General features: G+C 65.7%; 55 protein-coding genes, 1 tRNA gene and 1 pseudogene (1 of these 57 running past the window's edge). 36 read left to right on the top strand and 21 right to left on the bottom strand.

Annotation, left to right across the window (positions count from 1 at the left end):
• The first annotated feature begins 170 nt into the window (after window positions 1–170).
• Window positions 171–332, top strand: coding sequence for a hypothetical protein (locus tag VQ042_RS06555; protein WP_331816793.1), 162 nt, complete (start codon window positions 171–173; stop codon window positions 330–332).
• A 72-nt stretch (window positions 333–404) separates the two neighbouring features.
• Here VQ042_RS06555 and VQ042_RS06550 read toward each other — a convergent pair whose 3' ends face one another.
• From VQ042_RS06550 to VQ042_RS06540, 3 genes are read right to left on the bottom strand one after another with little or no spacing between them, the layout of a single operon-like run.
• Window positions 405–692 (bottom strand): hypothetical protein, encoded by a 288-nt coding sequence (locus VQ042_RS06550; RefSeq protein ID WP_331816791.1) that lies wholly within the window; start codon window positions 690–692, stop codon window positions 405–407.
• On the bottom strand, window positions 689–979 hold the full coding sequence (locus tag VQ042_RS06545; protein WP_331816789.1) for a hypothetical protein: 291 nt from the start codon (window positions 977–979) through the stop codon (window positions 689–691). Before VQ042_RS06545 ends, VQ042_RS06550 begins: the two co-directional genes overlap by 4 nt.
• Window positions 979–1383: a hypothetical protein gene (locus VQ042_RS06540; protein WP_331816787.1), complete on the bottom strand. Its 405-nt coding sequence runs from the start codon at window positions 1381–1383 to the stop codon at window positions 979–981. The genes VQ042_RS06545 and VQ042_RS06540 overlap by 1 nt, the downstream gene beginning before the upstream one ends.
• Before the next feature lie 270 nt (window positions 1384–1653).
• Between VQ042_RS06540 and VQ042_RS06535 the strand changes: the two genes are divergently transcribed.
• The gene (locus tag VQ042_RS06535) at window positions 1654–1944 is read left to right on the top strand and encodes a hypothetical protein (protein WP_331816785.1); all 291 of its coding nucleotides are present in this window, start codon (window positions 1654–1656) and stop codon (window positions 1942–1944) included.
• Window positions 1945–2002: 58 nt separating this feature from the next.
• Window positions 2003–2272: a hypothetical protein gene (locus VQ042_RS06530; RefSeq protein ID WP_331816783.1), complete on the top strand. Its 270-nt coding sequence runs from the start codon at window positions 2003–2005 to the stop codon at window positions 2270–2272.
• On the opposite strand, the gene VQ042_RS06525 is transcribed toward VQ042_RS06530, so the two are convergent.
• Complete coding sequence (locus tag VQ042_RS06525; RefSeq protein ID WP_331816781.1) at window positions 2269–2961, bottom strand: hypothetical protein; 693 nt, start codon at window positions 2959–2961, stop codon at window positions 2269–2271. The two genes, VQ042_RS06530 and VQ042_RS06525, sit on opposite strands and share 4 nt — an antisense overlap.
• Before the next feature lie 151 nt (window positions 2962–3112).
• Here VQ042_RS06525 and VQ042_RS06520 point away from each other — a divergent pair, with 151 nt between their 5' ends.
• From VQ042_RS06520 to VQ042_RS06495, 6 genes are read left to right on the top strand one after another with little or no spacing between them, the layout of a single operon-like run.
• On the top strand, window positions 3113–3403 hold the full coding sequence (locus tag VQ042_RS06520) for a hypothetical protein (protein ID WP_331816779.1): 291 nt from the start codon (window positions 3113–3115) through the stop codon (window positions 3401–3403).
• A 31-nt stretch (window positions 3404–3434) separates the two neighbouring features.
• Window positions 3435–4166, top strand: a complete 732-nt coding sequence (locus VQ042_RS06515; protein ID WP_331816777.1) for a phosphoadenosine phosphosulfate reductase domain-containing protein — start codon at window positions 3435–3437, stop codon at window positions 4164–4166.
• Entirely contained in the window at window positions 4163–4474 is a 312-nt protein-coding gene (locus VQ042_RS06510; protein ID WP_331816775.1) for a hypothetical protein, read from the top strand. Before VQ042_RS06515 ends, VQ042_RS06510 begins: the two co-directional genes overlap by 4 nt.
• Window positions 4471–5370, top strand: coding sequence for a hypothetical protein (locus tag VQ042_RS06505; protein ID WP_331816773.1), 900 nt, complete (start codon window positions 4471–4473; stop codon window positions 5368–5370). The genes VQ042_RS06510 and VQ042_RS06505 overlap by 4 nt, the downstream gene beginning before the upstream one ends.
• Window positions 5371–5412: 42 nt before the next feature.
• The gene (locus tag VQ042_RS06500) at window positions 5413–5994 is read left to right on the top strand and encodes a hypothetical protein (protein WP_331816771.1); all 582 of its coding nucleotides are present in this window, start codon (window positions 5413–5415) and stop codon (window positions 5992–5994) included.
• Window positions 5995–6029: 35 nt separating this feature from the next.
• Complete coding sequence (locus VQ042_RS06495) at window positions 6030–6311, top strand: hypothetical protein (protein ID WP_331816769.1); 282 nt, start codon at window positions 6030–6032, stop codon at window positions 6309–6311.
• 60 nt (window positions 6312–6371) lie between these two features.
• Here the strand turns inward: VQ042_RS06495 and VQ042_RS06490 are convergent, their stop codons facing one another.
• On the bottom strand, window positions 6372–7634 hold the full coding sequence (locus tag VQ042_RS06490) for a PRC-barrel domain-containing protein (protein WP_331816768.1): 1263 nt from the start codon (window positions 7632–7634) through the stop codon (window positions 6372–6374).
• 15 nt (window positions 7635–7649) lie between these two features.
• On the opposite strand from VQ042_RS06490, the gene VQ042_RS06485 reads away from it, so the two are divergent.
• Window positions 7650–7928, top strand: coding sequence for a hypothetical protein (locus VQ042_RS06485; RefSeq protein ID WP_331816766.1), 279 nt, complete (start codon window positions 7650–7652; stop codon window positions 7926–7928).
• Between the two features lie 71 nt (window positions 7929–7999).
• On the opposite strand, the gene VQ042_RS06480 is transcribed toward VQ042_RS06485, so the two are convergent.
• Window positions 8000–8158, bottom strand: a complete 159-nt coding sequence (locus tag VQ042_RS06480; RefSeq protein WP_331816765.1) for a hypothetical protein — start codon at window positions 8156–8158, stop codon at window positions 8000–8002.
• Between VQ042_RS06480 and VQ042_RS06475 the strand changes: the two genes are divergently transcribed.
• Window positions 8157–8813 (top strand): DUF3800 domain-containing protein, encoded by a 657-nt coding sequence (locus tag VQ042_RS06475; protein WP_331816763.1) that lies wholly within the window; start codon window positions 8157–8159, stop codon window positions 8811–8813. The two genes, VQ042_RS06480 and VQ042_RS06475, sit on opposite strands and share 2 nt — an antisense overlap.
• A gap of 187 nt (window positions 8814–9000) precedes the next feature.
• Here the strand turns inward: VQ042_RS06475 and VQ042_RS06470 are convergent.
• The 5 genes and pseudogenes from VQ042_RS06470 to VQ042_RS06450 all read right to left on the bottom strand — a co-directional run bounded on the left by VQ042_RS06470 (window position 9001) and on the right by VQ042_RS06450 (window position 11949).
• Window positions 9001–9917, bottom strand: a pseudogene (locus VQ042_RS06470) (IS1595 family transposase).
• Window positions 9918–9962: 45 nt separating this feature from the next.
• Window positions 9963–10298 (bottom strand): hypothetical protein, encoded by a 336-nt coding sequence (locus tag VQ042_RS06465; RefSeq protein ID WP_331816761.1) that lies wholly within the window; start codon window positions 10296–10298, stop codon window positions 9963–9965.
• A gap of 264 nt (window positions 10299–10562) precedes the next feature.
• On the bottom strand, window positions 10563–10748 hold the full coding sequence (locus VQ042_RS06460; protein WP_331816760.1) for a hypothetical protein: 186 nt from the start codon (window positions 10746–10748) through the stop codon (window positions 10563–10565).
• A 21-nt stretch (window positions 10749–10769) separates the two neighbouring features.
• The gene (locus tag VQ042_RS06455; protein ID WP_331816759.1) at window positions 10770–11555 is read right to left on the bottom strand and encodes a hypothetical protein; all 786 of its coding nucleotides are present in this window, start codon (window positions 11553–11555) and stop codon (window positions 10770–10772) included.
• A gap of 121 nt (window positions 11556–11676) precedes the next feature.
• A complete protein-coding gene (locus VQ042_RS06450; protein WP_331816758.1) occupies window positions 11677–11949 on the bottom strand; it encodes a hypothetical protein in 273 nt (90 codons plus the stop codon).
• Window positions 11950–12394: 445 nt separating this feature from the next.
• On the opposite strand from VQ042_RS06450, the gene VQ042_RS06445 reads away from it, so the two are divergent.
• The gene (locus tag VQ042_RS06445) at window positions 12395–13519 is read left to right on the top strand and encodes an integrase (RefSeq protein ID WP_331816756.1); all 1125 of its coding nucleotides are present in this window, start codon (window positions 12395–12397) and stop codon (window positions 13517–13519) included.
• Between the two features lie 89 nt (window positions 13520–13608).
• Here the strand turns inward: VQ042_RS06445 and VQ042_RS06440 are convergent.
• Both VQ042_RS06440 and VQ042_RS06435 read right to left on the bottom strand, forming a co-directional pair.
• A tRNA-Val gene (locus VQ042_RS06440) sits at window positions 13609–13683 on the bottom strand.
• Between the two features lie 61 nt (window positions 13684–13744).
• Complete coding sequence (locus VQ042_RS06435; RefSeq protein ID WP_331816755.1) at window positions 13745–14455, bottom strand: HAD family hydrolase; 711 nt, start codon at window positions 14453–14455, stop codon at window positions 13745–13747.
• A gap of 168 nt (window positions 14456–14623) precedes the next feature.
• Between VQ042_RS06435 and rpiA the strand changes: the two genes are divergently transcribed.
• The 3 genes from rpiA (at window position 14624) to gor (ending at window position 17602) form a co-directional block, all read left to right on the top strand.
• A complete protein-coding gene (gene rpiA, locus VQ042_RS06430; protein WP_331816754.1) occupies window positions 14624–15319 on the top strand; it encodes a ribose-5-phosphate isomerase RpiA in 696 nt (231 codons plus the stop codon).
• Between the two features lie 126 nt (window positions 15320–15445).
• On the top strand, window positions 15446–16027 hold the full coding sequence (locus VQ042_RS06425) for a DUF2059 domain-containing protein (RefSeq protein WP_331816752.1): 582 nt from the start codon (window positions 15446–15448) through the stop codon (window positions 16025–16027).
• Window positions 16028–16201: 174 nt separating this feature from the next.
• Window positions 16202–17602: a glutathione-disulfide reductase gene (gor, locus tag VQ042_RS06420; protein ID WP_331816750.1), complete on the top strand. Its 1401-nt coding sequence runs from the start codon at window positions 16202–16204 to the stop codon at window positions 17600–17602.
• Here the strand turns inward: gor and VQ042_RS06415 are convergent.
• The gene (locus VQ042_RS06415; protein WP_331816748.1) at window positions 17592–18095 is read right to left on the bottom strand and encodes a hypothetical protein; all 504 of its coding nucleotides are present in this window, start codon (window positions 18093–18095) and stop codon (window positions 17592–17594) included. The genes gor and VQ042_RS06415 overlap by 11 nt on opposite strands.
• A 566-nt stretch (window positions 18096–18661) precedes the next feature.
• On the opposite strand from VQ042_RS06415, the gene VQ042_RS06410 reads away from it, so the two are divergent.
• From VQ042_RS06410 to VQ042_RS06395, 4 genes are all read left to right on the top strand, one after another.
• On the top strand, window positions 18662–19306 hold the full coding sequence (locus VQ042_RS06410; protein WP_331816746.1) for a gamma-glutamylcyclotransferase family protein: 645 nt from the start codon (window positions 18662–18664) through the stop codon (window positions 19304–19306).
• 155 nt (window positions 19307–19461) lie between these two features.
• Window positions 19462–20841: a class II 3-deoxy-7-phosphoheptulonate synthase gene (locus VQ042_RS06405; RefSeq protein ID WP_331816744.1), complete on the top strand. Its 1380-nt coding sequence runs from the start codon at window positions 19462–19464 to the stop codon at window positions 20839–20841.
• Window positions 20842–21005: 164 nt separating this feature from the next.
• On the top strand, window positions 21006–21803 hold the full coding sequence (locus tag VQ042_RS06400; RefSeq protein ID WP_331816742.1) for a dioxygenase family protein: 798 nt from the start codon (window positions 21006–21008) through the stop codon (window positions 21801–21803).
• A gap of 44 nt (window positions 21804–21847) precedes the next feature.
• Entirely contained in the window at window positions 21848–22438 is a 591-nt protein-coding gene (locus tag VQ042_RS06395) for a hemerythrin domain-containing protein (protein WP_331816740.1), read from the top strand.
• Here VQ042_RS06395 and VQ042_RS06390 read toward each other — a convergent pair.
• Window positions 22392–23072, bottom strand: coding sequence for a DedA family protein (locus VQ042_RS06390; protein ID WP_331816738.1), 681 nt, complete (start codon window positions 23070–23072; stop codon window positions 22392–22394). The genes VQ042_RS06395 and VQ042_RS06390 overlap by 47 nt on opposite strands.
• Before the next feature lie 285 nt (window positions 23073–23357).
• Between VQ042_RS06390 and VQ042_RS06385 the strand changes: the two genes are divergently transcribed.
• The 4 genes from VQ042_RS06385 to gltX all read left to right on the top strand — a co-directional run bounded on the left by VQ042_RS06385 (window position 23358) and on the right by gltX (window position 28185).
• Window positions 23358–24956, top strand: coding sequence for a nitrilase-related carbon-nitrogen hydrolase (locus VQ042_RS06385; protein ID WP_331816736.1), 1599 nt, complete (start codon window positions 23358–23360; stop codon window positions 24954–24956).
• Between the two features lie 56 nt (window positions 24957–25012).
• On the top strand, window positions 25013–25309 hold the full coding sequence (locus tag VQ042_RS06380; RefSeq protein ID WP_331816734.1) for a hypothetical protein: 297 nt from the start codon (window positions 25013–25015) through the stop codon (window positions 25307–25309).
• A gap of 156 nt (window positions 25310–25465) precedes the next feature.
• The gene (locus VQ042_RS06375) at window positions 25466–26749 is read left to right on the top strand and encodes an MFS transporter (RefSeq protein ID WP_331816732.1); all 1284 of its coding nucleotides are present in this window, start codon (window positions 25466–25468) and stop codon (window positions 26747–26749) included.
• Between the two features lie 62 nt (window positions 26750–26811).
• On the top strand, window positions 26812–28185 hold the full coding sequence (gltX, locus tag VQ042_RS06370) for a glutamate--tRNA ligase (protein WP_331816730.1): 1374 nt from the start codon (window positions 26812–26814) through the stop codon (window positions 28183–28185).
• A 45-nt stretch (window positions 28186–28230) separates the two neighbouring features.
• On the opposite strand, the gene VQ042_RS06365 is transcribed toward gltX, so the two are convergent.
• Window positions 28231–30537, bottom strand: coding sequence for an NADP-dependent malic enzyme (locus VQ042_RS06365; RefSeq protein ID WP_331816728.1), 2307 nt, complete (start codon window positions 30535–30537; stop codon window positions 28231–28233).
• Between the two features lie 212 nt (window positions 30538–30749).
• Between VQ042_RS06365 and VQ042_RS06360 the strand changes: the two genes are divergently transcribed.
• Window positions 30750–31583 carry a UDP-2,3-diacylglucosamine diphosphatase gene (locus tag VQ042_RS06360; RefSeq protein ID WP_442880046.1) on the top strand — a complete coding sequence of 278 codons (834 nt, stop codon included), beginning with the start codon at window positions 30750–30752 and terminating at the stop codon, window positions 31581–31583.
• Window position 31584: 1 nt separating this feature from the next.
• Window positions 31585–32613 (top strand): glycosyltransferase family 4 protein, encoded by a 1029-nt coding sequence (locus VQ042_RS06355; RefSeq protein WP_331816724.1) that lies wholly within the window; start codon window positions 31585–31587, stop codon window positions 32611–32613.
• Window positions 32614–32669: 56 nt separating this feature from the next.
• Here VQ042_RS06355 and dgcA read toward each other — a convergent pair whose 3' ends face one another.
• Window positions 32670–33650, bottom strand: a complete 981-nt coding sequence (gene dgcA, locus VQ042_RS06350) for an N-acetyl-D-Glu racemase DgcA (RefSeq protein ID WP_331816722.1) — start codon at window positions 33648–33650, stop codon at window positions 32670–32672.
• Between the two features lie 195 nt (window positions 33651–33845).
• Between dgcA and VQ042_RS06345 the strand changes: the two genes are divergently transcribed.
• The 4 genes from VQ042_RS06345 to VQ042_RS06330 all read left to right on the top strand — a co-directional run bounded on the left by VQ042_RS06345 (window position 33846) and on the right by VQ042_RS06330 (window position 39071).
• A complete protein-coding gene (locus VQ042_RS06345) occupies window positions 33846–35036 on the top strand; it encodes an ABC transporter permease (RefSeq protein WP_331816720.1) in 1191 nt (396 codons plus the stop codon).
• A complete protein-coding gene (locus VQ042_RS06340) occupies window positions 35017–35868 on the top strand; it encodes an ABC transporter ATP-binding protein (RefSeq protein WP_331816718.1) in 852 nt (283 codons plus the stop codon). Before VQ042_RS06345 ends, VQ042_RS06340 begins: the two co-directional genes overlap by 20 nt.
• Complete coding sequence (locus VQ042_RS06335) at window positions 35868–38393, top strand: MlaD family protein (RefSeq protein ID WP_331816717.1); 2526 nt, start codon at window positions 35868–35870, stop codon at window positions 38391–38393. The genes VQ042_RS06340 and VQ042_RS06335 overlap by 1 nt, the downstream gene beginning before the upstream one ends.
• Before the next feature lie 93 nt (window positions 38394–38486).
• A complete protein-coding gene (locus tag VQ042_RS06330) occupies window positions 38487–39071 on the top strand; it encodes an ABC-type transport auxiliary lipoprotein family protein (RefSeq protein WP_331816716.1) in 585 nt (194 codons plus the stop codon).
• Window positions 39072–39199: 128 nt separating this feature from the next.
• Here VQ042_RS06330 and VQ042_RS06325 read toward each other — a convergent pair whose 3' ends face one another.
• Together VQ042_RS06325 and VQ042_RS06320 are read right to left on the bottom strand one after the other, a co-directional pair.
• Window positions 39200–40042, bottom strand: a complete 843-nt coding sequence (locus VQ042_RS06325) for a fumarylacetoacetate hydrolase family protein (RefSeq protein WP_331816714.1) — start codon at window positions 40040–40042, stop codon at window positions 39200–39202.
• Between the two features lie 49 nt (window positions 40043–40091).
• Window positions 40092–40838: an SDR family NAD(P)-dependent oxidoreductase gene (locus tag VQ042_RS06320; RefSeq protein WP_331816712.1), complete on the bottom strand. Its 747-nt coding sequence runs from the start codon at window positions 40836–40838 to the stop codon at window positions 40092–40094.
• A gap of 311 nt (window positions 40839–41149) precedes the next feature.
• Between VQ042_RS06320 and VQ042_RS06315 the strand changes: the two genes are divergently transcribed.
• From VQ042_RS06315 to VQ042_RS06285, 7 genes are all read left to right on the top strand, one after another.
• Window positions 41150–41962 (top strand): FadR/GntR family transcriptional regulator, encoded by an 813-nt coding sequence (locus tag VQ042_RS06315; protein ID WP_331816710.1) that lies wholly within the window; start codon window positions 41150–41152, stop codon window positions 41960–41962.
• A 56-nt stretch (window positions 41963–42018) separates the two neighbouring features.
• Complete coding sequence (gene chvE, locus VQ042_RS06310; protein ID WP_331816708.1) at window positions 42019–43095, top strand: multiple monosaccharide ABC transporter substrate-binding protein; 1077 nt, start codon at window positions 42019–42021, stop codon at window positions 43093–43095.
• Window positions 43096–43239: 144 nt separating this feature from the next.
• Window positions 43240–44772 (top strand): multiple monosaccharide ABC transporter ATP-binding protein, encoded by a 1533-nt coding sequence (gene mmsA / locus VQ042_RS06305; protein WP_331816706.1) that lies wholly within the window; start codon window positions 43240–43242, stop codon window positions 44770–44772.
• A gap of 10 nt (window positions 44773–44782) precedes the next feature.
• The gene (gene mmsB / locus VQ042_RS06300) at window positions 44783–45994 is read left to right on the top strand and encodes a multiple monosaccharide ABC transporter permease (protein WP_442880045.1); all 1212 of its coding nucleotides are present in this window, start codon (window positions 44783–44785) and stop codon (window positions 45992–45994) included.
• Window positions 45995–46061: 67 nt separating this feature from the next.
• Window positions 46062–47012, top strand: coding sequence for a Gfo/Idh/MocA family protein (locus VQ042_RS06295; RefSeq protein WP_331816704.1), 951 nt, complete (start codon window positions 46062–46064; stop codon window positions 47010–47012).
• Entirely contained in the window at window positions 47009–47923 is a 915-nt protein-coding gene (locus tag VQ042_RS06290; RefSeq protein WP_331816702.1) for a 2-dehydro-3-deoxygalactonokinase, read from the top strand. The genes VQ042_RS06295 and VQ042_RS06290 overlap by 4 nt, the downstream gene beginning before the upstream one ends.
• A complete protein-coding gene (locus VQ042_RS06285) occupies window positions 47920–48567 on the top strand; it encodes a 2-dehydro-3-deoxy-6-phosphogalactonate aldolase (RefSeq protein ID WP_331816700.1) in 648 nt (215 codons plus the stop codon). The genes VQ042_RS06290 and VQ042_RS06285 overlap by 4 nt, the downstream gene beginning before the upstream one ends.
• An 84-nt stretch (window positions 48568–48651) precedes the next feature.
• Here the strand turns inward: VQ042_RS06285 and VQ042_RS06280 are convergent, their stop codons facing one another.
• Together VQ042_RS06280 and VQ042_RS06275 are read right to left on the bottom strand one after the other, a co-directional pair.
• Complete coding sequence (locus VQ042_RS06280; protein ID WP_331816699.1) at window positions 48652–49890, bottom strand: phenylacetate--CoA ligase family protein; 1239 nt, start codon at window positions 49888–49890, stop codon at window positions 48652–48654.
• A gap of 55 nt (window positions 49891–49945) precedes the next feature.
• Window positions 49946–50126, bottom strand: partial view of an ABC transporter ATP-binding protein gene (locus VQ042_RS06275; RefSeq protein ID WP_331816698.1) — the final stretch only. It continues 659 nt past the right edge of the window; 181 of the gene's 840 nt are visible here — the last part of the coding sequence; its start codon lies off the right edge, out of view; its stop codon occupies window positions 49946–49948.

Below are 50126 nucleotides of genomic sequence, written 5' to 3'. Positions count from 1 at the left end.
GGCTCTCCGGCCGGGCTACGCCCGTCCTTCGAGCCGCGGCAGCGGCCATCATGCTTGTCGCAACCGGTCAGGATGGTTGTCGCGCAACAAAGTGATCTGTTGGTACGGATGGAGGGAAGCGGGAACGATAGAGCCGTCGTTCGGATTCCTGATAAAGGGCGGAGTGAGCTGTGTCAGGCACTCGCGAAAAATGGGATGGCACCAAGCCCCGATTGCCGCAGTCGAAGAATGACGAGAAGGGTCGCCAGGAGAAGAAAACCGGCGAGGGCAAGGAACCGGAATTCGACGGCCCCTCGACCGATGCAGACGACGCCAAACACGACGGGCCGTGATCCGTAGAATCGACGAAGCCACCCAGGATCTTTCCGCAGCGGCTTCGGTCATGTCGTCGATGTCTGTGAAGGTCAGGCGGCCTCGTCTTCATAGATCCGCCGGCCGGGGCCATCGATCCCGCAGACGCCCCTGAGGACTTTGCGGGCCATGGCGGCTTCTCTGACGCCGTCCGGCAACCGATCGGTATCGCCGCTCTGGATCGACCACCAAAAATCCCGCAGGCGTCGGACGTCGTCGTCGGTGGCGTTGCGGACACCCTGCGTCTTGCGGTGGACCGTGATCGGGGACTGGCCCAGGATGCGGGCGGCGCCCTCGGCATTGAGGCCGAGTTGGTCGAGCATTGCTCTGAATACCGTCACACACTGTCTCCTGATGTGTCTATCTTGGACACGCCACGTGCCCATTTGATCGCCTCGGCATGCTCGGCCGGCCGGCCGTAGAGGCTGTCGTCGCCTCGGTCGATGCGCAGCCACAGACCCCTCAGGATCTCCAGATCGCGATCGAGGACAGCCCGCCCGCCTACGGATTTCTGCCTGACGGAGTCATGGCTGCGCCCCAGCACCTCGGCGGCATCGACCTGGGACAGGCCGCACAAGCTGATGAGGCTGCGGAAGAGAAGGACCTTCTCGCCCTTCGTCATGGTCATCACTGCGCTGCCGGGACGCGGCTGGCGATGTCGAAAATGAGTTCCCGGGGCCTGGGCACGACGGCGCCGCATTCGATCGTCCGCCGGGCCGCGTCGCGGGCCTCGACGATGCGACCGGCGATCTCGTCGTTCCGGTCCGCCCAGGCCTCGAATTCGGCATCGTACGGACGACCGGGCGAGGGGATCTTCAAGCCCTCGTCGTCGAGATACGTGATCGACGCCATGACGACCCGACCGGCAGTCCGGTCGTGGATCAAGGCGTCCAGGCACGGGCGGTGGCGCCGGTCTTTCCCGTGAGCGATATGCAGCCGGGCGGCTACTACTAGACGGCTGTCCTCGACCATATTTTTTCCGTCTCCGAGGTCGATGTCGCCGCAGATCGCGGCAAGAGCATTCGTCGGCATCGCCAATTTCCTCGCTTGCTAGTGAAAAGGCCCCGGCGATCTCTCGCCGGGGCCTTGCGGCTGGTTCAAACGGCACTCCGTGGCGTTAGGCCTCATCGCCTGGGCTCTGGAGTCCATGCAAAGTATTATGACACATAATGTGCACAGGTGTCAAGCGTGTCGGAGAGTGTCGGAGTAACGCGGCAGTTGGCCTGTTTCAGTGCGTCACTCCGGGACTCTGGCAATCGGAGTCGCCATCAGTTTTCGGATCCGCAGAGCCCGGCCGACAACGTGATCATCCGCATGCCGACGGATGCGCCGGCCGACCGCGAGCTTCACTGCATCGCCTCGATGACCTTTATCTGCGAGGCCACACTCGGCCGCATTGATGATCGCCGGCAGGAGCTTGGCGGAGACCGCCGCGGGAACGGTCTTGCCGTCCGTCAGGGTGGTGAGGATCGCCTCGAGGAGGATGCGGTCGACGAGGCGGGTATCGACGTGGTCGGGATGGTTCTCGCGCCACCGTGCCGTTCGGCGAGCAGATTGCACCCTCTTGTCGAGGCGGGGCGTCCTGGGCGTTAGTGAATTATTCATCCTTGTGTGTTCCGATATCCCTGCATTTGGCGAAGGAGGCCTTGAGATGCACGGTTTTGTACGCGGCATGGAAATGTCGATCATGGGTGCCCTGGTCGGCGCCGCGAATGCTACCGGCCGTCGCCGCAAGCAGCAGCCCGAAACTCATGTCCGGGTCATCCGGCAGACCAGCAGGCGGTCGATCGACGACCTCATCGGCGCACTCCGCTCTGAATCGAAGCGCGCCGACGGCCTGGCGAAGGAGAACGCCGAGCTGCGCCGGCGTCTGGCTGCCGCGAACCGGGCCGCCTTCGAGGCCATTCGCAGCAGCCTCTAGTCTGGACCATATGGGCCGTGGTCGATGTCCTCCTCGTCAACGCCCGCGAGGCGCTGAGCCCGCACCCACAGGGCGAGGTGGTCGACCCGGTCCACCTCGTCGTTGTCGACGGCCTGGTCGATCAAGTCGCGGAAAATCTCGAGAGCTGACCACCCCATGATGCGCTCTCTCTCCGCCTGTTCGGCCATCCGTTCCCGGGCCGCGGCGAAATCGAACTTTTGGTAGGACGGCAGGCAGTGCTGCTCCTTGCTGCCGTCGAGGTGTGCCAGCAGGCTGTCGTCTGGCATGTGCCGAACCGTCATCCGATCCGTCGCGTCCAGCGACCGGACCCATGGGTCGATCCACATCTCGTCGTCCGTCTCCGCGAAGAATGCGCTGTCGAGCGGCTTCCCGGCTTCCAGTGTCTCGCAAGCCATCTTGACGAGCCCTGGCATCCGCGTCTTCGCGATCTCGGCCATCTTCGCTTCTCGCTTGCGATCAGCCTCCGCGTCTTCGATCGCGGTCCGGGCCATCGTTGCTTCGCTGTCGGGGATCTCGACGATCTCCTGTGTTTCGCCCGCCTGCACCGGCGGTCCAGCGATCACATCCCAGACCCAGGCGATCGCCCCGGTCGCGAGGATGACGGGAATCCGCACCGTCGATTTCAGCGCATTCATGACCGCACGAAAAAAATTCCGGAACTTCCTCATCTGTGCCTCCAAAATAATCGTCCAAAAATCTAAAGATCCCGGAACCTGCGATGTTGTGAGGATCGCCGACAGTCATGAAAGAGACAACAGAGAAAAATTCGCGAATGGTTGATGTTGGCACGCCTGTGAAAATTGCGCGGGATTGACTGCCATGAAAAAAGGTTACGTCGATCTGACAAAACGGCTTGATATCGAAAAATATCGTGGGACACTTAAGAGAAATACTGATTCCCAAGAATGCGATACAGGCAGGCAGATGAACGACGACGAGACCTTCAACAAGCAGCAGCCGGAGCCCGGCGAATCACCCAGCGAGCGTGGCCAGAAGACCGCGCCCAGGGGCAGAATCCCCGCATTCCTGTTCGATCGTTCGGTGAGTCCCGGAGTTGGGAGCGCCATCGAAAAGCTGGTCGCGAAGCGCCGCGAAAAGCGCGGCTGGTAAGCGAAAAACAGGCGAACAGAGGCCTACTCATATGAATCCGAACAGAACCATTCTCGGCCGGCGCCTCGCTGGTCTCCGCGGCCAGTACGGCGTCACCGCGTTCGCTGCTGCGGCCGCGTCTGGCACTCCCCAGACGATGATGACCGCCACCGAGACCGGCGAGCGCGTTGCCGACCTGCCGCTGATCGTCTGCAAGAACAACCACAAGGATTTCGTCTCGATGACGCGCTATCGCGGGCGCTTCACGACGACGAAGAACCGGCAGTGCACCTCGGACCTGAAGCGGGACCCGCAGGACCGCGAGGTCAGGCGGTACCTGGACGCCAACCCTCGCTTCCGGGGGAAGGTCGTGACCTGCCTCGGCCTGCGCGCCCAGGAGAGTTCCGGCCGCGCCAAGGCCAAGCCCTTGGTGGAATACAACCGGGAGCACGGAGTGGCCGGTCGCGAGTGGTACGTCTGGCTGCCGATCCACGCCATGACCCTCGAGGAGGTGTGGGCGACGATCGAGGGCGCCGGCCAGAAGCGCCACTACGCCTACGACCTCGGCATGACGCGCCTGTCCTGCTGCTTCTGCATCATGTCCTCGGTCGGGGATCTGAGGATCGCCGCGAAGCACCGTCCTGAACTCTACCGGGAATACGTTGAGCTGGAGCGGGAGATCGACAACACGCTGATCATGCCGAGGAAGAAGAAGGGCGTCGCCGAGAAGCGCTTCCTGCCCGAGATCACCGGCATCTCGATCGAGGAAAGGGACGCGGCATGAGCCCCTCGATCAAGCCTACGGATGGCGCCTGGTACGTCGTCATCCGCCCGGACGGCGACGTCATCGTCGATGCCGAGCATGCGATCAACGGCGACAACGACGGCCACCGGGTCGCGACGTTCTCCGGGCCGGACGCGGTCGCCAACGCCACGGCCGTCGCGATGCTGTTCAACAATTTCGGGCACCTCCTCGAGGGGCGGCTGCCCGATGTGACCGCCGACCCGATGCACTGGTCGCAGCAGATGGAATCGCAGTTCCACCAGATGGAAATCGACAGGAGCCTTGCGGCATCGAGGGCAGCAGCATGATCGACGACAAGATTTTTTTCGACATCGAAACCCTCCCGTCGCTCGACCCGGACATCATCGCCGACATCACCGCCGGGGTCTCGCCGCCGGCGACGATGAAGAAGCCGGAAACGATCGCAGCGTGGATGGAGAACGAAAGGCCCGCGGCGATCGAGGAGGCTGTGCGGAAGACGTCCCTGGACGGCGGCCTCGGTCGCTTGGCATCGATCTGTTGGGCGAAGGCCGATGGCGAAATCCTGGGTGCCCACACCGCCGGCCCGGACGGCTGGTCGGAGGATGCCGAACGCCAGCTGATCTCGGGATTCTTCGCCGAGGCCAATGCATTCTATGAGGCAGTCGCCGGCGCCGTCCTGACGGGGCACAACATCATCGGTTTCGACATTCGCTGGCTCTGGAAGCGCGCCGTGATCCTCGGCGTCCCGGTCCCCCATTGGTGGCCCCTGAATGCCCGTCCCTGGAGCCCGGAAGTTTGCGACACGATGTTCCTCTGGGAGGGGCCAAGAGCCAAATTCATCAGCCAAGACCGCTTGGGCAAGATCCTCGGCCTGGGCGGCAAAGGTCCGATTGATGGCTCCCAGATCGCCGAGATCTGGGACGCGGGCCGGTACGAAGACGTCCTCAATTACAACGCCGACGACGTCTCGAAATGCCGAAAAATGTGGGCTCGCATCACGCAGCACACGGACCCGATCGAGCCTGTCGTCGAGGCGCCGGCACCGGTCGAGGAGAAGCCTGCGCCTGTGGTCGAGAAGCCTGCCCGATTCCTCGACGACGACGATATCGCTGAGGAAGAGGCCGCCGTGGCCGAGGTGACGATCGCCGCGGTGGTTGAGGAGAAGCCGAGGAAGGGGCGGGTGGTGCCCAGGTTCCTGCGGGAACGAGGACTGGCGGCCTGATCCGCAGCAATCCCGAGAAACAAGCCATAGGAGACAAACGATATGCCGAAATTCATCATCGTGAGAGCGAGCGAGAACCTGCTCTGCGGACATTTTGCCACTCGGACCACCGCGACCGCTGAGATCGCCGGGGTCGCCATCAGTACGATCTTCGAGTTCATGCTCGACGAAGCCGAGGTCGGACGTCTTTCGATGATCGACACCGCGATCCGGGTTCCGGACGCTGCTCATGATTTGATGGTCTACAGGCTCCCCGACGATCTCGCAGACATCGACGAGGTCGACAGTTCTTGCACCGAGGCCGACGGGCCGCTCGAGAACTACCGGGATTTTGAGGTCGGTGCGTTGACTGAGCGCTGGCACAAGAAGCGGAAGCTTTGCGTCGAAGCACGGATGACCGGGCTCGTCCTGATCGACGAAAGCATCCTCGAGGACCGCGTCGTCGAGGCGACTGACCGCGCCCACCTCGGCGAAATCGTGCGCGATCTCGCCGGCGACCTCGAGCGTCGCCTCGACCAGCGCTGGGGCTGCGACGACGACTGGCGCATTGTCATCACCGACCGGACCGGCGGCCGAAAGGACAGGTTGGTCGACTACAAATACCGGGCAAAAGCCGCAGCCTGACCACCATCATCGACAACAACAGTAGGAGAGATGACATGCTTCGATACAACCCGCAATTCCGGGACAAGAACGACGCTGGTGAGGACCAGGAGCACTTCGCGCACCGGTGCCCTCATTGCAGCCGATGGCTCGCGGCGACGTATCTCGCCCGCGACGGCTGGGATGCAGCTGGCATCGCCTGCAACTGCTTCGGAAGCGACGGCGTCACCCAGTCCGTCGATCGGATCATCGACATCCCGGAAGGTCTGCGGGCGCACGCCCGGGCCGAGGTCCTCCGGATTGCCTCGCGGCGGCCGATGTCGGCGAGCGTAGCCTGACCGCAAAAAAAATGGGCTGCCGGATCAACCGGTAGCCCATCTCATTCGGGAGTTGGCAGCTCACTGCGAGCCGACAGTAATCGGCATCGTGTTCTCAACTTCCGGATACTGATCCTCTTCGAACTCTTCGAGCGCGTCGATCTGACCTTCCGAGACGCCGGGCGCGATCATGCCTTCCTCCGTCGCGATTAGCGACGAAAGCGGGATAGCCACCTGCTTCTCACCGAGGCCGAGGAAGCCGCCGGATCCAATGACGGCGAAGAGACGGTTCTCGACCTGGACGATGTTCTCGATGTCACCGAGCGTTTCGCCATTCGCGTCGATGACGTCATAAGCGGTGATCTCCTCGGCGGTCATCTGCCGTTCGCCGGTCGCCGACGGATTGATCGCCATGGTCTCATTGTCGGTAGCAGTGACCAGTTCACCGCCTGCCGCCTGTTCCCCCGCCGCCGGGGTCTGCTGCTGATCAGCCTGCGCGGTTTCAGAGCCCTCCATCGGCGACCCGTCGGCATTCTGGTAGACGATGTTCGGCTCACCTTCCTCCTGATTGACGACGACCTTCGCCTCTTCGCTCTTGTAGCTGATCTGCGGACGCTGGTCGGACTGCTGAACCTGGACGTTTGCGTTGGCCTGATCCACGGTCACGTTGGCCTGGTCGGCACCGTCCTCCGTCGCTACCGCCGCATTGCCGGAATCATCAACCGCGACTGTCGGCTCGCCCTGGCTGACCGAGACCTCCGGCTGCGCCATGTCGACGTTCACTTTCGGGTCGGGCATGCGGACCGTGATCGTCGGCTTGGGGATGTCGACCGTGATGGTCGGCGCCGGCTGCGACATGGTGATGATCGGCTGCGGCTGAGAAACGGTGACATCCGGCGCTGCCTGATCGACCGTCACCTGGGGCTCGGGGACGTTCAGCTTGATCGTCGGCGCATCCGGCTGCACGACGACGTCCGCCTCGGCTTCTGCATTCGCGGCCGGGGCCGTGGGCTCTGCCTGCACTTCCGGCCGCGGCGTCGGCTCGGCCTGGGCGAAAGCGGAACTGCTCAGAGCGGAGCCAGCGAGAAGTGTGATGACGAATATGTTGCGCATGGATTTTGCCTTTCGGTTGTGGCTGTGGCTCCGCAACGGCCGCACGCGCACACCGGTTCCCGGCGGAAAGTCCGGGAAAATTCGCTTCAGTGAACACCAACGTATGGATGTTGCCGCAGAAACAACCGGTTGATCCGGCGGAAGGAGGGACCGAAAAGCTGGAGTATGCGCAGCCGGCGGCGATATTATACTTAACGCACCAAGCCGCTGAGGTAGGGTAGCCTTCAACAACGGAAGGGGATGCGGATGGCCTTTAATCTTTTCATCGCTTACGACCTGCACACGCCTGGGCAGAACTATGATGAGGTTCGGAGCCGCATCAAAGAGCTGGGGCAGTGGCACCAGTTCCAACTATCCCTGTTTTACGTCAACACTACCTACGATGCCGTGGCGGCTTACAACCACATCATCGGTGTGATGGACGGCAATGATAAACTGGCTGTCATCGACGCGGCAGGCGGGGTGGTCACCACTTGGGACCGCCCGCCCATCGACGCGATAAACGCCATCTGGACCCAACGATAAGCTGAAGCGCGCATCGTTGCCGTCACGGTCGATTGGTTGGCCCATGATCAGTCCTCAATAAAAAGCCCGGCTCATTGGCCGGGCTTGTCCTTCTTGTCCGGCGCGTCTTTCGGCGGCGGCTTCGCGATCCGCTTTAGCGTTGCGTCGAATCGCGCCTCGTCGTCATCTGTTTCCAGTTCGCGAGCGGCTTCGCGGAATTTGTCGATCTGATTCTTGTCACTGGTGCCCATGGCTACAGCCTACTCTTTTGCCGACGAAGCCGGTGATTTCGTATTCAAACGGAAACCCGGCGCTAGCGTATATTTCCTCTTGTGCACGGTAACTGCCAACGAGTGGACCCTTTCGGAAGAGCTGCTCCAAATCCGCCGCTCGCTCGCTGCTGCGGGAGAGCCGGATCGTGACAAGCTACACGCCACATCTGATTTGCAGGAAGTGCGGAACCGTGTGTTCGCTGCATTGGCCGGCTGCGACTTCCGAATAGACGCGACGATATTAGAGAAGTCTAAGGCGCGAGAGCACATCCGAAGGACCGAGGATACCTTCTATCGTTACGCGTGGTACTATCACTTCAAACACGTCGGGCCCATTTTGATGAGGCGTTGCAATAGCATCCTCATCACAGCGGCCGCTCTTGGGCAGAAGAAAACTAAGGCCGCCTTCAAAGAAGGCGTAAACAATACGGTCCAACAGATAATCGAGCGAGACCGTTGGGAAGTCGCATTCCACGAATCGTCGAAAGACCCGTTGCTGTGGGTGGCTGACTACTGCGCTTGGGCGATACAGCGTAAATGGGAAAAAGCGGACGAGAGATCTTATTCCCTCATCCGCCCAAAAATCCAAACAGAATTTGAACTATGGAAGTACGGAACGAAGCACTTCTATTAGTCCTCCCGCGTGGCCCGCCTGTTCAGCTATCTTTTCAGAGGTGCCACCCAAGGGCACGTTCACCGAATAAGGGCCACGTCCACATAGTGAGTGGCCCTCGTTCCGATTTCAAGAATCTTTGACGCACCTAGGCCGGATGAGGCCCCCCATAAGTCAGCCGCCGACCCTTCACGCCTTCCAGCGTCCGCTAAGCCCGCTCGCTGTCATCGCAGCCGAGGCGGATGCGGTTGTTGTAGCGGAAATCGAACTCCGCGAGGTAGCGGTGCAGGTGACGCTCGCCGCAATGCTGATAGACGCCTTCATGCCGCGCTTGAAGACGCTATAGAAGCCTTCCACCGTGTTGGTGTGGATGGCCGCGTCGCCCTCATAACGAACGTACTCATCAGCGCTGTGCTTGACCGAACCAGAGACCGCGAAGTCGCCGCGCACCTTGTGATAAAGCTTGCTCTCATCGGTATAGAAAGCGCTTTCGGCATTGATGTTGCCGCGAACGATGGCGGTGACGGTCGCCTGATCGGCGCGATCCACATGGAACGAACGAACCTTGCCGCCGCGCTCGACCGGCGAGACAATCGCGCGCTTGTGTGACGGGCCGGCCTTGCCACCCTTGGTGAAAGGCTTGCCGGTCGTCGTCTTGGTCGGCGCAGGGCCACCCTTCTTGCCGAAATAGGTCTCGTCGGCTTCCACCGTCGAGCCAGCGCCGCCCATAGGATTAAATTCACCCGAGCGCATGGCCTCGCGAATGCGGTGCGACAGGAACCATGCCGACTTCAACGTGATCTCCAGAACGCGGTGAAGCTGGTTCGAGCTGATGCCTTTCTTGCTGGAGGTCATCAGGTGGATCGCCTGGAGCCACTTGTGCAGCGGGATATGCGAGGACTCAAAGATCGTGCCGACGCGAACCGTGAACTGTTTGCGGCACTCGGCGCACTTGCGGAGGCCGTGGCGAACCTTGCCCGTTTTGCCGACCACATCCTTGAGATCGTAGATCTTGCCGCAGTTGCCGCAGTGGGGGCACGTCGCACCCTGAGGCCACAACACGCTTTCGACATGGGCGAAGGCGGCGGCTTCATCGTGGAAATAGGGGCGGGACAAAACGGACATCGGGCTAACTCCTTGTCCCTGTTGTCTCATGTCACCCGTGGTGTGTCAAGTATAATATCGCCCAGCCGGCTTGCGACTTTCATGCGATCTGGGACAATCGAAAACACAAGCCGAACCGCGGGCGAAGAGAGGTCCATGGGCGGCACAGATCATCCAGATCAGGCAGTCGCCAGCGAATTCGGGTGGGATCGGCTTGTTGGGGATGAGGAACTGGTCGCGGTCGTTTAGCCAGGTCTGCCTGACCAGGCGCCGGACCGTGAACACCATTGCCGAATTTCGGAGGTTATCCTCGGTGACGAGGATTCCACCCGCGCTGGCATAGCCGGAAGAGAAGAGGGCGGTGACGCCGGCGTTCTGCAGATCCGATCCCTTGCAGATCATTCCGCCGATCGCGCCGTCGGCCCATTTCGTGCCTCTTACGTCGCCAACACGTTCGGTCGGTTGGAGAGCGTTAGTCAGAGGTAGCGCTGCGGTCCCATTCGGCTTTGCGCGTTTGATCTAGGTATTGAGGAGCCGATTGCCCGGCATGTCGTAGAATCGCTTGGCTCCGATCGAAAGACCCTTGCGATCAAGAATCTCGGTCTCGATTTCGAGGGTCCCTTGCGCTTTTTTGCAGTGTCCCAGATCAGGAAGCCGATCGGAAAGTTACCCTTCAGGCCATCGAACGCCCGGCTCGGAACGACGAAGCCTCCCAGTCGCTTCGAACCAGACCTCGTCCGTCTGGATGTCAATCAGACCCTTTGTGTAACTCTTCAGGCCGAGGGCCTTGATATAGATGTCTTTGACGTCTTCCTCGGACTTCGCCTTCTTCACGTCTGCGTATAGCGTCACAGAGTCGTCCTTGTTGGCATTCTAAAAGGGGATCTCGTCGTCCAGGTCACGGGAACTGCCGCCATATCCGGAAGATCCTGAGCGTGGTCTCGGCGTCGGGACCGGAACCTCCGGTCTTGGTCCGGTGATCGCCTTTGGCGGCTCGACGGGCGCAAGACGTCGACTTTCGTCCTCGGCGACCTTCGCCTCGCCGACCGTCTGCATGATGTTGGTGACGAGCTTGTTGACCATGTCCGCGGATGCCCAGATGGCGCCGGGCAACGCCAGGATTTCCAAGGTGACCCACGTCACCGACGCGAGGCTGAGGCGTCGCCTGTCCAACTCCTTCTCGAACGCATCGAGCTTGTCGAGGAGGGCCTGACGCTTCGCTTCGTTCAGGGTGGCATTCTCGAGACAATCCCGCAGCCCGTTCAGGTGGCCGCGTATACGGTCCTTGGCCTTCTCCGGGATCTGGACCGTCTCACGCCGTCCCCGTAGCGAGTTGTCGATGATCATCTGCACCAGGTAATGATCGAGGTCCGCCCGGAATTGCCGGTAGTCCTGGTAGCGGAAGTCCGAGACCGTCGGCACTTGCTGAGAGGCGTAGGGCTCGATCTGAAAGCGTTTGGCAGAGCCGACGACCAGGCTCATGAAGCCGAGGTAGGCATCTTCGACTATGTGCCACTGGCTCTCGTCGTTCGGATCTAAGCTTACCAGACGCTCCGATAGCCGTTCCTGCGCATAGCTGACGATTCTTGTGAACGCCATGCGCGGGTCTTCGGGAAGTTCGTTGAGTTCGTCTTGGGTGATGAAGTCGAGGAAGTTCATGGGAGGACGGTAGCACGGCTCCGAAATGTTTCGACCCATTCATCCACCGGTTTCGCACAGCCTTTCGACACAGGTGGGAGGAAACCCTGTGTCGAAACCCGCAATCCTTGGGTCGAAACCCTCAGGCCGCTATCCCGGCCCAGGCCCTCTCCGGCCCGTCGATCACCAGCTTCCGCTGCTGGTAGACCTGCTCCACGTCTTCGGGGTCGGCGTTCGGCATGGCGGCAATCACCTGGGCGAGCGACTTGCCGTCGCAGATCATGACGTCCATGCCCTCGAGAGTGTGGCGAGAGCCGCGGAAGACCCATGCGATCGAAGTCCCATTCACGATTTCTTCGACAGCGCCGTCGAAGATCGGCTCTCGCAGCGGCGGCTGGTATGCTTGTTCCGGCACACAGTTCTCCATACCCGTAGATCGTGGTTGGGAATGCCCTGCAGTTTGGTCCGTTCCGATCCCGGCAGCAGACCTTCCCGTCATCCTTATCAAAGCGTTACGCGGCAACCCATGGCCGGCCACGGTTCCTCACCCACGATTTCTTAACCTTCCGATGCGGTGGCCGTTGCGACTTTCACGAGAATCCCGACACTCCATGCATGGCACGATTCGAATTGATCGTCGGGATCGAGAAAATCCCGGACTTGCAGGACATCGCTGATCTCGAGGACGCCAGTCTCGACGAGCCGGTGAAGCTCGCCCTGGGGCCTTATCTGCCCGAGATCGGGATGGCGTGGTCCGAGAAGGTCCTGCGGGGCGCGATCAACCGGGGCGAGCTGCCGGCCGAGCGGATCGGGCGAACCATCTTCGTCACCCGGCGCGGTATCATTGAGTGGAGAAATGCATGCCGCGTCCAGCCAAGCCCGCCCATCTCTGGATCATGCCAGAAAAGCGAAACGACGACGGCACGATCCGGCAGCACGCCACCTGGTACATCAAAGACGGCGGACGCCGCACTAGCACGGGCTGCCGCGTTGCGGATGTTCGGGGCGCCGAGCAGGCCCTAGAGGACTATCTCCTCGAGCGTCGGTCGAAGGCCAAGCCCGTACTGAAGCGGACGGCGGACGAGTGCCTGATCGCCGATGTGCTGGTCCACTATTTCAAGCACAAGGGCGACGTCGCGAGGCCGAAGGAGCTGGCCGCCCGGCTGCGCTTCCTGACTGAGTTCTGGGGCGACAAGTCCCTGGCCGACATCAGCCGGGCGACGTGCGCGGAGTACGCGGAGCATCGCGTCTCGTCGAACGCGGCCCGCCGGGAACTCGAGGATCTGCGGTCCGCGGTGAACATGTATGCGGCCGATAGCCTCTGCCGGGACCACGTGAAGGTCTCGATGCCGGCGAAGCCGCAGTCGCGGGTGGACTATTTCACTCGCGACCAGGTCGCGGCCCTGCTCTGGTATCTCTATCGAACCAAGGTCCAGCAGGGGAACAAGGACACGAAGGCCTACGCTCTTCGGCATATCGTGCCGTTCGTGATGGTGGCGATCTACACCGGCACCCGGTCGAAGCGGGTCTGGCAGGCGTCGTTTGTCCGCGAAGAGGGGCTGCCATGGATCGACGTCGAGGATGGCGTCTTCTATCGCGCCGCCCAGGGCGAGAGCGTTTCGCCGACGAAGCGGGCCGGGTCGATCCGCATCCCGCCGCGGCTTCTCGTTCATCTCCGTCGATTGGCGAAGCGCCGGGATTACCTCGTCGAGTACCGAGGTGGCCCCGCCGATCCGAAGAAGGCTCTCGCCCGGGCAATGGACGAGGTCTTCGGGCCGGATCACCCGTTCGTCCGGCACACCTTCCGGCACACGGCGGCGACGTGGCTGATGTGGACGGGCGGCGATATCGGCGAGATCGCGGACTTTCTGTCGATGTCGCGGGAGATCCTGACGAAGGTCTACGGACACCACCATCCCGACGCCAACAAGGAGGTCGGGGAGATGTTCACCCGGCAGGCAGGACGACGGAAAAAGGTGGCGTGAAGGTCAGCGCCGGGCACGTTTCCGTCGTCGTAGCGGTCGTCGTGGATTTCGGGTGATTGGGACCAGAGACCGCAAAGCCCTGGAAAATATGGTGGGCGCGACAGGGATTGAACCTGTGACCCCCTCGGTGTGAACGAGGTGCTCTCCCGCTGAGCTACGCGCCCCTGCCGCCGCAGCCGGGCCGCGTCGGGGAAGCCGCGATATAGTGCCGCTTCGTGCCCGCCGTCAACCGCCATTCCGGGTGTCGGTCCCGGTTCCGCCGCCCGCCGTCGCGACCAGCCGGTTCACCAGGGCGATGTCGAGCGCCTCATAGTCCTGGATGATGACGCTGGCCCGGCTGCGCGCCGCAGCGTCGGGGGCGTAACCGAAATCGACCAGCACCGAGGGCACCCTGGCTGCGACCGCCGTGTCGATGTCGGTCACCGTGTCGCCGATCATCACGGACGTCTCCATGCGTCCGCCGGCGCGCGCGATAGTCTCGCGCAGATGCAAAGGGTCGGGCTTGCGCCGCGCGAAGGTGTCGGCGCCGCAGATCGCGGCGAAGCGGTGGGCCACGGCGAGTTCGGTGAGCAACAGTCCGGCAAGCCGCTCATACTTGTTGGTGCAGATCGCAAGCCGCATGCCCGAGGCTTCCAGCCGGTCCATCGATTCGCGAACCCCGGGAAACAGCCGGGAATGGACGGCGATGTGGTCCTGGTAATGCGCGATGAAGCGTGTGACCTGCTCGGCCATCTCGGCCTCGTCGAGGGTCCGCCCGTCGTGACGATAGGCCTCCTGCAGCATCACCTTGGCGCCGTGGCCGGCATGGGGACGTACGACCTCCAGCGGCATCGGCGCCATTCCCGCCGCCGCCAGGCAATGGTTCAGGCTGGCGGCGAGGTCGGGCGCCGTGTCGACGAGCGTGCCGTCGAGGTCGAAGACGGCGATGCCGGTCATATGATGCTATCCTTGCTGGCATGGGACGCGTGCGTGCGCGGCCCGTTGCATGGCAATCGGCGGTCGGCAGGTCAAGCGCCGGGCGGCGCCCGGACCACGGCGCAAGTCGACAGTCCGGGCCAGACGGTCTAGACGCTTCCCAGTCGCAACGGGAGGGACCGCAGCCTCATGACGGATACGGCGAAACTGAAGACCATGGCCGGCGAGGCCGCACTCGCCCATGTCGAGGACGGCATGCGGCTGGGCATCGGCACCGGTTCGACGGCCGAGGCCTTCGTGCGGGTGCTGGCCGACAGGGTCCGGGACGGGCTGAAGATCGTCGGCGTGACGACCTCGACCCGCACCGAGGCGCTGTGCGCCGAACTCGGCGTGCCGACCGCCACGCTGGAGGAAGTTCCAGAACTCGACCTGACCGTCGACGGGGCCGACGAAATCGACGGGTCGCTCCGGTTGATCAAGGGCGGCGGCGGCGCGCTGCTGCGCGAGAAGATCGTCGCGGCCGCGTCCGAGCGCTTCCTGATCATTGCCGACGCCTCCAAGAAGGTCGAGATGCTGGGCGCCTTTCCGCTGCCGATCGAGATCAACGGCTTCGGCATGATCGCCACCTATCTGGCGATCCGAAAGGCGGCGGCCGGGCTCGGGCTGGAAGGTGACATGATCCTGCGTCGCAGCGGCGACGAGCCCTTCATCACCGATAACGGACACCTGATTCTCGACGCATCTTTTGGCCGTATTGGCGATCCAGAAGCGCTTTCGCAGGCGCTGTTCGCGGTTCCCGGCGTCGTCGAGCACGGCCTGTTCCTCGGCATGGCGAGCACCGTGATCCTCGCCTCGACGGACGGGATCGAGACGCTGGAGGCGTGAGCCTCGCAGCAACCGCCAGGCCGCCGGTGACCTGCTTGCCCTTGCCAGCGACCAGCCAGTTCCAATACTCAGGCGCCGAACGCGTCCGACCCAGCGTCGGAGCGAACCGAACGGAGACAGACGGTCATGATGTTTAGTCGAATGACACGCCAGGGCCGCCTTGCGGCGGCAGCCGCGCTGCTTCTGGTGCTGCCGGCCAACGCCATCGCCCAGGAATATACCGAGTCCCATCTCGCCGCGGCCCAGGATGCGATCGAGTCCATCGATGCGACGGACCAGTTCGACAATATCCTGATGAATGCGGCAACGCAGACCAAGTCGGAGCTGATCCCGAATAATCCGGACATGGAAGAGCAGATCTCGGCGATGGTCGACGAGCGGGCGCTGGATCTGGCCTCCCGCCGCGCCGCCCTCGAAGCCGAGGTCGCCCGGGTCTATGCCAAGCTGTTCACCGAGGAAGAGTTGCGGGCCATCGCGGATTTCTACGAGAGCGAAGCCGGCAAGAAGCTGCTCGCGCAGGGCCCGCTCGCCACCCGCGAGATGATGGCGGCCGCCCAGGTGTGGAGCAACGGCATCGTCCGCGACCTGCGCCAGAGCGCATTCCAGGGCATGAACGAGCTCTACGGCACGGCAGGCGACGCACCGGTGACCGGCGAAGCACAGGCGCCGATCGAGCCGATGACGCCGGCCGACGCTGCGGCGCAATAGGCGCCGTCGACGGGGGGCTCGGCGGACCGGCGGGTCCTGTTGCCGTACCGTCATGGCTTGGAGCCGCAGATGTGATGGCCGCCGCGATCGGCGGCGATCGGGGACGACGCACCGTCCGTCCGCCGTCCTGACGGCGGTCCTTGCGACGGTGGCGACAGCACTGGGAGCGCCAGCGTGAGCGGCAACAGCTACGACTACGATCTCTTCGTCATCGGCGGCGGTTCGGGCGGCGTGCGCGCGGCGCGGCGGGCCGCCATGTTGGGCAAGCGCGTGGGCATCGCCGAGGAATATCGCTTCGGCGGCACCTGCGTGATCCGCGGCTGCGTGCCCAAGAAGCTCTTCGTCTACGCCTCGCAATTCTCCGAAGCGCACGAGGATGCGGCCGGTTACGGCTGGTCCTTCGGCGAGCGCTCCTTCGACTGGCCGACACTGATCGCCAACAAGGATCGCGAGATCGAGCGGCTGGAAAACCTCTATGCGGCCAATGTCGCCAAGACCGGCGCGCAGATCTTCAACACCCGCGCCGTGATCGAGGGGCCGCACGAGATCCGGCTCCAGGAGGAGGACCGGGTCGTCACCGCCGATCAGATCCTGGTTGCGGTGGGGGGGCGACCGAACCCGCATCCGGGGCTCCCGGGGGCCGAGCACTGCATCACCTCCGAAGAAGCGTTCCACCTGAAGGAACTGCCGAAGTCGATCCTGATCCTCGGCGGTGGCTACATCGCGGTGGAATTCGCCAACATCTTCCAGGGCCTCGATGTCGATACGACCCTGGTCTATCGCGGCAAGGAAATCCTCAACGGCTTCGACGACGATCTGCGCCACGAACTGCACCAGGCGATGGTGGAAAAGGGCATGACGGTCCGCTGCCAGGATACCCTGGTAGCGGTGAAGCAATTGCCGGACGGCCGCATGGAAGCGCATTGCGACAGCGGTGAGGTGCGGGTGGTCGATCAGGTGATGCTGGCGATCGGACGCAAGGCGAACACCGAAAATCTTGGCTGCGAGGCCGCCGGCATCGCCCTCGACACGCGCGGTGGCATCGTCGTCGACGAGTATTCGCGCACCACCGCTGGCAATATCTGGGCCATCGGCGACGTAACCCACCGGGTGCAGCTGACCCCTGTCGCCATCCACGAGGCCATGTGCTTCGTCGAGACGGAGTTCCGCGGCAACCCGAGCAAGCCGGATTACACGACCATCGCGACGGCGGTCTTCTCGCAGCCCGAGATCGGCACAGTCGGCCTGACCGAGGCCGAGGCGGCCAAGGCCCACGACGAGATCGAGATCTACAAGACGTCGTTCCGGCCGATGAAGAACACACTGTCGGGGCGCAGCGGCAGGATGCTGATGAAGCTGATCGTCGACGCGGCATCCCGCAAGGTAGTCGGTGCCCACATTCTCGGCGCCGATGCCGGCGAACTGGGGCAGGTGCTGGGCATCGCACTGAAGGCGGGTGTCACCAAGGACCAGTTCGACGCAACCATGGCGGTCCATCCGACGGCGGCCGAAGAGCTGGTGACCATGTACGAGCCGACCTATCGGGTGCGCGGCGGCGAGACGATCACCGGCTGACACCCGGGGCCATTACGCGCGCGGGGCCGGACTGTCCGGCCCCGCGCGCCAGCAGGAAGTCCGTCACGGCCGGCCAGAGGCTCGTCTGCATGTCGCGGCGAAAGAAGCCGTTGTGGCCGATCGGGCCTCCGGCCTGCCGCGGCGACAGCCACATCTGCGACAGCTCGGCATTCTCGAGGCGCTGGAGAAGGGCACCAACCGCGGCTGGCGTTCCCCAGGGATCGTCCACCACGCCGACCGACAGCAAGGGCAGCGTAACATCGGCAAACCGCGCCGCTTCTGGCACGGCCGGGTCGCCAAAGAAGAAGTCGCGCTTGCGGCACCAGCGCGCCCAGTCGCGGACGATCGGCCCGGCGAGTTCGGTGCCGAATCCGATCGCGCCGGGAATGCGGCCGGTCAGCCGGGGCATCGGCACCCCGAGCAGGTTCATCCGGGCAAAGACCGAGAGTGGTTCGCGGGTTCGCCCATACCAGCCATTGAGCGAGGCGACCATCCATCGCGTAGCGTTCGAAGCGCGCTGACTGGCCGCACAGGCCAATGGCGAGGCCGCCGAAGGAATGGCCGATGCCGACAACCGGACCGGGGCCGGCGGCCAATTCCAGCGCGGCGAGGGCGGCCGGAAAATCCTGCGTGCCCACAATGTTTCATCCGATAGTCGCGGGCACGTGGATCGCGCGCGGAGGCGCCGACGCCACGGTAGTCGTAGGTCAGCACGGCGCGGGCGCCCTGGGCGACCAGATGCTGCGCGAAGCCTCGATAGAAGCGGTGCTCCACGGCGGCGGCGGCCGAGATCATGACGGCCGGTCCGTCGCCGCCTGGCTTGGCGCGATGAAGCGTCGCCGGCAGCGCCACGCCGTCTTCCGTGGTCAGCGCCAGATCGCGCGCCGAGACGGGGCGGGTGGGGGCAGTCGGTGCGATGTCCATGCCGCCACTGTGTCGATACTTCCGTTTACGTCAACGGCTAATCGACCTCCGGCAGCAGGCGGATCGTCCTTGGGGTATATCAAGAGCGGACCGCAGCACCCTTGATCTGTGCGGCCGATCGGTTACAGCCGGCTCATGGACATTCACGACGATCATCCGGACCTGCCGCGACTGGCCGCCGAAGGGCGGGTCGTCGCCTATTTCGGCTATGGCTCGCTGGTCAACCGGCGGACGTTGCGCACCAAGTTCCTCGGCATCCGGCGCGCCAGCGTCGCGGGCTGGCAGCGCTTCTGGCTGCCGCGCGAGGCGAGTGCCGACATGGCGCTGCTGTCGGTCAAGCCGGACGAGACCCATGCCATCGATGGCGTGGTCGTCTACGATCTGGCCGACCATCTGCCGTCGGTGGACGAGCGCGAGGAAGGATATGCCCGCCGTATCGTCGATCTGCAGCGGCTGCGGGTCGACGGACCTCCCGTTGCCGAGATTCCCATCTATATCTACGAGGCCCATCGCGGTGCCGCGGATGCCGGCGATCTGCAGGCGGCGATCCTGCAGAGCTATCTGGATGCGGTGATGCAGGGGTTTCGCGGGCTTTACGGGGATGACGGCTTGCGCCGTTTCGTCGACGAGACAGAGGGATTCGAGACGCAGGTGCTGCGCGATCGTGGCCAGCCGCGCTATCCTCGCCCGGTGGCCCTGGAGCCGGGCGAGGCCGAGCTGTTCGACCGGCTGGTCCTAGCGCGCGGCGCAAGGTTGATCGATCCGGATCCGGCCCTCTGACCGGGGGGAAGCCGCTAAGGATGACAATTTCGGCCGGACATGCTTAAACGCGGCCTCGGTCAGGCCGGATCGTCGCGCGATGACGTCCGCCGCCGCAATTTCGCAAAGCGAACAACGAGAAGAACGGCCGGCGCGCACCGGTCAGGAGTGATGTGATGGCGAAGGACTGGACCCCGTCGAGCTGGCGCAACATGCCGATCGAGCAGGTACCGGACTATCCGGATGCGGCGGCGCTCGCCGAAACAGAGAAGCGTCTGGCGACCTATCCGCCCCTCGTTTTTGCAGGTGAGGCGCGCAAGCTCACCCGTTCGCTCGCAGAGGTCGCGGAAGGCCGTGGCTTCCTGCTGCAGGGCGGCGACTGCGCCGAGAGCTTCGCCGAGCATGGCGCCGACAACATCCGCGACTTCTTCCGCGCATTCCTGCAAATGGCCGTCGTCCTGACCTTCGCTGCCTCGCAGCCGGTGGTGAAGGTCGGCCGCATCGCCGGTCAGTTCGCCAAGCCGCGCTCGTCCAACGACGAGACGCGCGACGGCATGACGCTGCCGTCCTATCGCGGCGACATCATCAACGGCATCGAGTTCGACGAGGCCTCGCGCATCCCGAACCCCGAGCGGCAGGAAATGGCCTACCGCCAGTCGGCAGCGACGCTGAACCTGCTGCGCGCCTTCGCCCAGGGCGGTTATGCCAATCTCGACAACGTGCATCAGTGGATGCTCGGCTTCGTCGGCGGCAGCCCCGAGGCGGAGCGCTACCGGGCGCTCGCCGACCGCATCTCCGAGACCATGAGTTTCATGCGGGCGATCGGCATCGACGCGGAGAGCCACCCCTCGCTGCGCGAGACGGATTTCTTCACCAGCCACGAGGCGCTGCTGCTCGGTTACGAGGAAGCCATGACCCGGGTCGACTCGACCTCCGGCGACTGGTACGCGACCTCCGGCCACATGATCTGGATCGGCGACCGCACGCGCCAGGAAGACCACGCCCATGTCGAGTTCTGCCGCGGCATCAAGAACCCGATCGGCCTCAAATGCGGCCCGTCGCTGGAGCCCGATGCGCTGCTGCGCCTGATCGACAAGCTGAACCCGGAGAACAAGGCCGGCCGGCTGACGCTCATCACCCGCTTCGGCCACGAGAAGGTGGAGGCGCACCTGCCCAAGCTCGTCCGCGCGGTCGAGCGGGAAGGGCGCAAGGTCGTGTGGTCCTGCGATCCGATGCATGGCAACACTATCACGCTCAACCACTACAAGACCCGGCCATTCGACCGGATCCTGGCCGAGGTGCAGGCCTTCTTCGACGTCCACCGGGCGGAAGGCACCCATGCCGGCGGTATCCACATCGAGATGACCGGCAAGGACGTGACCGAATGCACCGGCGGTGCGCGCCCGGTCCTCGCCGAGGATCTGTCGGACCGCTACCACACCCATTGCGATCCGCGCCTCAATGCCAACCAGGCGCTGGAACTGGCCTTCCTCGTCGCGGAGCTGGTCAAGAAGGACCATGCCGAGGACGCTGCCCGGCAGGCCGCCGCCGGCTGAGGCAGTCCTGCGCCGAACAGGCGCGGACGATCGGGACCATGAAAGCCGGGCGCAGCGATGCGCCCGGCTTTCGTTTGGCAGGGGTGGACGGTCTGTCGGGATCGGTGGGCCTGCCATGAAGGCGCCGAGAGAATAGGTTGGGGGCTCTCGAAGGGAGTATCCTCATGGCCCTGCTACCGACGCTTTTCCTCTCCCATGGCGCGCCCGACATCGCCGTCGCCGATACGGTGGCCGCCGCGTTCCTCCGCCGTCTGGCCACGGTGCTGCCGGCGCCGCACGCGATCCTGGTCGCCAGCGCGCATTTCGAGCGGCAGGGCAGCGTCGGCGTGTCTGCGGATGCTTCGCCCGAGACGATCCACGATTTCGGCAATTTCGATCCGCGGCTCTTCGAGATCCGCTACCCGGCGCCGGGCGATCCGCAACTGGCGAAGGCCATCGTAGACCGGCTGGTCGCTTCGGGCTTTGCGGCGACGGCGATCACCGGGCGCGGCTTCGACCACGGCACCTGGGTGCCGCTGTCGCTGGCCTATCCGGACGCCGACATCCCGGTCGTGCAGGTCTCGGTCGATCCGACACGGGATGCGGCCTATCACCTGGCGTTGGGCGAGGCACTGGCGGGGCTGCGCGCCGAGGGCGTGCTGATCGTCGGCTCGGGTTCCTTCACCCACAATCTGCAGGAGGCGTTCGGACGCCTGCGAAGGGGGCTGCGGGTCGACACGACGCCAGAGTGGGTGTCGCAGTTTGCCGACTGGATGAGCGACCGCCTTGTAGCCGGGGACCGTGAGGCGCTGGCGGACTATCGCGCCCGGGCACCCTTCGCGGTTGAGAACCATCCCACCGACGAACACCTCATGCCGCTCCATGTCGCGCTGGGTGCGGCCGGGCGCGGGGCGAAGGCCGAGCGGCTGCATGCCAGCAGCGAGTTCGGCGTCCTGTCCATGGACGCCTTCGCGTTCCACTGATGGCGGGCTCAAGGCGCCGTACGAACAAAGCAGGCTCAGGATCGATGAAGCAGACCTTCGAACTCGACACCCGCACGGGCATGCCCGCCGACCTCATGCACCTGCTGGAGAAATATCCGCGCGAGGTCTGGACCGGTCACCGTAATCTCGGGGCGACGGCCCGGTTCTGGCTGCAGCGCCACGACATGTTCCGCGAACTCGGGGAGGCGATGCAGGACGCCCTGTTGCAGCATCGCGAAGGGCAGGTGCCGCTCGACCCGTTCCGGCGCTGGTTCGCGCCGCGGCTGCAATTCTTCCTGACGCAGCTCGAGGAACATCATCAGATCGAGGATCACCACTACTTCCCGGTCTTCGTGCGGGCCGAATCCCGCCTCGCACCGGGCTTCGAACTCCTGGAGAATGACCATGAAGTCATCCACGAGGATCTGATGACGGTGGTCGCCGCGGCGAACCGCTTTCTGGCGGAGGAGACGGGCGGCGGAGCGACGCCGCCGGACGCGGCCCGCTGGGCGGGCGACGCCTATGCTGACGCCAGCGGGCGCCTGCTCGACCGGCTCGTGCGGCACCTGGCCGACGAGGAGGATCTGATCATTCCTCTGATCCTTGATCGCGGAGAGGCTGCGATTGGGATTTGACCCGGGCGAGCTTGGAGGGTAGCCGGCGCTCATCCGATTCCGGTGATTTGCCGTTGCGTACCCGGCTGACCAGAGCCGGCCCCCATTGCCGCCAGGCGAACCACAGGGTTAGCGCGACGGCGATGACCGCAAGGGTGATGCCGAGCCCGCGCTCCATCACCTCGAGCCGTGCAAAGACCGAGCCGATCGAATAGCCGAAGATATAGCCGACGCTGGTGAAGATGCTGGCCCACAGGGCCGCGCCGATGAGGTTGAGAATGGCAAAGCGCGGGATCGAGATGCGCGACAGGCCCAGGGCGATCAGCCCCGGCATGCGCAGCCCGTATATGTAGCGGTTCACGATCACGAAGAAGGCCTGGTAGCGTTCGACCAGTTGCAGGGCCTTGGCGAATTTCTTGCGGCTGCGCCAGCGCGCCACCCAGCGGTGATTCGACGAATAGCGGGCGAAGAGGAACACGGCGAAATCGCCGATGAAGGATCCGACGAAGGCCAGCGCGATCATCATCTGGAACGGGTATGTGCCGCGATACGCCAGGAACCCGCCGATGATCGCAAAGACTTCGCCTTCGAAGAACGTCCCGGCAAAGACGATGATCGGTCCGAATTCGGAAATGAGGCGCAGGATTTCGTACACATGGTCTCCGAATGTCGTGACATGAAGGGCGTGCAGCCGCCGACCGTTCCGTCACGTTCCAGTCTGGCGGCGCTTGTCGCAGAGTTTTGAGGCGCAAAAAAGTGGCTTCGTGCGTTCTTGCGTCTGCCGCCGCTGACGACCACGATCCGCGTGGCCCGCCGGTAGCCGTTGCGAGCAGGCAGGCACCGGCGGGCTCGCCTGCTGCATCGACCCTTGCTATGTGCCGGCCGGGCGACGCTTTCGGGCCATCGCGCCGATGACCAGGATCTGCATGCGGGGCCGACGATGCCGGGCGACGACACTCTCAACGGCCGCCTGCGGCTCGCCATTGCACAGGTCGAACCGGCCCTCGGCGACATTGCGGAAAATCTCGGCCGAGCCCGCAAGGCACGCGCCGAAGCTGCCCGCGCCGGTGCCGATCTCGTCGTCTTTCCCGCCGGCTTCCTCGCCGGCTGCCCGCGCCAGGATGTCGCGACCGGACCAACCTTTGCCCGCGCCTGCATGGACGCGGTGGGCATGCTGGCCGCCGAGACAAGCGACGGCGGGCCGGGCGTCGTCATCGGCTGCCCGTTCATGACGGAGGATGGCATCCACGACGCCGTGGCGGTGCTCGACGCGGGGCGCATTCTCGCCTGGCGCTCGCGGGTCGATATGCCGCTTCACCGCAGCTTCGAGGCGCCGGCGGCCTACCGGGCGGGGCCGATGCCGGGCCCGGTGGCGTTTCGCGGCGTCAGGCTCGGCATTCCCATCGGCGATGATGTCTGGGGCGATCTCGACGTCTGCGAGACCTTGGCTGAATCCGGCGCGGAACTGCTGCTGGTGTCCGACGCGGCGCCGTTCCGGCATGGCGGACTCGATCTGCGCCATCAGGCGGCGCTGCGGCAGGTCATCGAGACCGACCTGCCGCTGGTTCATGTCAACGGCCTGGGCGGGCAAGGCGACGGGGTGATGGACGGGGCCTCCTTTGCCTTTCAGTCCGACCGGACCCTGGCGCTCCAAGCGCTGCAGTTCGCCGCCGGGATGATCGTCTCCGATTGGGCGAAGATCGGCGAGGTCTGGCGCTGCGAGACGCGGCAGATCGCCGATCTGCCGGGGCCGGAGGAAGCGGTCTGGCGCGCCTGCGTCCTTGCCATCCGAACGCATGCCGAATCGCGGGACGCCAAGGCGGTTGCGGTTGGCCTGTATGGAGACCGCGATTCGGCAATTGTCGCGGCGATGGCGGTGGATGCGCTGGGACCCGCATGTGTCCATGGCGTCGTCGTGCCGGACGCGGCCGGTCCGGACGATGACGCCGATGCGGCCGCAGCATGGGGCGGGTCCCTCGGCGCCGCTTGCCACGTGGCGCCGCCGGCCGACATCGTCGCTGCCTGCGACGGGGCGTTGGGCGGACCGGGCGACGCCGGCGTTCTGCTTCGGTCCCGGCTTCGCGGCATGCTCCTGACGGTGATGGCGGACCGCTTCGGCGCTGCGCTGCTCGGCGCCACGAACCTGACCGCTTTGCGCCTCGGCATCCCGGCCCGCGACGGCGTGCTGGCGGACGGGTTGAACCCGATCGCCGATCTTTCCGGGGGCGACCTTGCTGACCTCGCACGATGGCGAGAGGGGCACCGCCCCGCCGACTGCCTCGGCCCCGAAGCCATCAGCGTTCTCCCGGGGCTACTCGAGGCGCCGCCGGCGCCCGTGGGAGCCGTCGCAGGCTCGGTATTCGCCGCGGAATCGGAACCCATCGTGGCGCGGCTCGCGGCCCATGGCGGCGACGTCGATGCAGTGGCCGCGGAAGGGTTTGACCGGAATCGGGTGCAACTGATCGGCGAGGCGCTCTACATGACGTCCTTGAGGCGCCGACCCGTGACGCCCGGCTTGCGGCTGGACGGCCGGCGATGACCGCACGCGCCGATGGTCCTGACGGGTCAGGGCGAACCGATGAAGGAGAGGTCCTGATGGAAATTCCGCCGCCCGATACCCTGGCGACCGTCGGCGTGGCCGTCGGAGCCCTGTTCATGCTGCGGTATTTCCTGATCATGCGCCGCATCTGGAAGGCCGTGGGCTACCGACCGAGCTTCCAGTTCGGCGACTATTTCCAGGTACTGCGCGCCCGGTCCTATGGCGCGGAACTGGAGCCCGAACGTCGCTATGCGGCGCGCCAGCTCATCTTCGGGGGTGTCTTCCTGATCGGTGGCCTGCTCCTGTTCGGCTGGCTGCTGGCGACCGGCATGGCGGTTCGAGTCGGCGTCTGATCCGGAACTGCCCGCAACAAGTGAGCGACACCCTCTGGTCGGATGCGGGCCCCGTGCTGGCGCGATCGGTGCCGCGGATGCTAAGGCAGGCATGACTTCCCTTGCAGCGCCACCCGACGGTCGCGCCAGGCACCGCCGCGTGCGGCCCGGAGCCCCATGCAGTTTCTGACGTTCATCGGCACCAATGCGCGCTGGCTCGGCGGCGGCTTCCTGCTGTGCTTCTTCTCGTCCTTCGGCCAGACCTTCTTCGTGTCCCTGTCGAACGGCGACATCCGGCGCGACTACGATCTGTCCAATGGCGAGTTCGGCATGATCTACATGCTGGCGACCCTCGCCAGCGCCGCGACGCTGCCGTGTCTCGGCTGGACGCTCGACCGGTATCCGGCCTGGCGGGTAGCCGCGGTCACGGTGGTCTGCCTCGCCATTGCGACGCTCGCCATGGCGGTATCAAGCTCGGTGCCGCTGCTGATACTGGCCATCTATCTCCTGCGCCTGTTCGGGCAGGGCATGATGACCGAGATTTCCTTGACCACGACCGGCCGCTGGTTTGCCGCCAACCGGGGCCGGGCCATGGCGCTCGTCACCCTCGGCCACCATGCCGGCACCGGGCTCCTGCCGCTGGTCTTCGTGCTGGCCGCCGGCGCCTTCGGCTGGCGCGGCACCTGGGTCGCGAGCGCCGTCGTGCTGATCGTCGTCGCGCTGCCGACCATCGTCGCGCTCATCCGGCGCGAGCGCGACCCGCAGTCCGAGCCGCCGGGGACGTTCTTCCCGGATGTCGCCGACTGGACCATGGGCGAGGTCCTGCGCAGCCCGACCTTCTATATCGTCTCCATGAGCGTGCTGGCGCCGCCCTTCATCGGCACGACTTTGTTCTTTCATCAGGTGTATCTGACCGATCTGCGTGGTTGGTCGTTGGAGGTCTTCGCCGCGGGTTTTGCCGTGATGTCGGCGGTGACCGTCGTGTTCGCGCTTCTCTGCGGCTGGTTGATCGACCGCTTCAGTGCCTTGAAGCTTCTGCCGTATTTCCTGATCCCGCTGGCCATCGCCTGCTTCGTGGCGGCGAATATCACCGCCGAAGCCGCGATCTTCGTCTTCATGATCTGTCTCGGCGTGTCGAACGGCTTCTCGTCCACCCTCTTGGGCGCCCTGTGGCCGGAACTCTACGGCGTGAAGCATCTCGGCGCGATCCGCTCGCTGACCGTCGCGCTGATGGTGCTGGCCTCGGCGCTCGGACCGGGCATCACCGGCATCCTGATCGATCTGGGCGTCCCGTATCCGCTGCAGATTGACGCCATGGGCCTGTATTGCCTGGTCATGACCGTCGCCATGGCGCTGCTTGCCGGTCGTCTGGCGCCGAAGACGCCGAGCGTCGACTCGGCGCCGGCACCGGGTGCCGGGGGTGCCGTCGACCGCATCGATCCGCAGCCGCGCGAGACCTGACGCAGCTTCGCGCCGTTCGAAAATCGATTCCGCTCTGCGGGCCGATGCTGTAGGGCGAAGCCATGACCGTCACCGTCCGCTTCGCGCCGTCGCCCACCGGGCATCTGCATATCGGCAATCTGCGCACTGCGCTGTTCAACTGGCTGTTCGCCCGCAGGCATGGCGGCCGCTTCGTGCTGCGCTTCGACGACACCGACCGGGAGCGCTCGCGGAGCGAATATGCCGACCTGATCGCCGTCGACCTCGTCTGGATCGGCGTGTCGCCCGATCGCGTCATCCGGCAGTCCGAGCGCCTGCCGCTCTACGACGCGGCGGCCGAGCGGCTGAAGGCGGCGGGCCTGCTGTATCCCTGCTACGAGACGCCAGAGGAGCTCGACCGCAAGCGCAAGCGGCTGGCCGCACGCAATCTGCCGCCGGTCTATGGCCGCGAGGCGCTGCGCCTGACCGACGCCGACCGGCAGGCGCTGGAGGCCAAGGGACGCAAGCCCCACTGGCGGTTCCTGCTGCCGAACTTTGCCGACGATCCGCTGGCGCCACGCCGTACCGAGATCCACTGGGACGATCTCGTGCGCGGGCCCCAGACCGTCGACCTGGCCTCCCTGTCGGACCCCGTCCTGGTGCGCGCGGACGGCAGCTATCTCTACACCCTGCCGTCCATCGTCGACGACGGCGATGTCGGCATCACCCACGTCATCCGCGGCGACGACCACGTCACCAATACCGGGGTCCAGATCGCAATCTTCGCGGCGCTGGGCCTGACCGCGCCGGTCTTCGGCCACCACAATCTCCTGACCACCCTGTCGGGGGAAGGGCTGTCGAAGCGCTCCGGCGCGCTGTCGCTGGTCTCCTTGCGCGAGGCCGGCCTCGAGCCCATGGCGGTGGCCTCGCTGGCCGTCCTCGTTGGCCTTCCCGGCGCGATCGACGCCATGCCGGATCTTGATGAGCTGGCGACCCGCATGCAGTTCGAGGGCAGTTCGCAATCGGCCTCGAAGTTCGACCCGTCCGAACTCGATCGCCTCAATGCCGATCTCGTTCACGCCATGCCCCTGGTAGCCGTGGCCGACCGGCTCGCCGCGATGGGCGTGCCGGCGGGGCAGGCCGACGCCTTCTGGCAGACGGTGCGGGCAAACTGCGCGCGCGTCGCCGATGCGGCGGAATGGGTGGGGGTGGCCTTCGGCGACCTCGACCGGACGCCCGAACTCTCCGGCGAGGACCGGCAATTCGTCGCCGCGGCCCGCGACAGCCTGCCGGAGGGCGAATTCGGCCCCGACACGTGGCGCGAATGGACCGGCGCCCTGAAGCAGGCAACCGGGCGCAAGGGCAAGGCGCTGTTCATGCCGCTGCGGCTGGCGCTCACCGGCCGCGACCACGGGCCGGAACTGGCCGCCCTGCTGCCGCTGATCGGCCGGCAGCGCGCGGTGGCCCGCCTCGGCTGATTGCGCCCGAGTCCGGCACGGCGTACCGGCGCCGGATGCCCGTGATCAGTCGCTGAGCTGCACTGCCTGGGCGGTGGCGATCGCGGCCATGTTGACGACCCCGCGCGAGGTCACCGATGGCGTCATCACGTGGGCCGGCGACGAGACGCCCAGGAGGATCGGCCCGACATGCAGGGCGCCGGTCATCTCCTTCACCACATTCAGCGTGATGTTGGCGGCGTCGATGTTCGGGAAGACGAGGAGATTGGCTTCGCCCTTCAGCATCGACTGCGGCATCGTGCGCTCGCGGATGACGCTGTTCAGGGCCGAATCGCCGTGCATCTCGCCGTCGATTTCGAGCTCTGGCGCGCGTGTCTTCAGCATCTTCACGGCGTCGCGCATCTTGCGGGTCGCTGGCGTGTCGTCGGAGCCGAAATTGGAGTGCGAGACGAGGGCGATCTTCGGCTCGATGCCGAAGCGGCGCATCTCGGTAGCCGCCAGAAGGGTCATCTCGACCAGATCCTCGGCCGACGGATCGCGCTGGACGTAGGTATCGAGGAAGAACTTGGTGTCCTCCTGAGAGATCAGCAGGCTCATGGCGGCGAATTTGTGGGCCCCGTCGCGCACCCCGACCACCTGGCTGATGTCGCGCACGTGGTGTGGGAACCGCCCCTCCAGCCCGCAGACGAGGGCGTCGGCCTCGCCGCGGGACACGGCGACGGCGCCGATCACCGTGGTGTTGGTACGCACGATCGTGCGGGCGGTGTCCGGATTGACGCCCTTGCGCCCGACCTTCGAGAAATAGTGGTCGACATAGTCGCGGTAGCGCGGGTCGTCCTCGGGATTGATCACCTCGAAATCGTCGTTCGGCCGGATTCTCAGCCCGTAGCGCTCCAGCCGCGCGGCGATGACGCTGGGACGGCCGATGAGGATGGGCGCGCAGATCTTCTCTTCCAGGAGAACCTGCGCTGCGCGCAGCACCCGCTCGTCCTCGCCGTCGGAAAAGATCACACGCTTGCCGGAATCCGTCGCGATGCGGAAGATCGGCTTCATTATCAGGCCGGAGCGGAAGACGAAGCGGTTCAGCCGGTCGAGATAGGCCGGCATGTCCTCGATCGGGCGCGTGGCGACTCCATCGGCCACGGCGGCGCGGGCGACGGCCGGCGCGATCTTGAGAATCAGGCGCGGGTCGAATGGTGCGGGAATCAAATAGTCCGGCCCGAAGACCGGCGTCTCGGCCCCGTACGCCTTGGCGGCGACCTCGGATACCTCTTCGCGCGCCAGCGCCGCGATGGCGTCGACGGCCGCGGTCTTCATGCCCTCGGTGATGCCGGTCGCGCCGCAATCCAGCGCGCCGCGGAAGATGTAGGGGAAGCACAGGACGTTGTTGACCTGGTTCGGGAAATCCGAGCGACCGGTGCAGATCATGGCGTCGGGACGGACCTGCTTGGCCAGGTCCGGCATGATCTCGGGCTTGGGATTGGCCAGCGCCATGATCATCGGCTTGTCGGCCATCTTCTCCAGAAGCTCGGGCTTCAGCACGCCGCCCGCCGAAAGCCCGAGGAACACGTCGGCCCCGTCGATCACCTCCGCCAGCGTCCGCTTGTCGGTCCGCTTGGCATAGACCGCCATCCAGCGATCCATGCGCTTCTCGCGCCCCTCGTAGACGACGCCCTCGATGTCGGTGCAGGTGATGTTCTCGCGCCTGGCGCCGAGCTCGACCAGCAGGTTGAGGCAGGCGATCGCGGCGGCGCCGGCGCCGGAGGTGACGATCCTGGCGTTCTCCAGCGTCTTGCCGGCCAGCATCAGGCCGTTGCGGATCGCCGCCGCGACGATGATCGCGGTGCCGTGCTGGTCGTCGTGGAAGACCGGGATCGCCATGCGCTCGCGCAGGCGTGCCTCAACCTCGAAGCATTCCGGCGCCTTGATGTCTTCCAGGTTGATGCCGCCGAAGGTCGGCTCCATCGCGGCGACGACGTCGCAGATATGGTCGATCTCGTGGGCGTCGATCTCAATGTCGAAGACGTCGATGTCGGCGAATTTCTTGAAGAGGACCGCCTTGCCTTCCATCACCGGCTTGGAGGCGAGGGGACCGATATCGCCGAGGCCGAGGACGGCGGTGCCGTTGGAGACCACGCCGACGAGATTGGCCCGGCTCGTATAGACCGCGGCCAGCGACGGATCGGCCTCGATGGCCAGGCACGGCGCGGCGACGCCGGGCGAATAGGCCAGCGCCAGATCGCGCTGGTTACCCAACGGCTTGGTGGCCTGGATGGCCAGTTTTCCGGGCTTCGGATAGCGATGGTAGAAGAGCGCCTGTTCGTCCAGATCGCCCATGCTCGGCCGATCCTTGGCGGTTTCCTGTCCGGACATTCTCGCTCCTCCGTGCCGGCGTCGCGACCGAAGGAGGGCGGCAGCAACGCGTCGCGCCTCTTCTAACGCATCGGTCCGGGCTGGCAACCGGACCGCCTGCGTCGTCCACCGCCACGGCCCGACTGACGAAGCGTCACACGACTGCAATCAGAATCAGGCAATTCCCGAGTAACGCAAAGGGTTTATCCGGGGCAAAGCACGGGATGGCGACGATGCATACGCTGACGACCGCTCGGCACTTCCGGACATTGTTCCTGTCCGACGTGCATCTGGGATCCAAGGCCGCCCAGGCCGAGATGCTGGTCGATTTCCTGCGCCTGCACGATGCGGAGACGATCTATCTCGTCGGCGACATCATCGACGGTTGGCGGCTGAAGCGCGCCTGGCACTGGCCGCAGGCCCACAACGACGTCGTCCAGAAGCTCCTGCGCAAGGCGCGCAAGGGTGCCCGGATCATCTACATTCCCGGCAATCACGACGAATTCCTGCGCGACTTCCTGGGCCATCATTTCGGCGGCGTCGAGGTCAAGCGGACCGACATCCACACCACCGCCGACGGTCGCCGCTTCCTCGTCATGCATGGCGACGAATTCGACGTCGTGGTGCGCAATGCCCGGCTTCTGGCCTATCTCGGCGACTGGGCCTACGACACGGCGATCTCGATCAACGTCGTCTTCAACTATGTCCGCCGCCGGCTCGGCTTTCCCTACTGGTCGATCTCGCAATGGGCCAAGCTGAAGGTGAAGAACGCGGTGAACTTCATCGGCGCCTTCGAGACGGCGCTCGCCGACGAGGCTGCCCGGCACGACTGCGAGGGCGTCATCTGCGGCCATATCCATCACGCCCAGATGACCCGCCACAACGGCGTGGAATATGTGAATACCGGCGACTGGGTCGAAAGCTGCACGGCGGTGGCCGAGCGCCATGACGGCTCGTTCGAGCTCATCCGCTGGGCGCACCTGGCAGGACAGCGCGCTGCGGTGCCTGATGCAGTAGCCGAGCCGGAACCGGTCGAACGGAACGCCGCGCGCGTCGAGGCGGCCTGACATGAGCCGCATCCTCATCGCCACCGACGCCTGGGAGCCGCAGGTCAACGGCGTCGTGCGCACGCTGTCGAGCCTGGCCGATCAGCTGCGTAGCCGGGACAGGGACGTGCGCATTGTCGGCCCGAGCGATTTTCGTACCGTCGCGTGCCCGACCTATCCCCAGATCCGCCTCGCACTGGCCTCGGCCGACAGCCTGGGGCGCACCATCCGCGAGTATCAGCCCGACGCGATCCATATCGCGACGGAGGGGCCGGTGGGTTTTGCGGCGCGCCGTGCGGCCCTGCGCGCGGGCCGGCCGTTCACCACCAGCTTCCACACCCGGTTTCCCGAATATCTCAGCCGGCGCGCGCCGATTCCGGAAAACCTCACCTACGCGCTGCTGCGCCGGTTCCACGCGCCGGCCACGGCCTGCCTGGTGCCGACCGAATCCATGCGCCAGACCCTGGTGGGGCTCGGCTTCGACAAGCTCGTCACCTGGACCCGTGGCGTCGACCGCAGCCTGTTCCGGCCACAGCAGAAGGTCGATTTGGGCCTGCCGGGGCCGGTTTTCCTGACCGTGTCGCGCGTCGCGCCCGAGAAGAACATCGCGGCGTTCCTCGATCTCGACCTGCCGGGCTCGAAGGTCGTCGTCGGCGACGGGCCGTCTTTGGTGGAACTGCGCCGGCGCTATCCGCAGGTGCATTTCGCCGGCGCCCAGACGGGCGAGGCGCTGTCACGCTATTACGCCGCGGCCGATGTCTTCGTGTTTCCCTCGCTGACCGACACCTTCGGCATCGTGCTCATCGAGGCCCTGGCTTGCGGCGTCCCGGTCGCAGCCTATCCCGAGCCGGGGCCGCTCGACGTCGTTGGCGGGACCAGAGCCGGCTGCATCTCCGGTGATCTGCGCGAGGCCTGCCTGGCCGCGCTGACGCTCGACCGGCAGGACGCGCTGGAGCGTTCCATGGCCTACAGTTGGGAAACCTGCGCCGACATCTTCCTGTCGGCGGCCGAGGGCACGCAGATGCAGCCGGAGTTCCAGCTCGCCGGCTGACGACCGCTGCATCTCAGACCTGGCTTCGGCTCGGGGCAGGTACCCCTATCGCGAGCCTAGCCCCAGAGCCGGGGCGTCGGCGGCGAGACCGTGGCATCCGTATAGACAAGGCCGCCATCGCGATCCTTCGCCAGAAGCAGGGGGCCGTCGAGATCGACGAATTCGGCGACCTGCGCCAGCAGGACGGCTGGCGCCATGGCCAGCGAAGTGCCAACCATGCAGCCGATCATCACGCCGAAGCCCATGGTGTGGGCCCTTTCGACGAGCCGCAGGCCCTCCGTCAGGCCGCCGGTCTTGTCGAGCTTGACGTTGACGAAGTCATAAAGCCCGACCAGCTTGTCCAGATCGTCCGCCGTGTGCACCGATTCATCGGCGCAGACCGGTACCGGGTGCGGGATGTCGGCCAGAATGGCGTCGTCGCCGGCCGGCAGCGGCTGCTCGACCAGGACGGCGCCGGCGGAGGCCGCAGCCAGCATGTGCTCGCGGATATTGTCCGCGTTCCAGCCCTCGTTCGCGTCGAGGATCAGCTTCGAATGCGGCGAGGCGGCATGGACGGCCCGGATGCGGCCGACATCGTCGGACGTGCCGACCTTGACCTTCAGGAGCGAGCGGTTGGCGACCCGCGCGGCAGCTGCCATGGAATCGGCATCGCCGAGGCCGATCGTGTAGGCGGTCTCCACCGGATGTGGTGGGCTGTTGCAGATGATGCTGGCAACGCTGCGGCCGTTCTTCTTGGCTTCCAGGTCCCACAGGGCGCAGTCGATCGCATTGCGCGCCGCGCCCGCCGGCAGCAGCGTAGCGATCCGTTCGCGAGAGGCGCCCGATTCGATCGCCGCGCGAACGTCCTCGATCTGTGCGCGAACACTGTCGATGCTCTCGCCGTAGCGCGAATAGGGCACGCATTCACCCCGGCCCTCGCCGTATTCGTCGCCGATCTGCGCGGTCACGACGACCGCTTCGGTCTTGGCGCCGCGCGCGATGCGGAACTCCTGAGCGAGCGGGAAATGCTCGACTGTGACTGAAAGACGACGCGGCATGGTGAAAACATCCTTAACGGCCGCTGCAGTGGCGGTCATTCCATGACAAGACGTGACTGGACGCCTAATGGTGGTGCGGGATAGGCCCCCGTTCTGCGTCGCCGGGAATCGCCCGTGCGTCAAGCGTACGTCGTCCGCGGCACGCGATGACATGCTCTTCGAGCAGGTCGTCCAAGGGAGTGAAGTCGCATTTCGATGCTTGAAGGCCCAGCAGCCCCATCGTCCGGTCCGGCCGGAGGCCGCCGTTCCACGGTAGCGCCTGCGCTCGAAGGCGAGAAGCGTGATGGCGGACTCGTGCTGCGTGCATCGGGCGACTGGCTGGCGCGGACCGTCGGCTCCGTCGAATCGACGGTCGCAGAGGCCGGCGCGGCCGATCTCGGTCGCCTGATCATCGTCGATTGCGCCGATGTCGCGCGGATCGACACGGCCGGCGCGCTGCTTCTGGAAAAGCTCGTCCGCGACCTGAAGGCGAAGGACCGCGAGGTGCGGCTCGAGGCCGTCAGCGATCGCGACCAGCCGCTCTTCGACGTCGTCCGCAAGGCCCTCGACCGGGAAAAGCCGCAGCCCGAAAAGCAGCACAAGAACCGGATCGTCGAGATGGTGGCCGCCACGGGGCGCGGTTCGGTGGCCGTGAAGGACGAGCTTGCCGTGGCGCTCAACATCATCGGCGGCGCGGTGGTTGGCGGCTTCCAGCGCCTGACCGGGCAGACGCAGCTCCGCCCCGCCGCGATCTTCGCGCAGGTCGAGCAGATGGGCGTGCGCGCCGTGCCGATCATCTTCCTGATGAGCTTTCTCATCGGCGCCATCATCGCCCAGCAGGGCGCGTTCCAGCTCCGCCGCTTCGGCGGCGAACTATATGCCGTCAATCTCGCCGCGATCCTAGTGCTGCGTGAGATCGGCGTGCTCCTGACGGCGATCATGATCGCCGGACGCTCCGGCAGCGCCATCACCGCCGAGATCGGCTCGATGAAGATGCGCGAGGAGATCGACGCTCTGCACGTCATCGGCCTCAACCCGATCGGCGTCCTGGTCTTTCCGCGGCTCGTCGCGCTGGTGATCGTGCTGCCGCTGCTCGCCTTCATCGCCAATCTCGCCGGCCTGCTCGGTGCGATGCTGACGCTGAACATCTATTCGGGCATCAGCTTCTCCAGCTTCGGGCAAGGGGTCCAGTACTCGGTCGACATGTTCACCGTGTTCTCCGGTGTCATCAAGGCGCCGTTCATGGCGGTGATGATCGGCCTGATCGCGTCGGCAGAGGGCATGAAGGTCGGCGGCAGTGCCGAAAGCCTCGGCTTGCGCGTGACCGCATCCGTCGTCAAATCCATTTTCCTCGTCATCCTCATGGATGGCCTGTTCGCGATTTTCTATGCCTCCATCGGACTCTGACAGCCTCGCCCCCAATGGCCGCACGGCAAACGCGGATGACGACGACATCGTCATCCGCGCCACCGGCGTGACCGTGCGCTTCGGCGAGAAGACCATCCTGGACAATCTCGACCTCGACGTGCGTCGCGGCGAGATCCTCGGCTTCGTCGGGCCGTCGGGCTCCGGCAAGTCGGTCCTTTTGCGCACCATTCTGGGGCTCAACCCGAAGCAGGCGGGCACGATCGAGATCCTGGGCACCGACTACGAGCGGGCCGACGATGTCGAGCGACTGGCCGTGGAGCGCCGCTGGGGCGTCCTGTTCCAGCACGGGGCGCTGTTCTCGTCGCTGACGGTGCTGGAGAACATCCAGGTACCGATGCGCGAATATCTGGATCTGTCGCCCGGTCTGATGGAAGAACTGGCCCGGCTCAAGATCGACCTGGTCGGTCTGGCGCCGGACGCCGCCGACAAGTTTCCGTCCGAACTGTCGGGCGGCATGATCAAGCGCGCGGCGCTCGCCCGCGCCCTGGCGCTCGATCCCGACATCGTCTTTCTCGACGAGCCGACCTCCGGCCTCGACCCGATCGGCGCGGCAGATTTCGACCAGCTGATCATGACGCTGCGCGATACGCTGGGTCTGACCGTCTACATGGTGACCCACGACCTGGACAGCCTGTTCCAGGCCTGCGACCGGATCGCCGTGCTGGGCGACCGCAAGGTGCTGGTCGAGGGACCGCTGTCGATGATGCTGGAGTTCGACCATCCCTGGGTGCACGCGTATTTTCGCGGCAAGCGCGCCCGCACGGTCGTCCAGCCCACCCAACCTGCCAATGCCCCCGTGGGAGCTGCCTGATGGAAACCAAAGCCAATTACGTCCGGGTGGGGCTCTTCACGATGCTGGTCATCGCCCTGTGCTTCGGCTTCGTCTACTGGGCGATCTTTGCCACCAGCGGCAGCGAGCGGGTGCCGCTGCTGGTGCGCATCGAGGGCTCGGTCACCGGCCTGCAGCAGGGGAGCCAGGTGCTGTTCAACGGCCTGCCGGTCGGCAGCGTGAGGTCGCTACGGCTCGATGGGAACAATCCCGAGGTGGTGATCGCGACGACCGAAGTCGATCCCGACCTGCCGATCAAGGAATCGACCCAGGCCAATATCGGTTTCCAGGGTCTCACCGGCGCTGCATTCGTGGAACTGAAGGGCGGTCAGGCCGAAGAAACCGATATTCTGAACCTGGCCGCCGAGCAGGGCACCGTACCGGTCATCAGGGCGAATCCGTCCGACGTCACCGACATCCTCGCGACGGCCCGCGACATCGCCGACCGCGCCAACAGCATCCTCGGCCAGTTCGAGAGCCTCGTCGGCACCGTCGGTCCATCGGTGGAAACGACCGCCGACAACGTCGCCCAGACCTCACGCAACATCGAGGTGTTCACCGCCAGCCTTGCCGAAAACTCCAGCGACATCGACAATTTCCTGGCCAGTCTCAGTGAGTTGTCGACATCGGCGAATCTGGTGGCACAGGAACTGCCGGCGGCGATCACCAAGGCGCGCAACATCCTCGACGCCGTCGATCCGGCGGCCGTCAGCACGGTGGTCGGCAATGTCGCGGCGGTGTCCGACACGCTGCGCGCCCAGTCGGACAATCTCGACAGCATCTTCGCCTCGGTGCAGACCGCGGCCGACAGTGTCGGCGAGGTGGGTAACGTGATCCGCCGCAACACCGCCGGCATCGACAGCTTCGTCAGCAATCTCGGACCATTGGCCGAGACTGCGACTGGCGTCGCCGAACGGCTCGACGCGACGCTGCAATCGGCCAATGAGGTGGTTGCGGCGATCGACCCGGCTCAGATTTCCACGACGATCGAGGGCATTTCCTCGGCGGCGGCAAACGTGTCGTCGCTGGCCGAGACGATCGGCGCCCAGGAGGAGGCGATCAATTCGGCGATCTCTGGCGCCTCCAATGCCGCGCAGAACGTCGACCGGATCACCACGACCATCGCCGAGCGCAGCGGGGACATCGACCAGCTTCTGGCAGGTCTCGGTCCGATCACCGACAATGTGACCGCGGCGACCGCCCGTATCAACGAGGTGGCGGCATCGGCCAGCACGGTGGTCACGGCGATCGACCCGGCGCAGATCTCCTCGACGATCGATGTCGTCTCCTCGGCGGCACAGACCGTGTCGTCGCTGGCCGAGACGATCGGCGCCCAGAAGGAGGCGATCAACTCGGCGATTTCCGGCGCGGCGAACGCGGCACAGAACGTCAACCGGATCACCACCACCGTCGCCCAGCGCAGCGGTGAGATCGACAGTCTCCTGACAGGTCTCGGTCCGATCACGGACAACGTGACCCAGGCAACCGCCCGCATCAACGAGGTGGCGGCATCGGCCAACACGGTGGTCGCGGCGATCGACCCGGCGCAGATTTCCTCGACGATCGATGTCGTCTCCTCGGCGGCACAAACCGTGTCCTCGCTGGCCGAGACGATCGGTGCTCAGAAGGAGGCGATCAATTCGGCGATTTCCGGCGCGTCAAACGCCGCGCAGAACGTCAATCGGATCACCACCACCATCGCCGAGCGCAGCGAGGACATCGACAGCCTCCTGGCCGGCCTTGGTCCGATCACCGAAAATGTCAGTCAGGCGAGCACCCGCATCAACGAGGCGGCGGCCTCGGCCAACGAGCTCATTGGCGGGATCGATTCGGGAACTGTCAACCAGGCGATCGGCGACGTCCAGCGCGTGACCGCGGCGGTCGGCGGCAAGACCGAGCAGATCCAGTCGATCATCGACGGCGTGGACCGCACGGTGCAGACCCTCGACACCACGCTGACCGGCTTCACCGAGACGCGCACCCAGATCGACACGCTGCTGGCCAGCATCGATCCGGGCAAGGTGAACCAGGCGGTCGAGAACGTGTCGGCCGCCACCGGCAATGTCGCGGCTGCCGCCGATTCCATCGCCAAGGTCGCCACCGATGTCGGCGCCCGGCGTGAGGACATCGACGCCATCATCACCAATGCCAAGACGACGAGCGAGCAGCTCGCCGCCGCCTCGGGCCGCATCGACAGCGCCGTGACCTCGGTCAACGAGGTCCTGGCCGGCGCCGGCGACGGCACGGGCCTTGGCGTCGATCTCGCCCGGGCGCTGCGCTCGGTGCGCGGTGCGGCCGACTCTATCGAGGCGCAGGTCGCGCCGATCTCGGCCAATCTCCAGCGCTTCTCCGGCGAGGGGCTGCGCGAGGTGCGCGGGCTGATCAACAACGCCAACCGCGCGGTCGATTCCATCAACAGTGCCGTCCAGGACTTCAGCACCAATCCGAGCCGCCTGATCTATGGCGGCGACGAGGTGAAGCAGTATGACGGACGCACGCGCCGCTGACGGTTGTGGTAAAACGAAGGCTGTCGTTGACAGGTCAGGATGCGAATGCCAGCAACTTGGGCTGTCGGCGACCGAAGCAAGGTATATGAGTCCATGCGCGCAGCATTGAAATCGAGCTTGGTCGCGCTTCTGGCGCTCGGACTGGCGGCCTGCGCGTCGACCCCGCCGGACACCTACGAGATTTCGCCGCCGCCACTCGGCGAACCGCGGGACGGCCCGTCCCGGCGCCAGCTCCTCATTCCCGAGCCGACGGCCGTCGAGACGATCGACAGCAAGCGGATTATCATCAAGCCGTCGCCCAATTCGATCCAGTTCCTCGGCGAAAGCCAGTGGAGCGACCGGCTGCCGCGTCTGGTCCAGCTGCGTCTCCTGCAGGCGTTCGAGAACACGGCCGCAATCGGCGCCGTCGGCGTGCCGGGCCAGGGCCTGGCGATCGACTACCAGCTGCTCATGGAGATCCGCCGCTTCGAGGTGGATGTGACCGGCGCGGCGACGGCTGAGGTGCAGATTTCGGTGAAGGTGCTCAACGACCGCAACGGCTCCGTCATACGCACGCGCATCTTCAATGCGCAGGCCCCGGTCGTCGGCACCGGCAATCCGGCGTTCGTCGCGGCGCTGGACGCCGCGTTCGAACGCATCTCGGCCGAGATCGTCGCCTGGACGGCCCAGGTCGTCTAGAGCGCCGACACCGGCTTGCGCGGCGACCAGGACGGTCCGCCGCGTCGTTCATGCTTCACTGCCTGAATGCAAAAGGCCTCCGCCGCGCCGAGCGCGACGGAGGCCTTGTCACGTCACGTCGCGGTCGATCAGGTGGCGATGACGGTCTGCTTCTGCTCGCCCAGGCCCTCGATGCCGAGTGTCATCGTGTCGCCGACCTTCAGGTAGCGCGGCGGCTTCATGCCCATGCCGACGCCCGGAGGCGTGCCGGTGGAGATGACGTCGCCCGGCATCAGCGTCATGAACTGCGACAGGTACGACACCACATGCGGCACGTTGAAGATCAGCGTGTTGGTGTTGCCGGTCTGGCGGCGCTCGCCGTTGACATCGAGCCACATGGCGAGGTTATGCGGGTCCGCGACCTGATCGCGCGTGACCAGCCAGGGGCCGAGCGGGCCGAAGGTGTCGTGGCTCTTGCCCTTGGTCCACTGGCCCATGCGCTTGGTCTGGAAGTCGCGCTCCGAGACGTCGTTCATCACGGCAAAGCCCGCGACGTGGTTCATCGCGTCCGCTTCCGAGACGTATTTCGCCTTCGTGCCGATGACGACGGCCAGTTCCACCTCCCAGTCGAGTGCCTGCGAGTTGCGCGGCATCTCGACATCGTCGTTCGGGCCGCACAGGGCGTTCAGCGCCTTGGCGAAGACGATGGGCTCCGAGGGCGGCTCGGCGCCGGTCTCGGCGGCATGGTCGGAATAGTTCAGGCCGATGCACAGGATCTTGCTGATCTGGCCGACGCAGGGGCCGAGGCGCGGCGAGCCGTCGACGGCCGGCAGCGAGGCCGGGTCGAGCGCGGCGAGCCTGGCAAGGCCGGAATCGGACAGGACGTCACCGGCAATGTCGGCAATCTGGCCGGAGAGATCGCGCAATGTACCGGCAGCGTCGATCATGCCGGGTTTTTCCTGGCCTGCGGGGCCGTAGCGAACGAGTTTCATGGCGTCCTTTCGCGTTGTCGAGCGTGTCTGTGAAGGGTCTGTCGGTGGATCAGTAGACGGCGCGGCCGCCGGAAATGTCGAACACCGCGCCGGTCGAGAAAGAGCAGTCCTCCGAGGCGAGCCAGGCGATCATCGCCGCGACTTCGGCCGGCTCGAGGAAACGCTGCAGCGGGATCTTCGACAACATGAAGTCGATATGCTCCTTGCTCATCTGGTCGAAGATCGACGTGCGCGCGGCAGCAGGGGTGATGCAGTTGACGAGGATGCCGGTGCCGGCGAGTTCCTTGCCCAGCGACTTGGTCAGGCCGATCAGCCCGGCCTTCGACGCCGAATAATGCGAGGCATTGGGATTGCCTTCTTTGCCGGCGATCGAGGCGACGTTGATGATCCGGCCGTAGCCCGCCCCCATCATCACCGGCACCACGGCGCGGCTGGTCAGGTAGGGCGCGATCAGATTGACCTCGATGGTCTTGCGCCAGATGTCGGGCGTCAGCTCCCAGGTCTTGCCGTTACCGCCTGTGATGCCGGCATTGTTGACCAGAATGTCGATCTTGCCCGCCGCGTCCAGCGCCTGGCGAGTCGCCGCGGCGACGGCTGCCTCGTCTGTCAGTTCGACGGCGGTTCCGCTGGCCCGGTCGCCCAGCTCGCGCACCGCTGTCTCGACCGCCGCACCGTCGACGTCCCACAGGATGACGGATCCGCCGCTCTCGACGATCCGCTCGGCCGCGGCAAAGCCGATGCCGCGCGCGCCGCCGGTGATGATGGCGGTCCGGCCTTCGAGATCGATACGGTTCATGCCATTCCCTCCCAGGAGCCGCGCGGATCGTCCCATTTCCGCGCACCGACGCGCGCAGCCTCGACCGGTCGCGTGATCCAGCTGGGATGCCATATCCACCCGCCCGGCGCAATGTATACGTTGATCCGGTGCCACGCGGCCCCGGATCAGCAGGCATCGCGGCCATGTGTGCCGGTACGCGCTTCAAGCGCGGACGCCGGCGACCATTTCCGTAAGGTACGATTATAGACCACCGTCGCAGCAATTGACGATTGCCTTGGTGCCCGACTTCGGGCAATCATCCGACCATTGCAGGAGGAGGCTCGGCAAGGGTGATTTCAGCGAACGCGCGGACGATGCATGGCGAGCGGGCCAACCGCACCATGAGCCTGGCAGCCACATTCGGCCGCCGGATCGCGTCGGGCGGGCTGGCCTGCGGCGAAGTGCTGCCCACGGAAAAGGAATTGCAGTCACAATACGGGGTCTCGCGGACCGTGGTGCGCGAAGCCGTCCGCCACCTCGCGGCCAAGGGGCTGGTCAGCGTCGGCCCGAAGGTCGGCACGAAGGTGCGCGAGCGGATCGAGTGGAACATGCTCGATCCGGACGTGATGGGCTGGCACCTGACCGCCGCCATCCGCCGGCCCTTCATCGAATCCCTCTACGAGATGCGGCTGATCAACGAGCCCCAGGCCGCGCGGCTCGCCTGCGAGCGGATCACGCGCGACCAGGTTTCGCGGCTCGAGGCGGCGCTGGCCGGCATGCGGGACAATCCGCGTGGCTCGCCGGAGCTCATCGCGGCCGATCTCGCCTTCCACCGGGTGATCCTGGAAGCCACCGGCAACCCGATGCTGGTGTCGCTGGGCGCGATGATCGAGCGCAGCCTGTCGATCTCCTTCTCCCTGTCCTGGCGACAGAATCCGCAGGAGGAGACGCTGCGCCAGCACAGCCGCGTCAGTGACGCGATCATCGCTGGCGACAGGGAGGCGGCAGAACTGTTCATGCGAAGGCTCATCGAGAGCGCCTTCAACGATGTCATCCTCGCCCTCTACGCCGATGGTGGCGAGGAGGCGAAAGATGCGGGCGAAGCCGGCGTCACCGATGCCGGCGAACGCGAAAGCGAGCACGGCGCGCGACCCGCGCCGTGAGGGAAGCTCTGCCAGGGGCGCGTCATGCGCCGAAACAAGGTCCAGGGAGGACAATCATGAATGTGACGAAAACGCTGATCGCCGGGCTTGCCGCGACGGTCGTGGCCCTGTCCGCGCCATACGGTGCGGCCGCGCAGGACAAGGGCACGGTGGGGATCTCCATGCCGACCAAGTCCTCGGCCCGCTGGATTGCCGACGGCGAGAACATGGTCAAGCAGTTCGAGGCCGCCGGCTACGCCACCGACCTGCAATATGCCGAGGACGACATCCCCAACCAGCTCGCCCAGATCGAGAACATGGTGACCAAGGGCGTCAACGCGCTGGTCGTCGCCTCGATCGACGGCACCACGCTGTCGAACGTCCTCGCCAATGCCGCGGCAATGGACATTCCGGTCATCGCCTATGACCGCCTGATCCGAGACTCGGAGAATGTCGACTATTACGCCACCTTCGACAATTACCAGGTCGGCGTGCAGCAGGCGGAATCGCTGGTCGCCGGGCTGGAGCAGCGCTTCCCCGACGCCGAGACGTGGAATGTCGAGCTGTTCGGCGGCTCGCCGGACGACAACAATGCCTACTTCTTCTACGACGGCGGCATGAGCGTGCTGCAGCCGCTGATCGACGAAGGCAAGATCGCCATCCCATCCGGCCAGATGGGTATGGACACGGTCGGCACCCTGCGCTGGGACGGCTCGGTGGCCCAGGCCCGGATGGATAATCTCCTGTCCGCCAACTACACCGGTGACAAGACCATTCATGGGGTGCTGTCGCCCTATGACGGCCTGTCGATCGGCATCATCTCCTCGCTGAAGGGCATCGGCTACGGCTCGGGCGACCAGCAGATGCCGATCGTTTCCGGCCAGGATGCCGAAGTTCCCTCGGTCAAGGCGATCCTGCGCGGCGACCAGTACTCGACCATCTTCAAGGACACCCGCGAGCTCGCCAGGGTGACCGTCAACATGGTCGACGCCGTGCTGCAGGGCAACGAGCCCGAGGTCAACGACACCGAGACCTACGACAACGGTGTCAAGGTCGTGCCGTCCTATCTGCTCAAGCCGGTCCTCGTGACCGAGGAGAACTGGGAAGAGGTGCTGGTCGGCAGCGGCTACTACACCGAAGACCAGATCAAGTAGGTCGATCCGGCGGGCGCCCGGGCGCCCGTCCTGTCCATGCCGCGGCCGAACGATCGGCCGCGGCCCAAGGACCGACGGCCGCAGGGCCGCGTCCATTCGGATCGAGGCGCCGCTCGAGGCTGCCGATCTGCCGGAAGAGCCGCAATGACGACCATCCTGGAAATGCGCAACATCACCAAGACCTTCCCCGGTGTGAAGGCGCTGGACGATGTCAGCCTCAGCGTCGAGGCCGGCGAGATCCACGCCCTCGTCGGCGAGAACGGGGCAGGCAAGTCGACGCTGATGAAGGTGTTGTCCGGGGTCTATCCGCACGGCTCCTATGACGGCGCCATCACCTATCAGGGCGAGGAATGCCGGTTCTCGGGAATCTCCGATTCCGAACGGCTCGGCATCATCATCATCCATCAGGAGCTGGCCCTGGTGCCGCTCCTGTCGATCGCCGAGAACATCTTCCTGGGCAACGAGCGGGCGTCAAAGGGCATCATCGACTGGGACGAGACCTTCTCGCGCACCCGCGAACTGCTCGCCAAGGTTGGCCTGAAGGAATCGCCGACGACGCGGGTCACCGACATCGGGCTCGGCAAGCAGCAACTCGTGGAGATCGCCAAGGCGCTGTCCAAGGAGGTGAAGCTGCTCATCCTCGACGAGCCGACCTCCAGCCTCAACGAGACCGATTCCGAAGCGCTGCTGAAGCTGCTCCTGGAGTTCAAGGCGCGGGGCATCTCCTCGATCCTGATCTCCCACAAGCTGAACGAGATCTCGCGGGTCGCCGACACCATCACCGTCCTGCGCGACGGCAGCGCCGTATCCACCCTCGACTGCAGCAGTGGCGCCATCAGCGAGGCCGACATCATCCGCGACATGGTCGGCCGCAGCCTGACCGACCGCTATCCGCCGCGCGAGCCACGGATCGGCGAGACTGTCCTGGAAGTTTCCCACTGGACGGCGCATCACCCCATCCATTCCGACCGCAAGGTGGTCGACGACGTCAGCTTCCATGTCCGGCGCGGCGAGGTGGTCGGCATCGCCGGCCTGATGGGGGCAGGGCGCACGGAACTGGCGATGAGCCTCTTCGGCCGCGCCTATGGCGTCAACATTTCCGGCGAGGTGAAGATCGACGGCCGCAAGGTCGACGTCTCGACCATTTCGCGGGCGATCGACAACGGCCTCTGCTACGTCACCGAGGATCGCAAGACCTATGGCCTCATCCTCGATGAGACGATCCGGCACAACATTCCGCTGGCCAATCTGCCGGGCGTGGCGAACGGGATCGTCCTCGATTCGGAGAAGGAGACGGCCGTCGCCCGCGAATACCGCGACCGCGTCCGCATCAAGAGTTCCAGCATCGGCCAGGAGGTGGTGAATCTGTCCGGCGGCAACCAGCAGAAGGTAGTGCTGTCGAAATGGCTGTTCGCCGGGCCGGAAGTGCTGATCCTCGACGAGCCGACCCGCGGCATCGATGTCGGCGCAAAGTACGAGATCTACGCGATCATCGCGCAGCTCGCCGCCAGCGGTAAGGCGATCGTGGTGATCTCCTCGGAGATGCCCGAACTGCTCGGCATCACCGACCGCGTCTACGTCATGAACGAAGGCCGCTTCGTTGGCGAACTTCCCACGTCAGAAGCCACGCAGGAGAAGATCATGGCGATGATCATCCGCGCCGGGCACCGAAACTGAGGAAACAGCGATGTCTGAACAGGCGACGCAAGAGATCGATCTGGAAAAGGACCGGGCGGCCCCCGGCGCGTCCTGGGGCTTCGTGCGCAGGCACATGCGCGAATACGGCATCCTCGTCGCGCTCCTCGTCATCATGGCCTTCTTCCAGATCATGACGGACGGTATCCTGCTGAAGCCGATCAACCTGACCAACCTCGTCCTGCAGAACAGCTACATCATCATCATGGCGCTGGGCATGCTGCTGGTCATCGTGTCCGGCAACATCGACCTGTCGGTCGGCTCGGTGCTGGGCTTCGTTGGCGCGCTGGCCGCCGTGATGATCGTCAACTGGGAGATGAACTACGTCCTGGCCGGGGTGATCTGCCTGTTCGTCGGCGCGGTGATCGGCGCCATGCAGGGCTACTGGGTGGCCTACTGGCGCATTCCTTCCTTCATCGTGACCCTGGCTGGCATGCTGGTCTTCAAGGGCCTGACCCTCTGGCTGCTGGCCGGCCAGTCGGTGGGGCCGTTCCCCGGCGGCTTCCAGCTGATTTCCTCGGGCTTCCTGCCGGACGTCTTCGGCGGCGAAGACATCAATCTGCTGTCGCTCGGCCTCGGCATCGTCCTGGCCGCGGTGATCCTGTTCCTGGCGATCCGCTCGCGCATGCGCAGCCAGGCCAATGGCGGCGAGGACGAGCCCTTCGCGTTCTTCGCGGCACGCATCGCCATCGTCGTCGGCGCGATCCTCTATCTCGCCTGGATGCTGGCCACCTTCCGGGGTTTTCCCAACGTCCTGATCGTCATGGCGCTCCTGATCGCAATCTATTCCTTCATCACGGCCCGCACGACCATCGGCCGGCGCATCTATGCGCTCGGCGGCAACGAGAAGGCGGCCAAGCTGTCGGGCATCAAGACCGAGCGGCTGACCTTCCTGACCTTCGCCAACATGGGCATGCTGGCAGCGCTCGCCGGGCTGGTCTTCGCCGCGCGCCTCAACACCGCCACGCCCAAGGCCGGCCTCGGCTTCGAGCTGGACGTTATCGCCGCCGTGTTCATCGGCGGAGCCTCCATGTCGGGCGGCGTCGGCACGATCGTCGGCGCGGTGATCGGCGCCTTCATCATGGGCGTGATGAACAACGGCATGTCGATCCTGGGCATCGGCATCGACTACCAGCAGGTGATCAAGGGCCTCGTCCTGCTCCTGGCCGTCATCTTCGACGTCTACAACAAGAACAAGGGGTGAGCCGGGTGCTGCGCCAACAAGCCGGGGGCAACGCCCGACACCGCGACCGGATGCCGGCAGGGCGCCGATGACCGCGCCGATCCGGCTCGGCCTCGTCGGCGTCGGCAAGATCGCCCGCGACCAGCACATCCCCGCGATCAGCCGGAACCCGGCCTTCGAGCTGGTCGCGACCGCAAGCCGCAGCGCCGGCGTCGACGGGGTCGCGAGCTTCGCCACCCCGGGCGAGATGCTCGACGCCATGCCGCAGATCGAGGCGGTCGCCTTCTGCGTGCCGCCGCAGGTGCGCCACGGCATGGCGGCGGACGCCCTTCGGCGCGGCAAGCACGTGCTCCTGGAGAAGCCGCCGGGTGCCACCCTGTCCGAGGTCGCGCATCTGGCCGACCTTGCGAAAGCGCAAGGCGTGACACTCTTCGCCACCTGGCATTCGCGCTTTGCGCCCGGCGTCGAGCCGGCGCGCCAGTGGCTGGCAGAGCGGCAAGTGATGTCGGTGCAGGTGGAGTGGAAGGAAGATGTGCGCCACTGGCATCCGGGCCAGGACTGGATCTGGGAGCCGGGCGGTCTTGGTGTGTTCGATCCCGGCATCAATGCCCTGTCCATCGTCACGGCGATCCTGCCGGAACCGGTGTTCCTGACCGGCGGCGAACTGGCATTCCCGGACAACCGCGCCGCGCCGATTGCGGCGTCGCTGCAGTTTTCCGGCGCATCGGGCGCGGCGATGACCGCCGAGTTCGACTGGCGCCAGACCGGCCCGCAGACCTGGGACATCCATGTCGCGACGGATGCCGGTGACCTGGTCCTGTCGTCGGGCGGCGCCCGCCTGTCGATCGGCGGGGAGCAGGTGGTCGATGCGCCCGAGGCCGAATATGCCGGCATCTATGCGCGCTTTGCCGATCTCGTGGCGAGCGGCGGGTCCGACGTGGACCTCGCGCCGCTGCGTCACGTCGCCGACGCCTTCATGCTGGGCCGCCACCGCACGGTCGCGCCTTTTTACGACGATCCGAACCGGGAGACTTCATGAACGCCTATTGCGCGGCCGTTGACTGGGGCACCACCAGCTTCCGGCTCTGGCTGCTGGACGAGACCGGCCGGATCCTTGCCGAGCGCCGCAGCGGCGAGGGGATGGTCTCCGCCGGGCCGGACGGCTTTGCCGCGATCCTGGAAGCGCATCTGACGGCCGTCGGCGCCGATGCGAACCTGCCGGTCATCGCCTGCGGCATGGTCGGCGCGCGCCAGGGCTGGGTCGAGGCGCCCTATGTGGATACGCCGGCGACCACCGCTTCCATCGCAGCCAGCGCCTGCCGCGTACCCGGCCTCGACCGGCCGGTGCATATCCTGCCGGGCGTCGCCCAGCGTACCGCCGGGCAGCCGGACGTGATGCGCGGCGAGGAAACGCAGATCCTCGGCCTGCCGGACCGGGCCGGTGGCAGGGACGACCCTGATCTTGTCTGCCTGCCGGGGACCCATTCCAAATGGGTTGCCCTGGAGAACGGCCGCATTTCCGGTTTCGCGACCTTCATCACCGGCGATCTCTTCGCGGCGCTGGCCAAACACACGATCCTGCGCCATTCGGTGGCCGATCCGGCCGCGCCCTTTGACCGGCAGAGCTTTGCCGAAGGGTTCCGGGCCGGGCTGGACAACCCCGCCGAGGCGACCAGCCAGATGTTCGCCATCCGGGCCGGAGGGCTGCTCGACGCCGCCAGGGGCGGCGACGGTGGTTCGCGGCTGTCCGGCCTTGTCCTCGGCCTCGAATTTGCCGGCGGCCGCAGCCGCTTCGGCGCGACGCCGACGCTGACGCTGGTGGCGTCCGGTCACCTTCTCGACATCTATTCGGCGGCGTGCGAACTGGCGGGCATCGAAGCCGTGGCCGCCGACGCGGACGCGGCGGTGCGCCGCGGCCTGTTTGCCGCCGCCAGGGAGATCCTTGCATGACAGACCTTCGCTCCGCCCCCTGGCCAAAGCTGACGCGCGACCTCGTCGCGATCCTGCGCGGCCTGCCGCCCGAAGATTGCGAGGCGGTCGTCGGCGCGCTTCTGGAGGCCGGCTTCGAGGCCATCGAGATTCCGCTGAACTCGCCGGATCCGTTCCACTCCATCGCGGCGGCGGCGCGCATGGCGCCGGAAGGCGTCCTGATCGGCGCCGGCACGGTGCTGACGCCGGACGATACCGACCGGTTGCATGCGGCGGGCGGACGGCTGCTGGTCAGTCCCAATGTCGACGCGGCGGTGCTGCAGCGCGCCGCGGTGCACGGCATGGTGACGATGCCCGGCGTCCTTACGCCGACCGAAGCGCTGGCGGCGGCCGCGGCCGGCGCCTCGGCCCTGAAGTTCTTCCCCGCAAGCGTGCTGGGGCCGAACGGCATCAAGGCGATCGGCACGGTGCTGCCCAAGGATCTGCCGGTGGGCGCCGTCGGCGGCGTGTCGGAAGCCGATTTCGCCGCCTATGGCGCCATCGGAATCCGCCATTTCGGGCTGGGCTCGTCGCTCTACAAGCCGGGCGACGACGCGGCGACGGTCCGCGCCCGCGCCGACAAGGCGGTCGCCGCCTACGACGCGGCCTTCCCGTCAGCCGGCTGAGCATCACGACGCTGGAGAGACCGAGTGCCGGCCGGTTCTCCGCCGCTGGCCTTGCGCCGAGCGGGCAGGCGCCGGCTGCCCGGGTCAGACGCCGAGCGTGCGCTTGTCGTCGATGACCTTGCCGTCGTTCGGCAGGGCGTCCGGCTCGGCAAAGGCGACGGACCCGCGCACCCGGCATTCGGCGCGGATCGCCTCGGCGACGTTGTCGGCGAAGGCCTCGCCGCGTTCGGCGCTCTCGATGCGCAGAAGCAGCGTGTCGCGGCCGCCATCCTCGCCGACCTCCAGCCGCGCCCGGGTGATCTGCGGGAACCGCCTGACGATGTTGGCCACCTGGCGGGGATGCACGAACATGCCGCGCACCTTGGTGGTCTGGTCGGCGCGGCCCATCCAGCCCTTCAGCCGACGGTTGGTGCGACCGCACGGGCTCTGCCCCGCAAGCACCGCCGACAGGTCGCCGGTGGAAAAGCGGATCAGCGGATAGGCCGCGTTGAAGGTCGTCACCACGACCTCCCCGACCTCGCCGTCGGGCACGGGATCGCCGGTGCCCGGCCGCACGATCTCGACCAGCGCGTCCTCGTCGATGACGAGCCCGTCGCCGGGGCCGGCACCCTCATAGGCGATCAGCCCGAGTTCGGCGGTGCCGTAGCACTGGCGCACGGCAATGCCGCGGGCGCCGTACCATTCACGCAGATTGGGAAACAGCGGGCCGCCGCTGACCAGGGCCTTCGTCACCGAGCCGAGCGCCACACCTGCCTCCTCGGCCTTTTCGAGGATGATCTTGAGGAAGTCCGGTGTGCCGACATAGCCGACAACGCCGAGACGGGCGAACGCCTCGACCTGCGCATCCGTGTTGCCGACGCCGCCCGGAAACACTGCGCAGCCGACTTCCGCTGCCGCGTGGTCGAACATGAAGCCCGCCGGCGTCAGGTGATAGGCGAAGCAATTGGCCACGATGTCGTTGCGGCGAAAACCGGCGGCAAACAGGGCCCGGGCCATGCGCCAGTGCTCGCTGGCCGCCTCGGGCTCGACGATCGGGCCGGGCGACAGGAACAGACGGCGAAAGCCGCCCGAGCCGCGCGGGGTCAGCCCGCCGAAGGGCGGCCGCGCCTCCTGCATCTCGATCAGGTCGGACTTGTAGAGCACCGGAAGGTCTGCGAGCGCCGTGCGGTCGCCGATGGCGTCGGGGTCGATCTCCGCAAGGCTCGCCGTGTAATGGGGGGAGCCGTCGATCGCATGGCGCAACTGGGCGCGCAGGCGCTCGAACAACTCGGCCTCGCGGGCGGCAGGGTCGCGGGTCTCGCGCTCGTCGAAATGGTCGCTCATGCCGGCGCCTTCCGGGATCGGACTGTGCATGTCTGGGGCAGGGGGCGGGGTGCCATCACAGCCATCTCTTGCGCCGCCTGAAGCTCTTGACGTTCTTGAAGGACCGCCGCTCGCCGCCGCCGAGGTAGAACTCCTTGACGTCCTCGTTGTCGGCGAGCTCGGCGCCGGTGCCGTCGAGGACGATCTTGCCGTTCTCCATGATGTAGCCGTAGTCGGCGGCCTTCAGCGCCATGTTG

The organism is Aurantimonas sp. A2-1-M11, assembly GCF_036549475.1.
In the GTDB taxonomy this organism is placed as follows: domain Bacteria; phylum Pseudomonadota; class Alphaproteobacteria; order Rhizobiales; family Rhizobiaceae; genus Aurantimonas.
Note: the sequence above shows the minus strand (reverse complement) of the source record. Positions and strands in the feature narration are given on the sequence as shown.

Coding starts and splice junctions, on each gene's coding strand:
- VQ042_RS06545 (WP_331816789.1), bottom strand. CDS start 979: ATGACCATGACGAAGGGCGAGAAGGTCCTTCTCTTCCGCAGCCTCATC.
- VQ042_RS06540 (WP_331816787.1), bottom strand. CDS start 1,383: ATGCCGACGAATGCTCTTGCCGCGATCTGCGGCGACATCGACCTCGGA.
- VQ042_RS06530 (WP_331816783.1), top strand. CDS start 2,003: ATGCACGGTTTTGTACGCGGCATGGAAATGTCGATCATGGGTGCCCTG.
- VQ042_RS06525 (WP_331816781.1), bottom strand. CDS start 2,961: ATGAGGAAGTTCCGGAATTTTTTTCGTGCGGTCATGAATGCGCTGAAA.
- VQ042_RS06520 (WP_331816779.1), top strand. CDS start 3,113: ATGAAAAAAGGTTACGTCGATCTGACAAAACGGCTTGATATCGAAAAA.
- VQ042_RS06515 (WP_331816777.1), top strand. CDS start 3,435: ATGAATCCGAACAGAACCATTCTCGGCCGGCGCCTCGCTGGTCTCCGC.
- VQ042_RS06510 (WP_331816775.1), top strand. CDS start 4,163: ATGAGCCCCTCGATCAAGCCTACGGATGGCGCCTGGTACGTCGTCATC.
- VQ042_RS06505 (WP_331816773.1), top strand. CDS start 4,471: ATGATCGACGACAAGATTTTTTTCGACATCGAAACCCTCCCGTCGCTC.
- VQ042_RS06500 (WP_331816771.1), top strand. CDS start 5,413: ATGCCGAAATTCATCATCGTGAGAGCGAGCGAGAACCTGCTCTGCGGA.
- VQ042_RS06495 (WP_331816769.1), top strand. CDS start 6,030: ATGCTTCGATACAACCCGCAATTCCGGGACAAGAACGACGCTGGTGAG.
- VQ042_RS06485 (WP_331816766.1), top strand. CDS start 7,650: ATGGCCTTTAATCTTTTCATCGCTTACGACCTGCACACGCCTGGGCAG.
- VQ042_RS06475 (WP_331816763.1), top strand. CDS start 8,157: ATGGCTACAGCCTACTCTTTTGCCGACGAAGCCGGTGATTTCGTATTC.
- VQ042_RS06480 (WP_331816765.1), bottom strand. CDS start 8,158: ATGGGCACCAGTGACAAGAATCAGATCGACAAATTCCGCGAAGCCGCT.
- VQ042_RS06465 (WP_331816761.1), bottom strand. CDS start 10,298: ATGATCTGCAAGGGATCGGATCTGCAGAACGCCGGCGTCACCGCCCTC.
- VQ042_RS06455 (WP_331816759.1), bottom strand. CDS start 11,555: ATGAACTTCCTCGACTTCATCACCCAAGACGAACTCAACGAACTTCCC.
- VQ042_RS06445 (WP_331816756.1), top strand. CDS start 12,395: ATGCCGCGTCCAGCCAAGCCCGCCCATCTCTGGATCATGCCAGAAAAG.
- VQ042_RS06435 (WP_331816755.1), bottom strand. CDS start 14,455: ATGACCGGCATCGCCGTCTTCGACCTCGACGGCACGCTCGTCGACACG.
- rpiA (WP_331816754.1), top strand. CDS start 14,624: ATGACGGATACGGCGAAACTGAAGACCATGGCCGGCGAGGCCGCACTC.
- VQ042_RS06425 (WP_331816752.1), top strand. CDS start 15,446: ATGATGTTTAGTCGAATGACACGCCAGGGCCGCCTTGCGGCGGCAGCC.
- VQ042_RS06415 (WP_331816748.1), bottom strand. CDS start 18,095: ATGGTCGCCTCGCTCAATGGCTGGTATGGGCGAACCCGCGAACCACTC.
- VQ042_RS06410 (WP_331816746.1), top strand. CDS start 18,662: ATGGACATTCACGACGATCATCCGGACCTGCCGCGACTGGCCGCCGAA.
- VQ042_RS06405 (WP_331816744.1), top strand. CDS start 19,462: ATGGCGAAGGACTGGACCCCGTCGAGCTGGCGCAACATGCCGATCGAG.
- VQ042_RS06400 (WP_331816742.1), top strand. CDS start 21,006: ATGGCCCTGCTACCGACGCTTTTCCTCTCCCATGGCGCGCCCGACATC.
- VQ042_RS06395 (WP_331816740.1), top strand. CDS start 21,848: ATGAAGCAGACCTTCGAACTCGACACCCGCACGGGCATGCCCGCCGAC.
- VQ042_RS06385 (WP_331816736.1), top strand. CDS start 23,358: ATGCCGGGCGACGACACTCTCAACGGCCGCCTGCGGCTCGCCATTGCA.
- VQ042_RS06380 (WP_331816734.1), top strand. CDS start 25,013: ATGGAAATTCCGCCGCCCGATACCCTGGCGACCGTCGGCGTGGCCGTC.
- VQ042_RS06375 (WP_331816732.1), top strand. CDS start 25,466: ATGCAGTTTCTGACGTTCATCGGCACCAATGCGCGCTGGCTCGGCGGC.
- gltX (WP_331816730.1), top strand. CDS start 26,812: ATGACCGTCACCGTCCGCTTCGCGCCGTCGCCCACCGGGCATCTGCAT.
- VQ042_RS06365 (WP_331816728.1), bottom strand. CDS start 30,537: ATGTCCGGACAGGAAACCGCCAAGGATCGGCCGAGCATGGGCGATCTG.
- VQ042_RS06360 (WP_442880046.1), top strand. CDS start 30,750: ATGCATACGCTGACGACCGCTCGGCACTTCCGGACATTGTTCCTGTCC.
- VQ042_RS06355 (WP_331816724.1), top strand. CDS start 31,585: ATGAGCCGCATCCTCATCGCCACCGACGCCTGGGAGCCGCAGGTCAAC.
- dgcA (WP_331816722.1), bottom strand. CDS start 33,650: ATGCCGCGTCGTCTTTCAGTCACAGTCGAGCATTTCCCGCTCGCTCAG.
- VQ042_RS06345 (WP_331816720.1), top strand. CDS start 33,846: ATGCTTGAAGGCCCAGCAGCCCCATCGTCCGGTCCGGCCGGAGGCCGC.
- VQ042_RS06340 (WP_331816718.1), top strand. CDS start 35,017: ATGCCTCCATCGGACTCTGACAGCCTCGCCCCCAATGGCCGCACGGCA.
- VQ042_RS06335 (WP_331816717.1), top strand. CDS start 35,868: ATGGAAACCAAAGCCAATTACGTCCGGGTGGGGCTCTTCACGATGCTG.
- VQ042_RS06330 (WP_331816716.1), top strand. CDS start 38,487: ATGCGCGCAGCATTGAAATCGAGCTTGGTCGCGCTTCTGGCGCTCGGA.
- VQ042_RS06325 (WP_331816714.1), bottom strand. CDS start 40,042: ATGAAACTCGTTCGCTACGGCCCCGCAGGCCAGGAAAAACCCGGCATG.
- VQ042_RS06320 (WP_331816712.1), bottom strand. CDS start 40,838: ATGAACCGTATCGATCTCGAAGGCCGGACCGCCATCATCACCGGCGGC.
- chvE (WP_331816708.1), top strand. CDS start 42,019: ATGAATGTGACGAAAACGCTGATCGCCGGGCTTGCCGCGACGGTCGTG.
- mmsA (WP_331816706.1), top strand. CDS start 43,240: ATGACGACCATCCTGGAAATGCGCAACATCACCAAGACCTTCCCCGGT.
- mmsB (WP_442880045.1), top strand. CDS start 44,783: ATGTCTGAACAGGCGACGCAAGAGATCGATCTGGAAAAGGACCGGGCG.
- VQ042_RS06295 (WP_331816704.1), top strand. CDS start 46,062: ATGACCGCGCCGATCCGGCTCGGCCTCGTCGGCGTCGGCAAGATCGCC.
- VQ042_RS06290 (WP_331816702.1), top strand. CDS start 47,009: ATGAACGCCTATTGCGCGGCCGTTGACTGGGGCACCACCAGCTTCCGG.
- VQ042_RS06285 (WP_331816700.1), top strand. CDS start 47,920: ATGACAGACCTTCGCTCCGCCCCCTGGCCAAAGCTGACGCGCGACCTC.
- VQ042_RS06280 (WP_331816699.1), bottom strand. CDS start 49,890: ATGAGCGACCATTTCGACGAGCGCGAGACCCGCGACCCTGCCGCCCGC.